A 40,519-nucleotide genomic window follows, 5' to 3' on the forward strand; every position below is an offset into this window, starting at 1 on the left:
TGGGTAGTGTCTTGCCGCCATGACTTACCCGACAACGCCCCGGGTGAGATCAACCTGCATGAAAACTGGGGCAACCATGTGCTGATCCGGCTCGGCGCAGCCGAAGACGACCGCCACGTGCTGCTGGCCCATCTGCGCCAAGGCAGCCTCTTGGTGCTGCCAGGGCAATGGCTGGTGCCCGGGATGCTGCTGGGGCGCTGCGGCAACTCGGGCCGCTCAGCCCAGCCGCATCTGCACCTGCATGTGCAGCGCGGCGGTTGGCTAGGAGCACCGACCTGCCCGTTCCATCTGACCGGCTATCAGCAAGACGGTGGCCGTTTTGTGCTCGACGGCACACCCCACCAAGGGCAAGCCCTGTATCAGCCGGCCAGCCATCCTGCACTCACCCAAGCCTTGAGCCTGCCTGCGGGCCGTGTCTGGCGTTTTAGCATCGGCACCCAGTTTTGGACCCTCTGGGTCGAGCTGGATGTCTTGGGCAACCCGTCGTTGGTTTCAGACCGTGGTGCGCGCATGGCGGCCACACACACCGATCTACTTTTTGCTTTGCATCAACGCTCAGGTCAACCTGATCCGATCTTGGATGCCTTTGCTTTGAGCCTCGGCCTGACCCCGCTGATGGCTGCCGATGGCACGTGGTGCGATGCACCCAGCATCGACTTGCTACCGATGCAGCCCTTGCAGCGTTTGCGGCGGGTGTTGCGTCATCCCTTGGGCGACAACCTCCACAGCCACTACCGCCGCCATTGGGACGCCAAACAGGCTCATTGGGTTCAGAGCGGCACACACCGGCTGACGCTGCTGGGCGGGGCCATGCAAGCAGAAACGACCGTCTGGCTGCGCCCAGAGGAAGGTCCCGTGGGCTTTGAGCTGCGCATCGCCGGTCAGACCGCGATCCGTGCCGGGCTTGCAGGTTTTGGCAACCACGGCGACCATGGCGTCCCTGCTTGGTCGGTCGATCTCGCCGCCCCCACCCTGACCGCTTCATGATTCGTCTGACCATCCAACGCAAAGTCTTCCTTGCCACCTTCGCCTTGGCCGCAGCCATGGCGGCCCTGCTGCTCGGCTTGACCCGCTGGCATTTGGAACAAGGCTTCGGGCACTACGTGGTTGAAACTGAACTGGCACACCTCGATGGGCTGGTCAACAACCTCCAGACCGCCTATGGCCAGCGACAAAATTGGGCCTTCCTTCAACAAAGCGATGAACCGTGGGACCGCAACACCGAACGTGTCGCCCGGTCACTGCCACCCCGGCCCCGCGAGGAGGATCGCCCCCCCCATTTAGGACCCCATCCTGATCCGCAGCGAGGGGGCCGCCCTGGCGATTTACTCGACATTCGCCCGCGTCTTTCGGTGCGCGATCAAGACGGCACGGTGCTAGCCGGCCAGCCCCGACCGCATGGGGTGGGCGGCCAACGACCCATTCAGTACCAGGGTCAAACGGTGGGCTGGTTGATGTTAGAAGCCCCAGAAAGTGAAGCGGTGCGCGACGCGGCTTTCTTATCCACCCAAAAACGCAGCCTCTTGTTGTCGGGATTGGGCGCGCTGGTGCTTTCGCTGATAGCGGCTTGGGGGCTGTCGCGCCAATTTTTGAAACCCATCCGTGACCTTGCCCAAGGGGCGCGGCAGATCGCCAATGGTCGATTTGGGCAGCGCATGGCTGTCGAGCAAGACGATGAACTGGGCGAGTTGGCCCGCGATTTCAACGCCATGGCCGAGATGCTGGCGCGCACCGAAGAATTCCGCCGCCAGTGGGTCTCCGACAGCTCCCACGAGCTGCGCACACCGATTGCCGTGCTGCGCGCTGAAATCGAAGCCCTGCAAGACGGTGTGCGTGTGGCCGACGATAAGACCTTGGCGCGCTTGCTCAAGCATGTGATGCAGATGAGCAAGATGGTCGATGACCTGCGCCAAACCCTCGACCGTGACAACCCCACCACGGACTTGGAACTGAGCCGACTGGACCCCATCGCGCTGCTGCACGAAACCTTGGAGGAATTCAAGCCACGCCTGGATCGGTCTCAGATCGAGCTCGACAGCAGCGACTTGTTGCCCGGCAGTGGCTGCGTCTTGGCCGATGCCAACCGACTCCAACAAGTCTTTGCCAACCTGATCGAAAACACCCTGCGCTACACCCATCCCGGCGGCAAGCTCAAAGCCTCAGCACGCGTGCGGGATGGACGCTGGCTGATGCAGTTTGACGACAGCGCCCCAGCACCCTCCGCCGAGGCCATGCCACGCTTGTTCGAACGCTTTTTCCGCGCTGAGCCTTCACGCAGCCGGGAGCACGGCGGCTCGGGTCTGGGCTTGGCGATTTGCAAAACCATCATCGAAGCCCATCTCGGCACCATCCGTGCCAAGAAATCTGCCTTGGGTGGCTTGTCCATCCGTATCGACTTGCCGTTGGAGCGCTGACATGTCCATGCCCACACCTTCTGCCGCCCACGTCCCCGCCAGCCGCATCCTGCTCGTCGAGGACGAGCCCGATCTGGCCCAAGTGCTGCTGGACTACCTGCAACGCGATGGCTTTAACGCCGAGATCGAAGGCAACGGTGCCCGTGCCTTGGCGCAGATCCAAGCCGCACCGCCCGATCTGTTGCTGCTCGACTTGATGCTGCCGGGGCTGGATGGACTCAGCATCCTGCGCGAGGTGCGCAAGTTCTCCCATCTGCCGGTGATCATGGTGACCGCGCGGGTCGAAGAAATTGACCGCCTGATCGGCCTGGAATTCGGTGCCGACGACTACATCTGCAAGCCCTACTCACCGCGTGAAGTGGTGGCTCGGGTCAAAAGCGTGCTGCGCCGCAGCCAATCCACTCCACACCCCAGCCGACCCAGCGGCTTGAGCGCGCCGCCCATCGAGATCGATGCTGCGCTTTGGCAGGTCCGCATCCACGGTCAGCGCCTAGAGCTCACGCCCAAAGAGTTCAAGCTGCTCCAAGCCTTGGCCGCCAGCCCCGGGCGGGTGTTTTCGCGCACCCAGCTGCTTGATCTGATCTACGAAGACAACCTCGATATCAGTGAACGCGCCGTAGACAGCCACATGAAAAACCTACGCCGCAAACTGGCACCTCTTTGGCCCGACGGTGATTTGATCCGTTCGGTCTACGGCGTGGGCTTTGCGGTGGAGTTCTGAGCTGCGCAGTGCCAAGGGCATCGTTAGGGCATCGGTAAGGCCCCTGTTCAGGAAAGTCACAGCTTCGTTACTCAACAATGGCGGCCTATGGAAAACCCTTGCCGTCGCCGGATCGCCAGCTCTGTCTTGATGAGCTTATGCATGCTCAGCCTCAGCCTCCTCAGTGACGGTGTATGGGCTCAAGCGGCTGAGCGGGGGCGGGTGTTTTTCAACAGCAAACATGGCGATGTGTGGTCGTGCGCCACCTGTCATGGCGACCCGCCCATTGGGCCGGGCAAGCACGCTAGCACCGGCAAAAGCATCGAACCGCTCGCCCCGGCCTTCAACCCGAAGCGCTTCACCGACAGCGCCAAGAGCGAGAAATGGTTTCGGCGCAACTGCAAAGATGTGCTGAATCGCGAATGCAGTGCCGCCGAGAAAGCTGATGTGCTGCTCTATCTCCAAAGCCTCAAACCATGAAACACATGCTCCCCAAACTGCTCGTTGTGGCCCTCATGGGCTTGGGTCCGCAGGCTTGGGCCGACTATCACGACCATGACGACGACGGCCAGCATCGCACCGCCCATGCCCCCATGCTGCCGGCTTACCAGCAAGAGTGCGGCAGCTGCCACATGGCCTTCCCGGCTGGCATGCTGCCAGCGGCGTCTTGGGCGCGCTTGATGGGCGGGCTCGGCAAGCACTTCGGCACCGATGCCGAGGTCGATGCAGCAAATGCCAAGCCCATCAGCCGCTGGCTGCAAGCCAACGCCGCCAGCCGCAGTGATCGGCAGGAGCGCGCCGCCAGCACCCCGCCCGAAGACCGCATCACCCGCACAGCTTGGTTTCAGCATAAGCACGACGAAGTTCCTGATGGCTTTTGGAAGCGCGCTTCGATCAAAAGCCCGAGCAACTGCACGGCCTGCCACAGCGGTGCGCCCGAAGGGGACTTTGATGAACACCGCGTCCGTATTCCCCGCTAACACCCAGGCCATGCCCCAAGCCCCCTCGCCCAGCCGCCGCGTGACCGACGCCCCGATCCGGGTGTTTCATGCCCTCTTCGCCCTCAGCTTCACCGGGGCTTACCTCACGGGTGACTCAGAACGCTGGCGCTTGATGCACCTGACCTTGGGCTACACCCTGGCCGGTTTGCTGGTGTTTCGGCTGCTTTGGGGCATCTTCGGCCCGCGTCAAGCCCGCTTAAGTTTGCTCACGCACAAGCTGGCTGGCTGGTCGCTCTGGTTTCAAGGCCTGCGCCAAGGCCAGCCCAGCATGCGGCATGGTCAAAACCTTTTGATGGCCAGCGCCGGAGCGGCGTTGCTGCTGCTGGTGGTGCCCCTCTCGCTCAGCGGTTACGCGATCTATGACGACTGGGATGAATGGCTGGGCCACGGCAGCGACACGGGGCTCGAAACCGCCCACGCCTTGGTGGCCAACGCCATGGTGCTGATCCTCGGGTTGCATCTCGGGCTGATCGCCTTGCTGAGCTGGCTGCGCGGCCCTCACCAAGCGGGCACCATGCTCAGCGGCCGTATCCCCGGACATGGGCCGGACTTGGTCAAGAACAACCACAACCTCGTGGCCAGTGCGCTGTTTTGCAGCGTGTTGACGTTCTGGAGTTGGCAATGGCAGGGGACACCGCAGGACTTGGACAAGGCGGTAGCATCCCGCCTTCTTCCCAAGGTAAACCCTAAGCTTCCATGTCCAACACCCTGCTCTCGTCCTGCCGTCTAGGCGCTCTTGAACTGAAAAACCGCGTCGTCATGGCCCCGCTGACGCGCTGCCGCGCCATCAACCCGGGCACCGTGCCCAACGAGCTGATGGTGCGCTACTACGCCCAGCGCGCCAGCGCCGGGCTGATCATCAGCGAAGGCACCCTCGTCTCGCCCCAAGGCCGGGGCTACCCCTTCACCCCCGGCATCTGGTCGGATGAACAAGTCGCCGGCTGGCGGCTCGTGACCGATGCGGTGCATGCCCAAGGCGGCCAAATCGTCTGCCAGCTCTGGCACTGCGGCCGGTTGTCGCTGCCGCAGTACCACGACGGCCAACCGCCGGTCTCGGCCTCAGCCATCAACCCCGCCATGAAGATGTTCGACGGGGCCGGGCTGAGCGATACCGTCACCCCGCGTGCCCTAAGCGTTGAAGACATTCAAGCCGTGGTGGCTGACTTTGGCCGTGCGGCCAAGAACGCCATGGACGCCGGCTTCGACGGCGTGGAGATTCACTCATCCAACGGCTACTTGTTTCATCAGTTCTTCTCGGCCTGCTCGAACACCCGCACCGATGCCTACGGCGGCTCGTTCGAGAATCGCGCGCGGATCTTCTTTGAGGTGCTCGACGCCATCGCCAAGGTCATGCCGCTCGACCGCGTGGGTTTCCGCCTGAATCCGATGATGAACGGCATGCACGGCGTCACGGTCGAGGCCGACACCGTCGCCATGTGGGAGCACGTGGTGCGCGGGGCCAATCGCTACGGTTTGGCTTATCTACACCTCAGCGAGGTGATGGACCTCAAGCAGATCGAAGGCAACCCGCACGCCATTGCCGATGTAAGCGCGCATTTCCGGCCCATCGCCCACATGCCGCTGATCAGCAACGGCCGGCTTGATCAAGCCAAGGGTGAAAGCTTCCTAGAAGCCGGTCAGTGCGACGCCGTGGCCTACGGCGTGGCGTGGATCGCCAACCCCGATTTGGTCGAACGCTTCGCCCGCAACGCCCCGCTCAACGCCCCCAACCCGAACACCTTTTACGCCGGCGGTGAAAAGGGCTACGTGGATTACCCCGCACTATCACCTGTGATGTAAATCGCCCAGCGCACCCAATCAACGTTGCGAAACGTGTCAATGACTTTGCGACACCTTGGGACGTTCATTGGGTCTGAGTGCTGAACGGCTTTGTGCGATAACGCACAGAACTTCCTTCACTGTCCGTCTATTCTTCGTTCACTCGGTCACTTTTCGAGATTCTCTATTGAGAAGATTATTCAATAATCTTCAATAGATTCTGTATGGAAATCTTTTCAAGAGATACATCATGAACAGTTCCAAAAGAAACGTCGAACATAAGACATTTGCACTTTCAGTGATCATGACCGCTCTATTGGCTGGGTGCAGTGGTGGCGGGAGTGTAAGTACACCTGTCACACCCAATCCAATCGGCGTACCTTTAAGCTTAGCCCCCACAATTGCGCTATCAACCGTAAGTGGTATAAGTTCAGCCTATTCTGTAGATCCAACCCGACCCAATATTACGGTCACAGGTACTGCTGCCACCCATGTGGCAGCGGTGCTGACACCGCCTGCTGCTGGTATTACAACCAGTGGTTCTATCAACGTCGTCAATAATAGCCCTTCCAACGCCCATGTTGCAGCGACGCAGACAGGTACGGGAACACTCTCGATTGTCAATAATGGGGGCGTGCTTACTGCAACCAATACCAGTTCGGGTGCAATGCTCATTAATAGCAACGCGACGGGCGCTGTGACGGTCACAAATTCGTCTGGCAAAGGCAATATCACTGTAAATGCAACGGGCAGTTCTGCAATTGCCTGTACCTACACCGATGGCCTAGATCATAATGCCATTGCCGATGTGGCTCATGCTGCTTGCATAGATACTACCGTTCTCACACCGGGCCTGGGTGGCAGCACCAATCCCAATATTGTGGTATCGGGTAGCACAGCGGCTGATGTCGCCTCAGTGATCACGGGAGGCGGTTTTATCAACGTGGCCAATAATGGAGCCCATGTTGCTGCGACTCAAACTGGAACTGGAACCATCAATGTAGTCAATAATGGTCAGGTCTTAGCCGCAACCAACACAGGTACGGGCGTCATGGCCATTACAAGCACAGCCACAGGGGCAGTGGCCGTGACCCGTACTGGCAATGGCAATACCACCGTCAATGCCACGGGTTCAACGCCGATTGCGCTATCCTTTAGTGGGGATGGCAATGTCAATTACCCCATCGCTGCGACGGCAACGGGTGGTCTTGGTAGCAGTATGGCCGTCAATGCCAATACTCGCATCACGGTGACGGGTATCAATGCACTCGATGTCGCTCCAGTGCTCAATGGTGGTGGCTCGATTAACGTGCTCAACAATGGTGCCCATGTGGCTGCGACCCAAACTGGAACGGGTGCAATCAATATTGTTAATAATGGTCAGGTGATGGCGGCAACCAATACTGGCTCTGGGACCATGACGATCAACAGCACGGACACGGGTGCTGTGACTGTGACTCAAACAGGCAATGGTGATGTCACCGTGAATGCCACGGGTACAACACCGCTTACCTTGGTTTATAGCGACAATCTTTCGCATGTTTATCCAGGACCCACTGCAATCCCGGGTCTCGGTGGTGCGCTCGGCAATTCAAACATTATTATTTCTGGCAGCAATGCGGGTGCAGTCACTGCCACAGTGAATGATCCGACGGGCGTTGCTTTCATCAACGTGACCAATAATGGTACGGGGTTTGATACCGCCACCGAAACTGGCACGGGATCCATCACCATCGTCAATACGGGTGCAGGTGTTACCGCAACCAATAATGGCAATGGAGCGATGACGATCAACAGCAGCGCAACGGCTGCGGTGACCGTAACCAATACTGGAAATGGCAGTGTCATGGTGAATGCATCGGGATCGAATCCGATCACGCTCACCCACAATGGGAATGACAACTTTATCTATACCACAGGGGCACCAGGCGGTGGCTTGGGTATACCTCCCGCGAGCATTTCTCCAGTGACGCTGGGAACAGCGGGTAATTTCGAGATTCTTTCGAGTACAGGGATCACGGATGTTGGCGGTTCAGTGATCACGGGCAATATTGGTTCTAGCCCGATCACCGCTGCGGCGATGAATACCGTCCTTTGTAATCAGGTCGTTGGTAGCGGATTCATCTATGGCGTTGATGCGGCACACGTTGGTGCATGTTATAAAGGCACCGCAGTTGATAAAACGCTGGTCGATGCCGCTGTCATCAATATGCAAAATGCCTACAACTATGCTGCTGATGCAACGCTGTATCCTGCAACCGCTACCGAATTGCAGGGTGGAACGATTGCGACTGGGACGGTTTTTGCGCCAGGTGTCTATAAGTGGAGTACACCCGTTGTTATTCCCGTAGGCGCGATCATCACCCTGACAGGGACGGCCAATGATGTCTGGGTCTTTCAGGTGGCTCAAGGCGTTGCCCTGACTGGTGGGGCGGCTGCGGGTAGTGGTGCGCAGGTGGTTATGGCTGGCGGGGCGTTGGCCAAAAATGTGTTCTGGCAAGTCGCTGGGGTCATGGCCCTTGGAACGAACACCACGCTGAACGGGGTTGTTCTGTCTAAAACAAGCATCACACTCGCTGCGGGTGCGGTGGTTCACGGCAAACTGATGGCACAAACCAGCGTGACCTTGTCTGGTAATACGGTCGCTCCTTAATACTGTTTTTCATCTCTTCAGTAGTCAACAAAAGGCCGTCAGAAGACGGTCTTTTGTTTTTTCGCCTCCGATAAAGACGTGTGTGTTATCCAGCGCACAGAACATAGGATAACGAACACGGATACTGAGCATATCTGCTGATTCCCATTGACTACCAGATAAGAGATGATCATGAATAATATAGTTATAAGACGCATCATGCCGCTTATGGCGATATTGACGACTGCGACGATGACAGGGTGCGGTGGTGGGAAAACTGATCTAGCGAGTGGTTTATCTGGTGGAGCAGCAAGCCGTGTGGTTGCACACGGCACCAGTCTTGCGGCCTCTCCAGGTCGGTTGGGTGCGCCACTCGGTCCACCAGCCATATCGCCACCGCTTATCGCTCAGATACTCAACCCATACGCATTAACCACCTCGGCAGGTCTGACGACATCCTTAGGGGCCACTTTTGGGGGCGATGTCGTGATGGACGCCCCCGTGTCAACCTGTACGTCGGTTCCTGCCGCAGCAACGTCTAGCATCGCTCCCGTGGTCGTGGGTATAGCTCAACTGGACAGTTGTGGATTGGAGGTGGGTTTGATCGACACCATCAATCCGCCGGTCAATATCCCCAACGGCTTAAACATAACAGGGCTGACCGTGCGTTACTTTGCCACGAACAGTGCCGCATTCAATGCCAAGGTACGTGCCATCAAAACCGCCCTGAATACAGCGTGGATGGGGGCCTCGCAGCAAGTAGGGGCAACGTTGATTCCTGGGCCAGGCGCGTTGGGCGGGTTGCATCTGACACCGGGTATTTATAAAAGTGCCAGCACCATGGTGTTGGGAAGTGGCGAAACGCTGACCCTTGATGCCTTCGGCAATACCAATGCGGTCTGGCTTTTTCAAGTCGGTAGCAGCTTGACGATCACGGGATCCACCGTCGCCTGCACCCCTTTACCCGTGGTATGTACGCCGACTCAAATCGTGCTTCTTCATGGCGCACAAGCCAAAAATGTATTTTGGCAGATCGGTACACCGAGGTTAGCGGATGGCGCACCGTTAGGGGGCGATGTTAGTTTTCCTGCTGCTACAGGACCTATTCAGAATAATACTATTTTTGTAGGAACCATCATGGCTGGTAACTCGGTCACCTTTGCCGGCGGCACCACGGTTACAGGCAGGATATTGGCAGGCGCTGATTTGCAAGGAGCCCCCAATACCCAGACAGGTGGCGCTGTGACAACCACGGGAGGAAGCACTGGATCGGTTGTCGTTAACTTGCCATAATAGGCATGACGCTCGCTAAGAAAATCATACCAGGAGATTTTCATGACAAAACTCATTGATGACCTACAAGATAACTTTCGCAAACACCAAGTTCGGCGGCTTGAAAGTTTTTTGCGCTCTGGCTTGTTGCGTCGCTTTCTTCATTTGTCTTTAGTGCTTGCCATTTGTGGGGTAGCTTTTATATTTTCATATAAATCCCAAGATGCATATCTTGCCACTCAAAATATGGCAGCATTGCAGCAACTGGCAGCGAAGCATGGATCGGTGAGGCTCATCATCGGGGTAAGAGTTGCGATCACTCCTGAAGGAGCCTTGAATGCAGAAAATATTACGTTGCAACGTAAAGAAATTGCAACCATGCAATCCGCAGTCCTTCATAAAATAGCATCACTCAACAATCATCAAACAAAACCGAAACTCTTTGCCATCATTCCATTCATGGCCATGGAGGCCAACCCAGATGAATTACTGGCATTGAGCAAACTTAACGAGGTTGTTTTTATCGAAGAAGACCGAGTCGCAAAACTTGCCGATGCTGGAAGCGTTGCCGTAACGGGAAGTTCGATAGCGTGGAGTATGGGTTTCAGCGGTATGGCGCAGTCTATTGCTATTTTGGATTCTGGCGTCGATAAGTTCCACCCTTTTCTGGCTGGTAAGGTGGTTTCAGAGGCCTGTTTTTCGACCAATAACGCCGCCGATGGTGCCACCTCGCTTTGTCTAGGAGGCGTGGCTCAATCAACCGCCAATGACTCGGCCATGCCTTATGCGGGTGCTTGTCCCGCAGGGGCATGTGGTCACGGTACCGCAGTCGCGGGCATCGCTGCTGGAACCAATGCCACTTTCACGGGCATCGCCAAAGATGCTGTGCTGATCGCCATTCAAGTATTTTCGCGTTTTGATAGTGTGATTAATTGTGGCTCGGCCACACCCTGTGTATTAACCTATACATCAGATCAAATTCTTGGATTGGAACAAGTTTATGCGCTGCGCAATACGTACAACATTGCGGCAGTCAATATGAGCTTGGGCGGCGGCAGATATTTTAGTCAGGCGACCTGCGACGCCACCAATGCCGCCATCAAAGCCATCATCGACACGCTGCGCTCAGTGAATATACCGACCATTATTGCGTCGGGGAACGATGGCTTTATAGATAGCATGGATGCACCTGCCTGCATATCCAGCGCCATCAGCGTTGGTGCTACATTTTCTTTGCCCAATTACAACAATCATTGCGCTGGCAATAATATCAGTATATCGAGTATAGACTCGATACTTTGCGAATCAAATTCAGCTCCCTTTATAAATTTGTTGGCTCCAGGTGCCGTCATCACGTCATCCATCCCTGGCGGGGATTATCTTTCTTGGTATGGCACATCCATGGCTGCACCGCAGGTTGCTGGAGCTTGGGCCATCATGAAGCAAAAGAAGTTCAATTTAACCGTTAGTGATGGTCTTGGTGCGCTAACGTTAACTGGCGTGCCCATTACCGATCCGCGCAACAACCTTGTAAAGCCGAGAATACAAGTAGATACCGTTCTCAACGCCATTTAAAAATGGTTGTATCCAGATGGCGCATCGCCACCCCCATGTCCTGCCACAGCTCGGGGTGGCAGGTAAAAAGCAGCACTTGGTGGCGGGTGGCGACATCAAAGAGCACACGCTTCATTGCTTCTAGGCGCAGCTCGTCGCTGTGGACCAGGGCGTCGTCCAAGATCAGCAAGGTGGGTCGGCCGGCGCTGCGCAGCAAGTCGGCGTAGGCAAAACGGCTGATAAGGCCCAACTGCTCGCGTGCCCCAAAGCTCAAGGCGCTGAAGTCGCCGGTTTCCAAAGTGCCAGCACGGCCTTGGCGGCTTAGACCACCAGGGACCAGATCCTCGGTGATATGCAGGGTGGCCTGGGGGAAAAGCAGCGGCAAGTAGTGCTGAAGATGCTGCTGCAAGGGGGCTTGCAGCCGGGCCAGCGTGGCGCTGCGTTGGCCCTCTAACTTCTGGCAGAGCAAATCAAGGGCAGCGGCGCGCCGTTGCAGTTCGGTCTGACGCCGCTCGGCCCGCGCGCACTCACCGGCCAAGGTGGCCCGCGCTTCTTCAAGGCCCTGCGCCCCGGCTTGCTGCAAGGTGTTTTCCAACACCAAAATCTGCTCGCGGCGCTGTTGTTGACTGCGCTGCGCGTGCTCGATGCTGCGACCCAAGCGCTCGATGTCTTGCGCCACGATGTCAGGGCGCGCTTGCAAAAGCTGCGCTTGCTCAAACTCGATACGCACCGCCACGGCGTCGCGCTCGGCTTGGGTCACCAGCAGTGCTTGCTGTGCTTGGGCCAGCTCTTGGGGGCGACCGGGCTGCTCAAGCAGCGCACGGCTGGTGGCCCATTCCCGCTGCGCGTCTTCGCGGCGACTTTGGGCCGTGGCCTGCTGTTGCAGCGCTTGGGTATGGGCTTGACGGGCGGCATCGAGCTCGGCTTGGGCACTGATCTGCCTCGCTTCGGCCTCGTCCAGCGGTAACGGGGTGCTGCCGCCTTCGACATGCGCGGGGTGCTGCGCGGCGGGGGATGTGTCCAAGGCGCTCAAGGCCGCTTGACTGGTTTGTAGGCGCGCAGCAGCTTGAGCGGCAGCTTGGCGCAGGGCATCCAGCCCTTGGGGGGCCATGAGGTTCACAGCCTGATCGGCCAGCCGCATCTGTGCTTGGATGTCTTTGTGCTGCGCCATACGCGCTTCAGCGGCGCTGACATCCGGCAACCCGGCGCGCTGCAAGGCGCGTTGCAGCGCGTCTTCTGTACAAGCCAGCTCACGCACTCGCTCGTCCAGATCCGCCCCCCCAGGACTGATGTGCAAACGGCCCACACCGGGGATATCGAGCGTGGTCGGGGCCAGCAGCCAACGCTCACCGACGTCGCGCAGCAAGACCGCCTCCGCGCCCTGAACGCTCAATCTCACGCCTGGAACAAGCTCAAAAGCCAGCCGGGTGGCGAGGCTTTGTTGTTGCAAGCTCAACTCACGCCGACGACTTTCTAGGTTTTGCAGCTCTTTGAGCGCCTTGGGCGTGATCGCACAAGCCGTCGCTTGGCCGGTCAGCTGGATCAAGCGCACCTGTTCGGTCTCGGCCCGGGCCAGATCCTGCTGGCTGCGCTCGGCCTGCACCTGAGCGTCTTGTACTTGGGTGTGCAGAGCGTGCCGCGTGCTGTGTTGATGGGCTTGCTGCACAGCGTGGCGGGCCGCGCTGGCTTGCGCTTGGGCGGTATTCAGGCGCAAGCGGGTATCGACCACGCGCACCTCGGCGGCGTCGATCTCCTCGCCCAGCTTGAACAGGCGCTGCGCGCGCTGGCGGCCATCGTCTTCCTGCTGGGCCAAGGTCGAGAGCTGATGCAGCAGCAGGCTGTGTTGTTGCACCAGCTGCGTGTGCCGCCGCCGGGCCTCCACCAAGTTCTGTTCGCTGCCCTGAAGCGCCTGCTGCTGGCGTTGACGCTCTTCGAGCTGTATGCGCCAAACGTGCCAAGGCTTGGCAACGTCCTCGGCTTGGTGCTGAGCACGCAAGCTGGCAAGCTGATCGACCTGTTGGCGGTAAAGCGTGATTTGGGTGTCGAGCACCGCCAACTGCGCACTCAGCAGTTCGACCTGCTCGATGGCGGCGCTGTAGGCCGCGCGTGGTTTGCCGGCCGCCGTGAGGAGCTCAGCGCGCTGGCTGCGGAGCCGCTCCAACACCACATCGCCCCGGGTGGCGGCCAACGCTCCGGCGGCGGCACGCATGGAGGCGGATCCGGCCGCCTGACCTTGTTGGAGCGCGTCATGCACGTGTTCGCGGGCATGCTGGGCGGCGAGTTGGACATCCTGCCCCGTGCCCTGCTCGACCCACAACAAACCCGGAATACCCCAGTGCTCGCTCTTGCTGGCCCCTTTGCCTGCAAAGGCAAAACCGAAAATTTGAGCCAAGTGATCTTCGGCCTCGACCCCTTCAAAACACGTTGAACCGATGTTTGAATCAACCTGCAAGGTGCAGCGTTTCTTGGCCAAAAAGCTCTTGTTGAGCCGACATACCTGCCCGGCAAATTCGAAATCAAGCTCAATTTCTGGCGCGGCGGCGCTGTCGCCCCAGGGGCGCAGATCATCCACCACGGTCGAGCGATGGCGCTCAAAAAAAGCCGCCCGAATGGCGCGCACCAGCGTGCTTTTGCCCGCTTCGTTGGGGCCACTGAAGATGTTTAAACCGGATGTGAAATCACGCAGCTCAAAAGGCGCTCGAAACTGACGCAGCTGCGCCACGCGCAAGCGGGTGATGTGCATGGAAGAAGTCAGCGGCACGTCGTTCATCGCACGGGCTCCGTGTCAGCCAAGACCTGACTCAACAAGGCCAAGGCGTCTTGGGCGGTCTGGGCGGCACGCCCTCCTTGGCTTTGCGTGGCGCGCAGCTCAGCCATCACCTCGGCGATATAGCCATCGGCGTGCAGCGCTTCGGCATAGCCTGCGATGTCCTCGTCGCTCAGCGCCAAACTCAAGCCACTGCGCTCGACGTTCAGGTGCCGCAGCCGCGCCTCGGCTTGGCTCAAGGCGGCGTTCAAACGCAGCTCACCGGCCCCGTCGATGCGGCCCTGCACACTCAAGTCCACCACATCGTGTGCGCCCAGCGCTTCAAGTTGCTCGATCAGGGCATCCACGTCGGTGGCGACATGCAGCACCACCTCGATGCGCTGCCAGGCGTACTGCGCGGTACGAACACGCTCAACCTGCGGCGCAGCCCCCGGGACATCCATTCCCACCAACAAAGCATGGCCCGCATCGTTGGCTTTAAACCGATCTGGCTCGGGCGTGCCGCTGTACCAAGTGCGCTCATCGATGCGTTTGCAGCCGTGCCAGTCGCCTAGCGCAAGGTAGTCCAGCCGCGCGCACGCCGCCCGATCCGGTGCCAAGGGGTTGGTCGCATCCAGCCCCTCCATCAAGAGACCTTGGACTCCGCCGTGGGCCACACCGACACGCAACCAACCCTCGGGTGTTTCGGCGGCGTCAAACCAAGCGCTCAAATCACCATAGCTGTGGCGCTGCGTCAAGGGTGCGGGCAGCACGGCCAAGCTCAGCTCAGGAAACAACAACACCTCGGGTTTCAAGGCCAAATGCACTTTGGCCGGTACTGCGCCGAGGCGCTGCGCCCGGGTCCAAACCGATTCAGCCAAAGCGGCGTCGTGATTGCCGGGCAACAAAATCCACGGCCCCGCAAAGCCAGCCAGTGCATGGAATAGCCGCCGAATCGTTCGGTCCGCCACGGTCTGGGCGTCAAACACATCACCCGCCACGATGACCATGTCCACCCGCTGCGCCGTGGCCAGCGCCGCCAAACGCTCCACCGCCTGCAACCGGGCCTCAGCCAGCGCATGAGCATGCTCCGGCAGAAACCCTTTCGCAAAAGCGCGCCCGATTTGCCAATCAGCGCTATGCAGTAACCGCACCATGAGCTCCCCGTCGGTCCGAGATAGAAAAGAGCTCAAGTCTGGCACGGTTCAGCCCATGCGCAGGACGCATGGCGCTGTGGGCTCATGGCTCTTCTTAAAGCGATTCTTTAACGACGCGGTCGTGCAGGGGTTGCACCGGGCGGGCGTTGGCGTGGAAGACGCGCTGGAAAGCACGCACATGCTCATGCGTCAGCGTGGCGTGTTCCTTCAGGATCATCCAGTTGACGCCTTCGCTGCACGGCGGTGTGGTCAGCGAACCTTCGAGGTTGTAGTAACCCCGGCCCTTGGGCAGCATGGCGGCCAAGTCGAGGCTCAGGTCGTCCACGGTGACCTTTTCACCGGCGCGCGGCAGGTGGTCAAAGATCGGATCCAGGGCGGACGGCTCTTTGCCGATGTCGATCAGCAGGGCCACCACACCCAGCTTGCCTTCGGGATTTTTGTGGACGAAATGCGCCACCATCGGTGCGCGCTTGCTCGACACTGCTTCTTCGCTGGGGGTGTGGAAGTGGAACTGGAGCAGCTCATAGCTCTGCTCACCGACCTTCAACTTCTGACCCGCCGGCAAGTTGACTTGCACGGTGTGACCGTTGTTCAAAATCACTGGTGCAACGTTGGCATAGCTGAACTCCAGCGCCGGCAAAGCGACTTTGACGGTCTTGTCGATGTTCACCGGGCTTTGATGCACGCCCTTGGAGCATTCTTCAAACGCATGGTCCAGATCACCCCAATGACCCGGGCCGGTGTCGTGCGCATTGACGTACTCCCAATGGGCGTGATGGGCCGCGTGGGCCGCGTGAGCGCCACTGGCCACATGCTCAGCAGCGTGCGCTTTGACATCCGTGCGATGGTGATGATGCCCGCCCATGCCCGAGGCCGCTGCGGAAGCCGCCACAGGTGCCGACGCTGGTGCGCTCGCTGCTGTGTCGGCGGCCTGAGCCGACCAAGCCAAACCCAACAGGGCGGAAAAAAGGGCGGTGCGAATGAATTTGCGCTGAATCATGGGTGGACTCTTTAATCTCTGGTGAAGAAAGCGCGCCATTATTACGCAGCGCTATCGCACCCATGACGGTGTTTGCCCGCAGGAAACAACAACGATCAGTCCTGTTGCGCAACGCAATCGACGTAATAGCGGTGCTTGCCGCCCCCCAAGTCTTCTTCGACCAAGCCATGCACATCGGTGTGGAAACCGGGGAAGTGCTGGTTGAACTCGCGGGCAAAGCGCAGGTAGTCCACGATCTTCTTGTTGAAGCGTTCACCCGGAATCAACAGCGGGATGCCCGGCGGATACGGTGTCAGCAGCGAGGTGGTGATGCGACCTTCTAGCGCGTCGATATCGACCCGTTCGGTGGTGCGGCGCGCGATGTGGGCAAAGGCATCGCTGGGCTTCATGGCCGGTTGCAGATCGGAGAGATACATCTCGGTGGTGAGCCGCGCGATGTCGCCCTTGGCATAGGCCTCATGCATGGTCTGGCAGAGATCCTTCAGGCCCATCTTTTCGTATTGCGGATGGGCTTGGCAGAACTCGGGCAGGATGCGCCACATGGAAGCGTTGCGGTCGTAGTCGTCCTTGAACTGCTGCAAGGCAGTGAGTAGTGTGTTCCAGCGGCCCTTGGTGATGCCGATGGTGAACAAGATGAAGAACGAGTACAGCCCGGTTTTTTCCACCACCACACCGTGCTCGGCCAAGAACTTGGTGACGATGGCCGCCGGAATGCCGGTCTTGGCGAACTTGCCCGACACGTCCAGCCCCGGGGTGATCAAGGTGCATTTGATCGGGTCGAGCATGTTGAAGCCGGTGGCCAAACCGCCAAAACCGTGCCACTTGTCGTTGGTCTTGAGCACCCAGTCTTCGGGCTTACCGATGCCCGCTGAGGTCAGGCGATCCGGGCCCCAGACCTTGAACCACCAGTCCTTGCCAAACTCCTTGTCCACCTTGCGCATGGCGCGACGGAAGGCCAGCGATTCCTTCAGGCTTTCTTCCACCAAGGCCGTGCCGCCTGGGGGCTCCATCATCGCGGCGGCCACATCACACGAGGCAATGATGGCGTACTGCGGGCTGGTGGAGCTGTGCATCAAGTAGGCCTCGTTAAAGAGGCTGCGGTCCAGCTTGCGCTCCTTGGAGTCCTGCACCAGCACTTGCGAGGCTTGGCTCAGGCCAGCCAGCAGCTTGTGCGTGCTTTGAGTGGCGTAGACCAAGGACTGCGCGGCGCGCTCGCGGTCCTTGCCCATGGCGTGGTACTTCGAATAGAAGCGGTGGAAGGCGGCGTGTGGCAGCCAAGCTTCGTCGAAATGCACCGCCTCGACCCAGCCGTCCATCATGCGGGTGATGGTTTCAGCGTTGTAGAGCACGCCGTCGTAGGTGCTCTGCGTCACGGTGAGGATGCGCGGCTTGATGGTCGCAGGGTCCACACCTTCCAAAAGCGGATGGGCGCGGATCTTGCGCTCAATCGACTCACGGGTGAATTCGCTCTCGGGGATCGGGCCGATGATGCCGAAGTGATTGCGCGTGGGCGTCAAGAACACCGGGATCGCCCCGGTCATGATGATCGCGTGCAGGATCGACTTGTGGCAGTTGCGGTCCACCAGCACCACATCGTTCGGGGCCACCGTGTGGTGCCAGACCATCTTGTTCGAGGTCGAGGTGCCGTTGGTGACGAAGTAGCAGTGATCGGCGTTGAAGATGCGCGCAGCGTTGCGCTCCGAGGCCGCCACCGGGCCGGTGTGGTCGAGCAGCTGGCCGAGTTCTTCAACCGCGTTGCAGACGTCAGCGCGCAGCATGTTTTCACCGAAGAACTGGTGAAACATCTGCCCAATCGGGCTCTTCAGGAAGGCCACGCCGCCCGAATGTCCTGGGCAGTGCCACGAATAGGAGCCATCGGCTGCATAGCCCAAAAGCGCCCGGAAGAACGGTGGGGCCAGCGAGTCGAGGTAGCTGCGGGTTTCTCGGATGATGTGACGCGCCACGAATTCGGGCGTGTCTTCAAACATGTGGATGAAGCCGTGGAGCTCGCGCAAGATGTCATTGGTGATGTGTTGCGAGGTGCGCGTTTCGCCATAGAGATAGATCGGAATTTCAGCATTACGGAAGCGGATTTCGGCGATGAAGTTACGCAGCTTGACGATAGCGGGATCTTGCTCAGGCCCCGGCGTGAACTCTTCATCGTCGATGGACAAGATGAACGCACCAGCGCGACTTTGCTGCTGGGCGAACTGCGAGAGGTCGCCATAACTGGTCACACCAAGGATCTCCATTCCTTCTTTCTCGATGGCCTGCGCCAAGGCTCGGATGCCCAAACCCGAGGTGTTTTCGGAACGGAAGTCTTCGTCAATGATGACGATTGGAAAGTGAAACGGCTGCATGACTGCCCTGGGAAAAGCCTAAAAAGTGCGCGCAGTGTAGAGCCATCAAATGACACTTCTCGCCCCTTACACTGTCCGTCCGTCAAAGCATTCATCAAAGAACAAGAGATCAACATGGGCAGCAGCATCGATGGCAGCGTGGGATGGTGGCTTGCAGCGGGCCTGATGGTGGCACTGGAGCTGCTGAGCGGCACCTTTTATCTGCTGATGCTGGCCTTGGGCTGTGCCGCTGCGGGCTTAGCGGCCTACGCAGGCTGGAGCGCTACGGCACAAACCATCCTCGCCGCCGGCATCGGGGGCAGCGCCGTCTTGGTTTGGCACCAACTGCAACGACTGTACCGATTGCAACGACTGCACCGGCGTCATCCGCCGGGCGCTGATCTCAACAACCTTGACATCGGTCAGCACGTCCAAGTCGATCAGTGGCAGTCTGATGGCACCGCCCGCGTTCACTACCGGGGCACGCTGTGGTCCGCACGCTATCAAGGTGACGCGGCTCCTGCGCCCGGCGCGCACGTGATCCAAGCTTTGGACGGCAACACGCTGATCCTTGAACCACAACACTGACCACAACACTGATTCCCAAGGAGCCCCTCTCATGGACCCGATTGCCATCGTCATCTTGTTTGTCGCTGTCATTTTCATTGCCCGCTCGCTCAAAGTCGTGCCCCAACAGCACGCTTGGGTGGTGGAGCGCCTCGGCAAATACCACGCCGTGCTCGCACCCGGACTGAACTTCTTGGTGCCCTTTGTGGATCGGCTCGCCTACCAGCACACGCTCAAGGAAATTGCGCTGGACGTGCCCAGCCAGATCTGCATCACGCGTGACAACACCCAGTTGGAGGTGGACGGCATCCTCTACTTCCAAGTCACCGATCCACGACTGGCCAGCTACGGTTCGGCCAACTACGTGATGGCCATCACCCAGCTGGCGCAAACCACCCTGCGCAGCATGATCGGCAAGATGGAGTTGGACAAAACCTTTGAAGAGCGCGATGCCATCAACGCTTCGGTCGTCAATGTGTTGGACGACGCCGCCTTGAACTGGGGCGTGAAGGTGCTGCGCTATGAGATCAAGGATCTGACCCCGCCCAAGGAGATCTTGCATGCCATGCAGCAGCAGATCACCGCCGAGCGCGAAAAGCGCGCCCTGATCGCAGCGTCTGAAGGCCGCAAGCAAGAGCAGATCAACATCGCCACCGGCGAGCGCGAGTCGTTCATCGCCCGCTCAGAAGGTGAAAAGCAAGCCCAGATCAACAAAGCCCAAGGCGAAGCCTCTGCCATCTTGGCCGTGGCTGATGCCACCGCCGAAGCCATCCGCAAAATCGCCCAAGCCATTGAGCAGCCCGGCGGGGCGCAAGCCGTGCAACTCAAAGTCGCTGAAAAAGCCGTTGAGGCCTATGCCCAGCTCGCGCAGAAGAACAACACCATGATCGTGCCGGGCAACATGAGCGAAGTCTCGGCACTCATTGGCACAGCGATGATGCTCATGAAGGGCACGGCCTCACCGGCCTCGCCCACCTCATCACGGCAGTGAACGCGCCACCCGAAATCCCAGGTCGTCGTTGCTGAACGCGGCGACCGATTTGATGCGCAGCGCCGAGCGGATTTCCTTGGGGAAGCCATACCAGCTGCCGCCTCGGTAGACGCGCAAGGAGCAGTCCAGCGCATGCCAAGCACTGCCCTCCATGGGCGCGCCTTGGTAGCTGGCGTGATAGCAATCGTCCACCCACTCCCAGACATTGCCGAGCATGTCGTGCAGGCCAAAAGCGTTGGGTCGGTAGGAGCCCACCGGCGCGGTCTGGGCTGAGGCGTCATCGCAATCGAAGGTTTCGGTCCAATCGGGGTGCTTTTGCCGCGCACTTTGATCGGCCACATTGGCAAATTGACAGGCCCGTTCCGCTGAGTTGCCCCAATGACGCAGCTTGTCGGTGCCCGCCCGGGCGGCGTACTCCCACTCGGCCTCGGTCAGCAAGTGGTAGGCGTGGCCGGTTTTCTCGGCAAGCCACTCGGTGTAGCCCACCGCTTGCTCGTAGTTGATATGGATCACCGGCCGACGGCCCTCGCCCCAGCCACCATCCCACGCGGCGCGGCAGGCGTGCTCGGCCACGCAAGCGCGCCATTCATCAAAGGTGATTTCGAACTTGCCCACCGCGAACGGCTTGGCAAAAACCACTTTGTGGGCGGGAGTCTCGTTTGCGTACAGGCCCGTTTCAAGCGCTGCTGAGCCCATGGTGAAGGAGCCTGCGGGCACCACCACCATCTCGGGGCAGGTGGCGCAGTCTTGGAAGACGCTCCCCACAGGCTTAGCCGCAGGCACAGCCACGGGTATCGGGGGCGGTGCCGATGCTGCGGGTGCAGGTGCAGGTGCGGAAGCTGCTACGGCCAGCACAGGCACAGGTAGCGGCACGGGTGTAGAGACAACGACGACAGGTGCTGATGCTGGTGCTGAGGCCGACAAGGCCAGAGGTGGTGCAACCGGAGGTGGTGCAACGATGGGTGCTTTTTCGCCGGCCAAACGTTGTTGCGCCCAGGCCGCTATCTCAGCGGTCGGGGCCAATTCCAAGGTACGTTGATAGGCTTGGCGCGCTTTGTCGTTTTGCTTCAACCCTTGGTAGGCCTCGCCCAAATAAAACTGCGCTTGCGCGTTGTGCGCATCCGCCGCCAAGCTCTGTTTGAATCTGCTGGCGGCGCGAGCCATCTTGCCGGCTTTGAACAGCTCTAGCCCCACCGAAAAATCATCGCTGGCGGGCGCACTCGCCGCCGTCTGACCGATAACCAGCCCCGAACCCAGGGCCAACCCAACGCCGCACAACAGCAGCGACAGGCGTGAAGTGGTGTGTAAAAACATGCGTGGATCAATCTTGGATGGTGTGAACTGTGGATGTTACGGGCAAATGGCGATAATCCCGCCCCATGTCGATCACGATCAAATCCGCTTCAGACATTGAAGGCATGCGCATCGCTTGCCGTCTGGCCTCCGAGGTTCTCGATTATCTAGAACCCTTTGTCAAACCCGGTGTGACCACCAACGAGCTGGACAAGCTCTGTCACGACTACATGGTGGATGTGCAGCAATGCATTCCCGCCCCACTGAACTACGCCCCACCGGGCTATGCCCCCTACCCCAAGTCGGTGTGTACCTCGATCAACCATCAGGTCTGCCACGGCATCCCCAACGACCGCCCCTTGAAGGACGGCGACATCATCAACGTGGACATCACCACCATCAAGGAGGGCTGGCACGGTGACACGAGCCGGATGTTTGCAGTGGGCAAGAGCACCTCGATTGCGGCCAAGCGGCTTTGCGCCTTGACGCACGAGGCCATGTGGCACGGCATCATGCAAGTCAAACCGGGTGCCCGGCTGGGCGATGTGGGTCATGCCATCCAGCGTTTTGCCGAAGGCAATGGCCTGTCGGTGGTGCGCGAGTTCTGTGGTCACGGCATTGGACGGGCCTTCCATGAAGACCCGCAAGTGCTGCATTACGGTCGTCCGGGCACGGGCGATGTCTTGCGCACCGGCATGGTCTTTACCATCGAGCCCATGATCAACGCCGGCAAGCGTGACATCAAAGACTCGGGCGACGGCTGGACCATCATCACCAAGGACCGCTCGCTCTCGGCGCAGTGGGAACACACCGTGGTGGTGACCGATGTGGGCTTTGAAGTGCTGACCTTGTCGGCCGGCAGCCCTCCCATCCCGCCCTTTGCCAAAGCCAAGTCCTAAGCATGGTGGCCGCGCCCTTGAACGTGCCGGAGCTGCGTCGGCAATTGCGCGAGGGTCGCGCCGTTTTGATCGAGCAGTTCCGCCAAGGCCCCACCACCGCTGCGTCGGCCGAGCGCTTGGTGCGCAGCCTAAGCCGTCTGGCCGACACCACCTTGCAACAGCTTTGGGAACAAAGCCACATGCCTCGGGGGGCAGCCTTGGTGGCGGTGGGGGGCTATGGGCGCGGGGAGTTGTTTCCCTACTCCGATGTCGATGTGTTGATCCTGCTGCCCGAAACCGGCACCAGTCCCGTCGAAGCCGACGAGCACATAAAGACCTTGCTTGAAGGCTTCATCACCGCGTGCTGGGATCTGGGCCTGGAGCTGGGCTCCTCGGTGCGCAGCGTGAGCGAATGCCTGATCGAGGCGCAGGCTGACATCACTGTGCAAACCGCCTTGCTTGAAAGCCGCCGGCTGTGCGGCTCAAGGCGGCTTTACGACCAGTTCCGCCAAGCCACGCTGGCAAGCCTCCAGCCCGCCGCGTTTTTACGCGCCAAGACGCTGGAGCTGCGCCAACGCCACATCAAGTTCGAGGACACGCCCTACGCGCTGGAGCCCAACTGCAAGGAAAGCCCGGGCGGCTTGCGCGATGTGCAGGTGCTGCGCTGGATCGCCCACGCTGCTGGGCTGGGCCGTTCTTGGTCAGAGATGGCCGGCAAGGGCTTGATCACCCGCTTCGAAGCCCAGCAAGTGCAGCGCAACGAAGGCTTGCTCAAGATGATCCGCGCCCGGCTACACATCGTGGCCGGTCGGCGCGAGGATCGCCTGGTCTTTGATCTGCAAACCGCTGTGGCCGAAAGCTTTGGCTACAGCTCAACGCTCAAGCAGCGCGCCAGCGAGGCGCTGATGCGGCGTTATTACTGGGCTGCCAAAGCCGTCAACCAGCTCAACGGCTTGCTGCTGCAAAACATCGAAGAGCGCGTACTGGGGGTGCAAGACGCACCGATGCGCCGCATTGATGCGCGCTTTCTAGAGCGCGCCGGCTTGCTTGAAGTGGTCAGCGATGACCTCTACCAGCGTGATCCGCACGCGATTTTGCAAACCTTTTTGGTCTTTCAGCAGCAAGTTGGCATCACCGGCTTGTCCACCCGCACCCTGCGCGCGCTCTACAACGCCCGGGGGATGATGGACCATGCGTTTCGCATCGACCCAGTCAATCGCGCCACCTTCATGGCCATCTTGCGTCAGCCCCGGGGCCAGACGCATGCCTTCCGGTTGATGAACGAGACCTCGGTGCTGGGGCGCTATCTGTGGGTCTTCCGGCGCATCGTTGGGCAGATGCAGCACGACTTGTTCCACGTCTACACCGTAGACCAGCACATCTTGATGGTGCTGCGCAACATGCGGCGCTTCTTTGTGCCCGAGCACACCCACGAGTACCCCTTTTGCTCGAACTTGGCCGCGCACTGGGATAAGCCCTGGCTGCTGTTTGTGGCGGCGCTCTTTCACGACGTGGCCAAGGGCCGGGGCGGCGATCACTCTGAGCTGGGGGCCACCGAAGTACGGCGTTTTTGCCGCGACCACGCCATCGAGCGCGAGGATGCCCGCTTGATCGAGTTCTTGGTACGCGAGCACCTGACCTTCTCGCACGTGGCGCAGAAGGAAGACCTCTCCGACCCCGAAGTGATCGACGCTTTTGCCAAGCGCATGCAAGACCCACGTCGCTTGACGGCGCTGTACTTGCTGACGGTCTGCGACATTCGGGGCACCAGCCCCAAGGTCTGGAACGCTTGGAAGGGCAAGCTGCTCGAAGACCTATACCGCGCTACCTTGCGCGCGTTGGGCGGCGAGCGGCCCAACGGCGCGGCGGACGTTGAAACCCGCAAGCTCGAAGCGCGCCAGATGCTGGCCCTGCATTCGGTGTTGCCTGGCAGCGAAGAAGCGCTTTGGTCCACGCTGGACTTGAACTATTTCACCCGCCACGACAGCGGCGAGATCGCTTGGCATGCCCGCGCCATCAAGCGCAAGGCCAAAACCACCCAGCCCATCGTCAGCGCGCGCGTCTCGCCCTTGGGCGAAGGCCTGCAAGTGCTGGTCTACGCCCCGGACCGCCCGGACTTGTTTGCCCGGATCTGCGGCTACTTTGACAGCGCGCAGTTCAGCATTTTGGATGCCCGCATCCACACCACCCGCGCCGGCTACGCCTTGGACACCTTCCAAGTCATCGCCACCCATTTGGTCGATTACGCCTACCGCGACTTGATCCATTTGGTCGAGCATCAACTCGCCGAAGGTCTCGACCAAGACGGCCCCCTGCCCTTGCCCTCACGCGGGCGGCTCTCGCGCCGCGTCAAGTCCTTCCCCGTGGCACCGCGCATCCAATTGCGTCCCGACGAAAAAGCTCAACGCTGGCTGCTTTCGGTTTCGGCCAGCGACCGCTCCGGCTTGCTCTACGCCATCGCCCGTGTTCTGGCCCAGCACGACATCAACCTGCAACTGGCCAAAGTCATCACCTTGGGCGAACGGGTCGAAGACACCTTCCTCATCAATGGCGCGGCCCTACAACACAACCGCCAACAACTGGCGTTCGAATCAGACTTGTTGGATGCGTTGGGCTGAGGGGGATCAGCCCAACAACGCCTTCTGCACCACCGCAGGTAGTTGCTTAGGCGCTTTGATACGGAGTTGTTTGTTGACGTTGAAACGGCCAAACACCACTTCAATGTCGTTGACGTTGACACCGAAGTGGGGGGCCAAGAAGCGCAGCATGTGATCGGTGGCGCGGCCAGCGACGGGTTTGGCTGTGACGCTGACCATCAGTTGGTGGCCTTTGATCTTACCGATGGCGTCCTTCTTGGCGTTGGGCTCACCGAGGATCTGGAGCACCAAGGTGTCACCGTCCCAAGCGCAGGCTTGGTCAGCGACCGCGTTCGCCACCACGCTGATGGTGTTCACCGCCACCACCTTGGTAGACCCCACCGTGCTCCCGACCCAAGGGGTTGAAACAGCACCCGACCGTCGCCACACCCAAGGCAACGAGAAGACCAATTTTGACCATACGACGAATCACATTCACTTTTTTCTCCTAGGGGTGACGCCATCGCCACCCAGGTAAACAACGGCTATGCATCGATGTCGTTGACGTGGGGATGATGAGCAAGCCCGTACATTACGGTCTTTTGCACACGATAGGCACCCATCATGAGCGTGATTCAAGAGTTCAAGGAATTTGCCGTCAAGGGCAACGTCATCGACATGGCTGTGGGCGTGATCATCGGCGCAGCCTTCGGCAAGGTCGTTTCATCCTTGGTGGCCGATGTGGTGATGCCCCCCATCGGCATGTTGATGGGCGGGGTGAATTTTTCAGAGTTGGTCTGGCCCTTGAAGGCGGCGACAGCCAACTCCCCTGCCGTGGTGATCGCTTATGGCAAGTTCGCGCAGACCGTGATCGACTTCTTGATCGTGGCCTTCGTGATCTTCACGGTGGTCAAGCTGGCCAACAGCCTGCGCAGGAAGAAAGAGGCCGAAGCTGTGGCGGTGCCCCCCCAGCCCTGACGCTGGGCATCGGCTTAGTGCGCCTGCTCCCAATTGGGCCCAACGCCGACTTCGGCCAGCAGCGGCACCTTGAGCTCGGCGACACCCGCCATCAAACGCGGTAGGGCCTCGCGGGCCCAATCGAGCTCTGCCTCAGGCACCTCAAGGACCAACTCATCATGCACTTGCATGATGAGGCGGCTGGCACGGCCCTCCACGTCGATGGCGTCTTGGACGGCCAGCATCGCCAGTTTGATCAGATCTGCCGCCGTGCCCTGCATGGGCGCATTGATGGCCTGCCGCTCGGCTGCTGCCCGACGCGGACCGCTGCCGCCGCGAATGTCCATCAATTCAATGCGCCGCCCGAACAAAGTCTCCACATAACCGTGCTCTGCCGCTTGGGCACGGGTCGCGTCCATGTAGCGTTTCACGTCGGGATAGCGGGTGAAATAGCGCTCGATATACGCCTTGGAAGAGGTCATATCGATGCCCAAACTCTGCGCCAGACCAAAGGCACCCATGCCGTAGATCAGTCCGAAGTTGATGGTCTTGGCATAACGCCGCTGCTCGCTGGTGACTTCCACTGGCGTGATACCAAAGATCTCAGCCGCCGTGGCGCGGTGTACATCCAGGCCTTCGGCAAAAGCTCGCAGCAAGGTGGCGTCGTTTGAAAGGTGCGCCATGATGCGCAGCTCAATTTGCGAATAATCGGCGCTCACGATCACATGGCCCAGCGGCGCGATGAACGCCTCGCGCACACGCCGACCCTCTGCGGTGCGAATAGGGATGTTTTGCAGATTGGGCTCGTTGCTGGCCAGCCGACCCGTCACCGCCACCGCTTGGGCGTAGTTGGTATGGACGCGGCCCGTGGCCGGGTTGACCATCTGCGGCAGCTTGTCGGTGTAGGTGCTCTTGATCTTGGCCAGACTGCGGTATTCAAGCAGTTTGGCGGGCAAAGGGTAATCCAGCGCCAACTCTTGCAGCACGTCTTCATCGGTGCTGGGTGCGCCGGTGGCGGTTTTCTTCTTGATCGGCAGGCCCAAGCGCTGGAACAAAATCTCGCCGATCTGCTTCGGGCTGCTGAGGTTGAACACCTGCCCAGCGATGGCATGGGCCTCGGCTTCCAAGGTCACCATGCGCTGTGCCAAGGTGTTGCTCTGGCGCAGCAACACTGAAGCGTCGATCAACACCCCGTGGCGTTCTATGCGACCCAGCACAGCGGCGGTGGGCAGCTCCATGCGGGTGTAGACCTCGCACAACTTGGGCTCAGCTTGCAAACGTGGCCACAAGGTCTGATGGACATGCAGCGTCATGTCGCTGTCTTCGCCCGAATAGGTCGTGGCCTGTTCGACCGAAACCTGCGAGAACGGGATCTGATGCACGCCCTTGCCGCACAGATCCTCGTAGCTCAGGCCCTTGCGGTTCAAATGCCGCAAGGCAAGGCTTTCAAGCCCATGCGGACGACGCGCTTCGAGCACATAGCTTTCCAGCATCGTGTCATGCGCCCAGCCCCGCAGCGTGATGGCGTGATTGAGCAACACGTGGGTGTCGTACTTGATGTTCTGCCCAACTTTCCAGGCCTTGGCGTCTTCCAACCAAGGCTTGAGTCGGGCCAGCACAGCATGCAACTCAAGCTGCTCAGGCGCACCGGGATAGTCATGCCCCACCGGAATGTAGGCAGCTTCACCCGGCTTGACCGCAAAGCTGATGCCGATGATGCGCGCCTGCATGGCATCGAGCGAATCGGTCTCGGTATCGAGCGCCACCAGCTCAGCAGCGAGGAGGCGGGCCATCCAGGCGTCGAGCTGCGCCTCGGTGAGGATCGTCTCGTACTGTTTGGCAAGATCGAGCACGTCCAGCACGGCAGGCTCATCAGGAAGAGCGGCGGGCTCTGGCGCACCGAATAAATCGGGCTCAGCGAAAGCCACTGCTTTCACGGCTGCCTTTTGTGCTGCCTTTTGTGCTGCCTTTTTTTGCTCTTCTTCGAGCTTGCGCCGCCGTGCGCCAAAACCGTGGCGGATGTAGAAGGCCAGCAAAGCCTCGCTGTCTTCCGGCTTGAACGCCAAAGATCCGACCTGCGGCCAGCCCGAGACGTGGGCGGAAAGATCCGCATCACACTGCACCGTGATGAGGCGGCGGCCCATCGGCAACCAATCCAGCGCCCGGCGCAGGTTCTCGCCCGCCACGCCTTTGACGCTGGCCGCTGCGGCCATCACACCTGCCAACGAACCGTGTTCAGCGAGCCATTTGACGGCCGTCTTCGGCCCCACCTTCTCCACACCCGGTACGTTATCGACCGTGTCACCGATGAGACTGAGGTAATCGATGATGCGATCAGGAGCCACACCAAACTTGGCCAACACACCGGCTTCATCAAGCGTTTCGCCGGTCATGGTGTTGACCAAGCTGACATGCGGATTGACCAGTTGCGCCAGATCCTTGTCGCCGGTCGAGATCACGACCTGATAGCCCGCAGCCACGGCCACTTGGGCCAAGGTACCGATAGCGTCATCAGCCTCGATACCCGGCACTTCGAGCACCGGCCAGCCCATGAGCCGAACCATCTCGTGGATAGGCGCTAATTGCGCCACCAGATCCGTCGGCATCGACGGCCGGTTGGCTTTGTAATCAGCGTACCAATCGTGCCGAAAGGTCGGGCCCTTGGCATCAAAGACACAGACCGCGTGGCTGGCTGGGAACTGCTCACGCAGCCGCTCCAGCATCGCAATCATGCCGTGCAAGGCCCCGGTGGGTTCGCCCTGCGCGTTGCGCAGATCGGGCATGGCGTGGAAAGCACGGTAGAGGTAGCTGGAACCATCCACCAGCAACAGGGTCGGACGCACGCTCATGCCCACGCGCTTCAACGTGGATGATTCGGGTGGGGATTGTGGGCGTGCAGCGGCGGAATGGCGTTGGCCGGCTCGCTGCGTTGCTCGGTGATGCGGTTATCACCATCGACAAAGACCAGCTTGGGCTTGAAGGTCGCTATTTCTTCGCTGTTGAGCTGCGCAAAGCTGGCAATGATGATCAAGTCGCCCACCGTGGCTCGACGTGCCGCTGATCCATTGAGCGAAATCATGCCGCTACCACGCGGACCGCGAATCGCGTAGGTGATGAACCGCTCACCGTTGTCGATGTTCCAGATATGAACCTGCTCGTTTTCAACGATGCCAGAGGCATCCAGCAGGTCTTGGTCGATCGCGCAGGATCCTTCGTAGTGCAACTCGCAGTGAGTCACGGTGGCGCGGTGAATCTTGGCGTTCAACAGGGTGCGAAACATCTTGGAACTCGGCGAAGGTACGAAACAGGTTGTGAAATGAGATCGGGGCTGCGCCGACTGTTGAAGTCAGCGCAGCCCCGATTGTGCGCGATCACGCGAGGGACGTCACCCTTGACGATCCCCCGAACCATCCATCAAGGCATGGTCGCAGTCACGATGGCGCTCGGCGTACCCGCTACCGTACCGATCAACGGCACGATCCGGAAGCTGTACGTCGTCTTGGTCACCAGCCCCGTATTCGCCGAGCCGATGATGGTGCCGGTGGTGGCTGAAGTGGTGCTCACTACGCTACCCACAGTGGTCCAAACCGAGGTCGGCAAGCACGCCACGGCCGGTGCAACCACCGTGCAACGTTGGACTTGGAAGGAAGTCTCGTTGATCGACCCATCCACCCAGCTCAGGTTGGCACCGACCGGAGCCGCCACCGGAGTCACCGTCAACCCTGTCGGGGCAGAAGGCAGCGCCTGCGTGGTCACGGGAATGGTCATCGCAGCACCAGCACGGGTGATAAACCCGGACACGTTCTGCGGCGTCACCCGGAAGTTATAGGCCGTATTGGGCGTCAAGCCGATGGCTGTGTAAGTCACAGCATTGGCCAACGTGGTCCCCACCAAGGTCCACACTGCCGTACCCGCCACACTGCGTTCGATCTTGTAGCCGGTCTCCAGCGGACCCCCATCGACCCAAGTCAGTGTGGCTGTGGTCGGTGCGTTGGATGTCGCAGCCAAACCGGACATCGTCGGCAACATCACCACAGGCAACGAGGTTGCAGAGGCATTCATACCGGCGGCATTGACCGCATTGATGCGGAACAAGTAGGCATTGCCCATGGCCGGCGTGAAGTTGGCGGTCAGGATCGTCCCTGTGCCAGCCACCGCAGCCACAGCCGGCAGGGAGGTCCATGTCACCCCAGCATTGGCCGACACTTGGGGCAGGAAGCTGGCTTCGTTGTTGGAAGCATCCGTCCAAGTCAGGGCGATTTGGGTTGCCGAGTTGAGCGTAGGTACCAAATTGGTCGGCTGTGCAGGCAAGAAGCTCACCGGCACCACCGCCGAGGTCAGCCAAGGCGAGAGGATCCCCGTGAAGCTCTGCGCAGCCACACGGAAGGTGTAGCGGTGACCATTCAGCACGGGTGCGACAAAGCTCAAACGGCTCCCGACACCGGCCGATACAGGAAGCGTACCAATCTGGGTAAAGGCCCCCCCGTTATCCGACATCTGAATCACAAAGCCGGCTTCGTTGTTGGAGCTATCGTTCCAACTCAGATCGGCTTGAACTTCAGAAATGGCCCCGGCACTCAGGGTGGTGGGTGCCAAGGGCACGGCATTCAACGCAACCGGCGAGGAATACGTGAAGGCCGAGTTGTAGATCGGATTACCCAAGGTGTTGTTGGCAGCCACACGGTAGGTCAGCGTTCCTGTCGCAGCACCCCCAGCCAGCAAGACACTCGGCAACGTCACCACCGTGCCCACACCCGCCATGGTGGTGCTGGCCACAGGCGAGCTGGGTACCGGCACATAAGCACCGCCATTGGAGGCTTCAAGGACGAAGTTGGTTTCGTTGGTCGAGTTATCGGTCCAGTTCACCAACATGGACGTGGCAGTGGCTTGGCTGACACTCAAGGCGGTCGGCGCTGCGGGAGGCAACGTCGGCGTCAACCCAGCATTCAGAATCGGCGAGATGGCTTGCCCTGCGGCACCCACAGCGACCACTTGATAGCGATACGCCGTGCCACCTTCGACCGTGGTATCTACGAACGACGTTTTGTTGGCGGGCAAGGTGGCAATCGTCTTGAAAACCGTCCCTGTAGCACCTGTCGCACGCTGCACCAGCTGCTGGGTTTCGGTCAATGCGTTATCCGTCCATGACAGCGTCACCCCCGGATAGACCATACCCTGTGTAAATACAGGTACGGTAGCGGCCAACGCCGATGGAGCCAAGGGGATCGCCTGCACGGCATTCACCACCACCGGACGACGCATGTCGTTCTCAGCGTGGCTGAGAACACGGTTACCCCATGTGAACTCCCAGCCGTAGCTGCCAATTTGATTCACAGTCGCTGCAGGCGGCAAACCCGGGAAGATCCCGCCGCCCAGCAAGGCGAGCTGCGTGAAGCCAAAGCTTGATCCCAACACTTGGGTGGGGTCGAAGGGTCGTGTGCTGATGGGCAAACCGAAGCCGGGCATCGTGGGCTTCTTGGGGCGCACAGCAACGATGGCGTCTGAGAGCGGATGCACGCGAACCGAGTCTTTCCAGCCGACTTCGTTCGGGAACGGCGGCTCATTGAAGTTGTCCCAACCCACGCGGTTGATCAACTGGACTTCCATGCCGTCGAAGCCCAACACTTGGCTATACAAGCCGTTATGGACCAACTTCCAAATCTGGGTCTCGTTGCTGCCCAACAACTCGGTCGCTGGATCAAGGTTGTTGAGCGGAATCGTGGTCTGCACACCCGCGTTAACGAAGGGCATTTCGACGCCCAACGAGGTGTTGGTCCGACCATAGGTGGATTCATGCAACTCTTGTTCAGCCTTGGCCTGCACCACGGAGGTTGCTTGACCGGACGGCAAAACTGTGGCGGTAGCACCTGCACCCCCGCCGCCCGTAAGTGTCACGACTGGGGCCGTGGTGTAACCAACCCCCGGGTCGGTCAAGGTCACGTCATAGACCGCACCAATCGGCGAGCCGGTGGCTATCACCCCCACAGGCATGTTGGCCAAGACAGGCGGTGCCGTGATCGTGAGCAAGATCTGGGTCATATCCACATAACCCAAACCACCCTTGGTGTTCGGATTGGTCGGATCGGTCGCCAGCAAGACAAAGGCAGAGAGCCCCCCTGTGGCAGTTGCGGTGGCACGCACATTGCCCACCTTCACGGGGGGAGGTGCAATGCTGATCATGGGGATACGGTCATAACCAGCACCGGGGTTGGTGATGGTGATCCCGCTTACTTTGCCGGCTGTGACGACAGCGGTGCCTTGCGCTTGAATACCGCCTTTGGGTGGCAGAGCAAAGGTCACCATGGGGGCCGTGAGATAGCCGTTACCGCCGTTGGTCACCTTCACATAGTTGACCAGCAACTCAGCTCTGGCCGAAGCGCCACCCCCAGCCACCCCGCCGTTGACAGCGATCGTCACCAGCGGGGCGGTGGTGTAGCCCGAACCGGGATTCACCACCGTGATCGAAGCGATTTTGAGCGAGGATGTGGCTGTGGCCTGCGTGGTCGCGCCACCACCACTGAAGGTGACGGCCGGTGCCGTGATGTACCCCAACCCCGGTGCTGTGACTTGAACAGCGTCAAACAAATTGGGCGTACCCGGGACATATTTCAGCAAGGGCTCTTTGGTCGTTCCGGCATAGATGCTTGAGAACGCCCTGACATCATCCCAGCAGCCCGGGGTATTGGGCTGAACCACTGCTGGGCAATTGCTCAAGGGGTTGAAGGCAGCGTTATAGGCCGACTGCGCCACGATCGGGCGACCTTGAGAAGCACCAGGCGTCACCACCCCGTTGATCTGCCCCACATACGCTTTGGGAAGCTCAGCAAACAAGGCCGGAACAGCGGGCGCGGTCGTATTGAACGCAATCCCTGGCGTGGTCACAGCCGCCTTCACGCGGAACTGCATCAAGGTACGGGTGTTGGGGCCAAAACCAGGCTTGGCATCTTCTGCACCACCGATGGGCGAGTTATCGCCCACACCGGGGCTGTAGTCATCGCGGAAATCCGGGGCCGGCACCGGGGAGAACATGTCGTTGTAGGCGATCAAGGTCTTGCCAGCGTACTGCGAGAAATCCACCACCAGATCAGCCCGCTCGGCCGGGCCAAGCCAGAGACCTGTGGTAGCGATATTCAAGACCGTGACACGGCCTTTGTCATAAAGCGGATTGGTCGGCAGGGGATCAATCGGGGCCACATGGGGGAGCAAACCGCCGTCAGAACCAAATTGATAAAGCGTCGGCCCCGGCAAGGTTGGATCAGGGACGCCGCCCACACGGGCATCCACAGGCCAATCAAACGGTGTACAGGGGTTGGCGGGCGTCCAGCGGGTTTCACCGTTAGCGCACTGCACCAAAGGCATACCAGCGGGCACCATGCGCACTTCTGTCTTGCCCGACACCGGGAAAGACAAGGCCGGGTCGGCCTCAAACAAACTGAACGAGAAGGAACGATCCACCGCGCCATTGACCAGCCTCAGGCGGTAAGCCTTGGGCTCAACATCCACGTAAGGGTAGGCCACGCCGTTGACGACGGGGGTGTCGCTGTACACCTCAGGCACCATGGTCTCGTTGCCATAGGCCCCCGTGGGCAGCACATACTGGGCCGGGAAAATCGGCCAGAACCACGGGCCATACAGCCAGCGACCCACCTTGTTAAAGCCACTCTGTTGCGCTGGATCTTGAAGCGTCTCGTAGACGTGCGTCATCCACAAATCACCCGGCGCACCCCACGCAGTGGTGTTCCAGCGCGCATCTTGCAAGGCGATGTCATCCGGGACAAAGGACTTGTCTTGGATCACGATGGGTAGCGTCTCTGCCGGGCCGGGGATGATGCCGCGAGCAATCAAGTCTTGCTCCACCGCATCGGTCAACACAACGGGGGCAATCAAGCCCGCATAGGTATTCAGTCGGCCCGCTCCATTGGCGCTGTCTTGAATCCACATCAAGCGCGCCGTCTGCTGATTGGGGAAATACAACGTGCGTGCTCCCGCTCCCGGGGCATACATATCAGGCACGTTGACCACCCCCGCGCCCTTGAGATAGTTGTCAAGCGCAACGGGATCGGCAATCTGGCTGGCCAGTGATCCTACACGCGCAGGGTCTTCCTCACCCTCAGCCGCAACCCAATGGTGCGGTGAGCCGGAGCTGATCCACGGGGCGTCCGAGCCCAACAAATGGGGGGAGACCCGATTTTGGGTATAGCGATTACCATCCGGACCAGTCCCCGCACCCGACAAAGACGGATCTACCGGCAAGAACAAATCACCATTGCGCTTCGATACTTGAACCTGCCCCTTGACCAACATGGGCACACCAGCGGCGTCACGTAGCAGTTCGGCGCGACCAACCGGCAGCAAGTTATGCAGTTTGATCCGTGTTGCAACGCCCTTGGTGGCATTGAGGACCGGACCCATGTAATGGGGCTTATCCATAGCCACCGCTTGCTTCAACACCTTGTTGCCGGCGTTATCGAATTTCAGCGATCCATCCGGGTTGGTGTCTTGAATCATGATGGGAGTGATCCCATCGGGATAGAACAGCGGCCAACGTGTCGCAGTAGGCGCTGCATTGGTGTTGGTTTCTAGCTGTACATAACCCCGAAATGTGGTGGCCTTGCGTAAGTCGGTATGCACCTTTTCGGTGTATTCGACAGCCGCGATTTCGAAGTAGTCATCCCCCGTTCTGACGCCATTTGTATCAACCCACTTCTCGGGCACAGCCACAGGGACGTATTTCGCCGTGGAGCCATCTGCCAAAGTGGGTATCACGCCCGTGGCGGGCCGACCAAACATCGGCAAGGGATCCACGAACTTGCGCAGTGGCGTTCCGGTCGTACCAGGGTAGGCTGCCGCCGACCCATAGATGGTGGCAATTTCAGCCGGTGTCGGTACCACAGCGTTCGGGTTAGCCAGACCATTCGCAAGCAAACCTCGCGGACCAGAGGGGCTATGGGCGAAATAGGTCTGGAGCCGAATCGGATTCCCGAGCGTGTCAGCCGATGACACAAACCCAGGACCGGCCTGAGCTGACGAAGCCACCATCTGAACCACGACAGCCGCAACGGCGGCTGCAACGGGACGGCGCGAGAACCTGAAATATCTGGTAGACATGATTTCCCCAATACAGACTCAAAAAAAACGACACACGCCCGGCATGATGAATGGACAACATCCAGAGCTGACAATGATTTCTTCAGAAATGATAGTGGAGAACCTCAATCAGTCCTCCCGAAGATTTGAAATTGCAGTGAAATGCTACCGAAAGAGAAACAAACAGTTCACTGCTTCAATTTGATACAAATAAGACGCATCTAAAAATCGTTCTTAGAGCACAAACTCAGGAAATTTTTGTTAACAAAAAAATACAAAAGTAACAAACATCTGGGAATGTGAATTTTGACCCCATAAAAACAAGAATAATTAAATTATTTAATTTGTATTAAACCAACACAGCGGCAGCGCACGGCTGAGCATGTAGGCCGCAAGCCCATACAGCATCAAAGCGAAGACTTTTTTCAGTTGAACCACGTCCAGCGCATGCGCAGCACGGGCACCCCATGGCGCGGTCAAAACACTGGCTGATGCCACCACCATCAGTCCAGGTAGCCAGAGGTAGCCCAAGCTGCCCGGTAAGGAGTTTTCTATGTGCCAACCCCCGATCACGTAGCCGACCGTATTGGCCAAAGCAATTGGGAAACCCAGTGCTGCGCTGGTGGCTATCGCACGATGCATAGGCACGTTGCACCATGTCATAAAAGGCACTGACAAGAATCCACCGCCAGCACCCACCAGCCCAGAGACCATGCCGATGCTGGCTCCAGCACCCCAGCGACCCACGGTGGCAGGCATCTGGCGTGAGGGTTTGGGTTTACGGTTCAACAACATTTGCGTCGCTGAAAAACCCACGAATAACGCGAAAACCAACGCCAGTGTTGCGCCTTGGAGAAGGGTAAAAATACCGGCTCCAGCCACCAAACCACCAATGACTATGCCCGGGGCGAGACCCAAGACAAGATCCCAGCGAATGGCTCCTCGGCGGTGATGCGCACGCACACTCGACACAGAGGTAAACAAAATGGTGGCCATAGAAGTGGCAATCGCCATCTTCACAGCAAGAGAATCCGCCACGCCGTGACGAGTCAGCAGCATCGTCATGAAAGGTACCAGCAGCATCCCGCCGCCAATACCCAATAACCCCGCCATGAAGCCCGTGCATGAGCCGAGGAGCAACAGCTCGACCACCAAGAGGGGGTCCATCATCATCATGAGGGAGTCCGCCACCAACTGAGAGCCGCATTCCTGAACCCAGGGGTCCAGGTGGGCGAGGTCAGCCAGGCTTCGGGTTCATCTGACGCGAGACGATCACACCAGCCGGGATATGTTCCAAGCCCATGCTTGCGAAAGCATCGGTTCAAGGAAATAAAAGCTCTCACGGAGGCGACGGACGCGCTCATTCTAGCCGTTAGCTGGTCACAACCCCAAGGCGGCATCCAAGCGCCGCACCAACCCATCCACATCAATGGCGCAAGGGGGCTCAACAAGAGCGGTACTTTCACCGTCTAAAGACTGGCCAGGAAAGACCTGTACCGGGTCTTTGGGCTCAGAGAAAGAGAACGCCAAATTCAACGCTGCCAGCACCGCAATGCGCTCGCGCGATTTGACCTTACCGTGATTGCGAATGATCGACATCTCGCGGTCGACCCGCGTCACGGCCTCCGCCAAGCGTTGCTCATGCCCTTCAGGGCAACCCAGCACATAGGTCTGGTCCATGATCAAGACTTCAAGCTGCTTCATGAGCTGGTGGCCGGCTGGTCGGGGTCGGTGGTCACGGATTCAAACGACTCAATGGCCGTAGCACCCGCTGACGAACGCTCAGGCAGTCGCACGATCAAGGTATCGATACGGCTGCGCGCAGCTCCGAGACGCACGCGCAAGGCATCACGCTCATGGATCAGATTGACCACTTGCTGCTCCATGAGCGCGTGGGTTCGTTTTAATTCCTCGTGGCGGAGCAGCAATCGTTCGACGCGCTCCGAGAGATCTTCCAGTGTCGGCATCTCGCTTTGATCCAGATCCGGGCAAAAGAACCCAATGCGCTGCGCATTGTAGTGTTTTAGGTGAGCTTTCGAACCGTCAACGCATGCATACCTAGTCCTTACCCTAGCTTTCAAGCGACTGCTTGATTTCATCTATGATCTTGGTCAATGTCAAATCTCAGCCCTTTCGCACCCGAAACTGTTGGATCTGAGCCCATCCATGCAGCCACAACCCCACGGGGAACGGAAGCACGTGCTCGTCTGATCGAGGCCGCCACGTTGCTTTTTGCAGACAAAGGGTTCACTGCGACCTCAACACGCGAAATCTGCCAAGCCGCTGGCGTCAATGGGGCCTCGATCCATTACTACTTTGGTGACAAGGACGGCCTGTACCGCACCGTTTTGCTGCGCCCGATTCAGGACGCTGATCGCACTTTCGAGAACTTGGATGACATCGACGTTGATCTAGCGACTCATCTGCACCAAGTGATCGGGGCCATTTGCTGTCCAAGCAACCAAGCTGATCGTGCCGCCATGATGCGGCTGTACCTGCGTGAACTCATCGAGCCCACCGCTGGTTGCGCTGACCTGATCTTGCAACACATCCAGCCCCAACACGAACGCTTGGTGCGCTGCTTGGGACGCCACGTGGGTGCGCCCGCTGAGACACCCGCCTTGCGGCAACTTGCCTTTGCCATCGTGGCCTTGGCCCATGACCAGCTCTCGCGCAGCTTCCTGCCGTGCCACACCGCCGAGCTCACGCTCAACGACAACGCAGCCCATCTAGAACGGCTGGTCGATTGGGCCATGGTCTTGGTCGAGCACGAGAAACACCGCCATCACCTCGCTTCAAGCCTTTCTAGGAATTTGACATGACCGGCTTCACCTCCCTGCCCCACCGCCATCGCTACGCCCTTGCCTTGACCGCTCTTGCGGGCCTCGGACTGGGTGGCTCTTTATGGGTCCATGCTGCAAGCGATGCAGCCACAGACAAAACGGCACCTGCGGCCGCGCCAAAAACGAAGGCTCGCCCAGCATTGACTGTCACCGTCACCAGCCTGCAAGCGGCGGACTGGCCGCTCACGATCACCGCCAACGGCAATCTGATGGCGTGGCAAGAAGCCGTGATCGGGGCCGAAGCCGGCGGGCTGCGCTTGCTGGACGTCTTGGTCAACGTCGGCGACAACGTGCGGCGCGGTCAACTCTTGGCACGACTGCAATCGGAATCGGTCTCCGCCGACGTGGCCGCTTCACGCGCCAATCTGGCCGAAGCCCAAGCGGTGCTGACGGAGGCTCGGGCCAACGCGGATCGGGCCCGCCAACTTCAGCCCGGTGGGGCCATGAGTGCGCAGCAAAGCCAACAAGCGTTCACCGCCGAACAAACCGCTGCGGCACGCCTAGAGGCCCTGAAAGCGCGCCTCAGCGCCGATGAACTGCGTCTCAGCCAAACCCGCATCACGGCCTTGGACGACGGCGTGATCTCCGCGCGCCAAGCCAGCGTCGGCGCGGTGGTCCAACCCGGTCAAGAACTGTTCCGCTTGATCCGCCAGCGGCGCTTAGAGTGGCGCGCTGAAGTGCCCGCCACCGAGTTGGCCCGCATTCAACCCGGCACCCAAGTCAGCCTGACGCCAGCGGGTGGAACGCCTATCCAAGGCAAGGTGCGCATGGTGGCCCCGACCGTGGACCCCGCCACCCGCAACGGGCTGGTGTATGTCGATCTGCCGGCCAACGGCTCAGCGCGTGCCGGCATGTTCGCCAAGGGTGATTTCGAGCTCGGACGCGCTGCGGCCCAGACCTTGCCGCAATCGGCCGTGCTGCTGCGCGATGGCTTCAGCTATGTCTTCCAAGTGGGGATGGACAACAAGGTCACACAGACCAAGGTCGCGACGGGTCGCCGCCAAGGAGACCGGATCGAAATTACTTCGGGGTTGAATCCGATCGCCAAAGTGGTGGCTTCAGGCGGCGCATTTTTGGGTGATGGTGACGGTGTGCGCGTGGTTGAAAGCCCCGCAACGGCTGCGGTGCCCGTCCAACCCGCCGCTGTGCGCTGAGCCAGGAGCCCGCCATGAATGTGTCCGCTTGGAGCATCCGCAATCCCATCCCGGCCGTGATGCTCTTTTTGATGCTCACGCTCACCGGCCTGATGGGCTTCAAGTCGATGAAAGTCCAGCAGTTTCCGGACATCGACCTGCCCACCATCAACGTCACCGCCTCGCTGGCCGGCGCTGCCCCAGCTCAGTTGGAAACCGAAGTCGCGCGCAAGATCGAAAACGCCGTGGCCTCGATCCAAGGTGTCAAAAACATCTACACCAAGGTGCAAGACGGCGTGGCCCTCGTCACGGTCGAATTCCGTCTTGAAAAATCCAGCCAAGAAGCGCTCGATGATGTGCGCGGCGCGGTGGCTCGCATCCGTGCGGATCTGCCCGCCGACCTTCGCGACCCGGTGATCAACAAGCTTGATCTGGCCGGCTCACCGATCCTGACCTACACCGTGGCTTCGAGCCGCATGGACGACGAGGCCCTGTCGTGGTTCGTGGATAACGCCGTCACCAAAGCCATGCTTTCAGTGCGCGGCGTGGGTTCAGTCACCCGGGTGGGCGGCGTGAGTCGTGAAGTGGCTATCGAGCTCGATCCGACCCAGCTGCTGGCTTTGCATGCCTCAGCGGCCGATGTTTCGCGCCAACTCAAGGCCGTGCAACAAGACGCCTCGGGCGGGCGCGCCGATGTGGGCGGTATCGAACAATCGGTGCGCACCTTGGCCACCGTCAAAAGTGCTGAAGAGCTGGGCCGGATGGACATCACGCTGCCCGACGGGCGGCGCATTCGTCTGAATCAGATCGCCAAGATCAGCGATACGGTGGCTGAAAAACGCAGCGCCGCTTTGCTCAACGGCGCGCCGGTGGTCGGTTTTGAGATCGTGCGTTCACGCGGAGCCAGCGAAACCGATGTGGCCGAGGGGGTGCGGACCGCGCTCGACAAGCTGCGCGCCGAGCATCCGGACGTGAGCGTCAACGAAGCCTTCAACTTCATCGACGCCACGGTCGAGAACTTCAGCGGCTCGATGTATTTGTTGCTCGAAGGCTCAATTCTGGCCGTGATCGTGGTTTGGCTGTTCCTGCGCGATTGGCGTGCCACGCTGGTGGCCGCCACCGCCCTGCCCTTGTCGGTGCTGCCCACCTTTGCGGCGATGTATTACCTGTTCGGCTTCTCGCTCAACATCGTCACGCTGCTGAGCATGTCGCTGGTCGTGGGCGTGCTGGTCGATGACGCCATCGTCGAGATCGAAAACATCATGCGGCACCTGCGTATGGGTAAAACGCCGTTTCAGGCGGCCATGGAAGCGGCCGACGAGATCGGTTTGGCCGTGATCGCCACCACCTTCACGCTGATCGCCGTCTTCTTGCCCACCGCTTTCATGGGTGGCGTGCCGGGCAAATTCTTCGTTCAGTTCGGCTGGACCGCCGCCATCGCGGTGTTCTTCTCGCTGGTTGTGGCCCGGATGCTCACGCCGATGATGTCGGCCTACATCCTGCGTCCGCCCAAGGAAAGCCACCCCGAACCGCGCTGGATGACGCGCTACCTTGGCTGGGCAGCGTGGTGTCTGAAGCACCGCGTGGTCACCGTGCTGGC

29 protein-coding genes and 1 pseudogene are annotated in these 40,519 nt (G+C 59.8%); 18 read left to right on the forward strand and 12 right to left on the reverse strand.

The window, feature by feature from the left end:
* The 10 genes and pseudogenes from AC3VI7_RS04365 to AC3VI7_RS04410 form a co-directional block, all read left to right on the forward strand.
* On the forward strand, window positions 1-987 hold a 987-nt coding region (locus AC3VI7_RS04365), incomplete at its 5' end, for a M23 family metallopeptidase (protein WP_489671404.1).
* Window positions 984-2,414, forward strand: a complete 1,431-nt coding sequence (locus AC3VI7_RS04370; RefSeq protein ID WP_489669325.1) for an ATP-binding protein — start codon at window positions 984-986, stop codon at window positions 2,412-2,414. The genes AC3VI7_RS04365 and AC3VI7_RS04370, both read left to right, overlap by 4 nt.
* 1 nt (window position 2,415) lies before the next feature.
* A complete protein-coding gene (locus AC3VI7_RS04375; protein WP_489669326.1) occupies window positions 2,416-3,135 on the forward strand; it encodes a response regulator in 720 nt (239 codons plus the stop codon).
* Between the two features lie 186 nt (window positions 3,136-3,321).
* A pseudogene (locus AC3VI7_RS04380) lies at window positions 3,322-3,594 on the forward strand (DUF1924 domain-containing protein); the annotation flags it as partial.
* Window positions 3,591-4,094, forward strand: a complete 504-nt coding sequence (locus tag AC3VI7_RS04385) for a diheme cytochrome c (RefSeq protein ID WP_489669327.1) — start codon at window positions 3,591-3,593, stop codon at window positions 4,092-4,094. The pseudogene AC3VI7_RS04380 and the gene AC3VI7_RS04385, both read left to right, overlap by 4 nt.
* On the forward strand, window positions 4,066-4,845 hold the full coding sequence (locus tag AC3VI7_RS04390; protein ID WP_489669328.1) for a cytochrome b/b6 domain-containing protein: 780 nt from the start codon (window positions 4,066-4,068) through the stop codon (window positions 4,843-4,845). Before AC3VI7_RS04385 ends, AC3VI7_RS04390 begins: the two co-directional genes overlap by 29 nt.
* Window positions 4,812-5,915 (forward strand): alkene reductase, encoded by a 1,104-nt coding sequence (locus tag AC3VI7_RS04395; RefSeq protein WP_489669329.1) that lies wholly within the window; start codon window positions 4,812-4,814, stop codon window positions 5,913-5,915. The genes AC3VI7_RS04390 and AC3VI7_RS04395 overlap by 34 nt, the downstream gene beginning before the upstream one ends.
* Window positions 5,916-6,144: 229 nt before the next feature.
* Entirely contained in the window at window positions 6,145-8,547 is a 2,403-nt protein-coding gene (locus AC3VI7_RS04400; protein WP_489669330.1) for an ice-binding family protein, read from the forward strand.
* Between the two features lie 579 nt (window positions 8,548-9,126).
* Window positions 9,127-9,819, forward strand: a complete 693-nt coding sequence (locus tag AC3VI7_RS04405; RefSeq protein ID WP_489669331.1) for an ice-binding family protein — start codon at window positions 9,127-9,129, stop codon at window positions 9,817-9,819.
* Window positions 9,820-9,861: 42 nt separating this feature from the next.
* Window positions 9,862-11,373: a S8 family peptidase gene (locus AC3VI7_RS04410; RefSeq protein ID WP_489669332.1), complete on the forward strand. Its 1,512-nt coding sequence runs from the start codon at window positions 9,862-9,864 to the stop codon at window positions 11,371-11,373.
* Here the strand turns inward: AC3VI7_RS04410 and AC3VI7_RS04415 are convergent.
* From AC3VI7_RS04415 to AC3VI7_RS04430, 4 genes are all read right to left on the reverse strand, one after another.
* Entirely contained in the window at window positions 11,360-14,122 is a 2,763-nt protein-coding gene (locus AC3VI7_RS04415) for an AAA family ATPase (RefSeq protein ID WP_489671220.1), read from the reverse strand. The two genes, AC3VI7_RS04410 and AC3VI7_RS04415, sit on opposite strands and share 14 nt — an antisense overlap.
* The gene (locus AC3VI7_RS04420; RefSeq protein WP_489669334.1) at window positions 14,119-15,255 is read right to left on the reverse strand and encodes a metallophosphoesterase family protein; all 1,137 of its coding nucleotides are present in this window, start codon (window positions 15,253-15,255) and stop codon (window positions 14,119-14,121) included. Before AC3VI7_RS04420 ends, AC3VI7_RS04415 begins: the two co-directional genes overlap by 4 nt.
* Before the next feature lie 94 nt (window positions 15,256-15,349).
* Window positions 15,350-16,255: a carbonic anhydrase gene (locus AC3VI7_RS04425; RefSeq protein ID WP_489669335.1), complete on the reverse strand. Its 906-nt coding sequence runs from the start codon at window positions 16,253-16,255 to the stop codon at window positions 15,350-15,352.
* Between the two features lie 95 nt (window positions 16,256-16,350).
* Window positions 16,351-18,615, reverse strand: a complete 2,265-nt coding sequence (locus AC3VI7_RS04430) for an Orn/Lys/Arg family decarboxylase (protein WP_489669336.1) — start codon at window positions 18,613-18,615, stop codon at window positions 16,351-16,353.
* A 114-nt stretch (window positions 18,616-18,729) separates the two neighbouring features.
* On the opposite strand from AC3VI7_RS04430, the gene AC3VI7_RS04435 reads away from it, so the two are divergent.
* Window positions 18,730-19,182, forward strand: a complete 453-nt coding sequence (locus AC3VI7_RS04435; protein WP_489669337.1) for an NfeD family protein — start codon at window positions 18,730-18,732, stop codon at window positions 19,180-19,182.
* 31 nt (window positions 19,183-19,213) lie between these two features.
* Window positions 19,214-20,152, forward strand: a complete 939-nt coding sequence (locus AC3VI7_RS04440) for an SPFH domain-containing protein (protein WP_489669338.1) — start codon at window positions 19,214-19,216, stop codon at window positions 20,150-20,152.
* Here the strand turns inward: AC3VI7_RS04440 and AC3VI7_RS04445 are convergent.
* Complete coding sequence (locus AC3VI7_RS04445) at window positions 20,141-21,466, reverse strand: SUMF1/EgtB/PvdO family nonheme iron enzyme (RefSeq protein WP_489669339.1); 1,326 nt, start codon at window positions 21,464-21,466, stop codon at window positions 20,141-20,143. The genes AC3VI7_RS04440 and AC3VI7_RS04445 overlap by 12 nt on opposite strands.
* A gap of 65 nt (window positions 21,467-21,531) precedes the next feature.
* Between AC3VI7_RS04445 and map the strand changes: the two genes are divergently transcribed.
* Window positions 21,532-22,344: a type I methionyl aminopeptidase gene (gene map, locus AC3VI7_RS04450; RefSeq protein WP_489669340.1), complete on the forward strand. Its 813-nt coding sequence runs from the start codon at window positions 21,532-21,534 to the stop codon at window positions 22,342-22,344.
* A 2-nt stretch (window positions 22,345-22,346) separates the two neighbouring features.
* The gene (locus AC3VI7_RS04455; RefSeq protein ID WP_489669341.1) at window positions 22,347-24,941 is read left to right on the forward strand and encodes a [protein-PII] uridylyltransferase; all 2,595 of its coding nucleotides are present in this window, start codon (window positions 22,347-22,349) and stop codon (window positions 24,939-24,941) included.
* 6 nt (window positions 24,942-24,947) lie between these two features.
* Here the strand turns inward: AC3VI7_RS04455 and AC3VI7_RS04460 are convergent, their stop codons facing one another.
* Window positions 24,948-25,268, reverse strand: a complete 321-nt coding sequence (locus AC3VI7_RS04460; RefSeq protein ID WP_489671223.1) for a DUF167 domain-containing protein — start codon at window positions 25,266-25,268, stop codon at window positions 24,948-24,950.
* 255 nt (window positions 25,269-25,523) lie between these two features.
* Between AC3VI7_RS04460 and mscL the strand changes: the two genes are divergently transcribed.
* Window positions 25,524-25,877: a large-conductance mechanosensitive channel protein MscL gene (gene mscL, locus AC3VI7_RS04465; RefSeq protein WP_489669343.1), complete on the forward strand. Its 354-nt coding sequence runs from the start codon at window positions 25,524-25,526 to the stop codon at window positions 25,875-25,877.
* Between the two features lie 14 nt (window positions 25,878-25,891).
* Here mscL and polA read toward each other — a convergent pair whose 3' ends face one another.
* The 6 genes from polA to AC3VI7_RS04495 all read right to left on the reverse strand — a co-directional run bounded on the left by polA (window position 25,892) and on the right by AC3VI7_RS04495 (window position 36,910).
* Entirely contained in the window at window positions 25,892-28,705 is a 2,814-nt protein-coding gene (gene polA / locus AC3VI7_RS04470) for a DNA polymerase I (protein ID WP_489669344.1), read from the reverse strand.
* Window positions 28,706-28,716: 11 nt separating this feature from the next.
* On the reverse strand, window positions 28,717-29,136 hold the full coding sequence (panD, locus tag AC3VI7_RS04475; protein ID WP_489669345.1) for an aspartate 1-decarboxylase: 420 nt from the start codon (window positions 29,134-29,136) through the stop codon (window positions 28,717-28,719).
* A 134-nt stretch (window positions 29,137-29,270) separates the two neighbouring features.
* Window positions 29,271-34,781, reverse strand: a complete 5,511-nt coding sequence (locus tag AC3VI7_RS04480) for a hypothetical protein (protein WP_489671219.1) — start codon at window positions 34,779-34,781, stop codon at window positions 29,271-29,273.
* A gap of 501 nt (window positions 34,782-35,282) precedes the next feature.
* Entirely contained in the window at window positions 35,283-36,116 is an 834-nt protein-coding gene (locus AC3VI7_RS04485; RefSeq protein WP_489668807.1) for a sulfite exporter TauE/SafE family protein, read from the reverse strand.
* Window positions 36,117-36,323: 207 nt separating this feature from the next.
* Window positions 36,324-36,647 carry a cell division protein ZapA gene (locus tag AC3VI7_RS04490; protein WP_489668769.1) on the reverse strand — a complete coding sequence of 108 codons (324 nt, stop codon included), beginning with the start codon at window positions 36,645-36,647 and terminating at the stop codon, window positions 36,324-36,326.
* Window positions 36,644-36,910: a DUF904 domain-containing protein gene (locus AC3VI7_RS04495; RefSeq protein WP_489668770.1), complete on the reverse strand. Its 267-nt coding sequence runs from the start codon at window positions 36,908-36,910 to the stop codon at window positions 36,644-36,646. The genes AC3VI7_RS04490 and AC3VI7_RS04495 overlap by 4 nt, the downstream gene beginning before the upstream one ends.
* Before the next feature lie 258 nt (window positions 36,911-37,168).
* On the opposite strand from AC3VI7_RS04495, the gene AC3VI7_RS04500 reads away from it, so the two are divergent.
* The 3 genes from AC3VI7_RS04500 to AC3VI7_RS04510 all read left to right on the forward strand — a co-directional run.
* Entirely contained in the window at window positions 37,169-37,765 is a 597-nt protein-coding gene (locus AC3VI7_RS04500) for a TetR/AcrR family transcriptional regulator (RefSeq protein ID WP_489668771.1), read from the forward strand.
* Window positions 37,762-38,940: an efflux RND transporter periplasmic adaptor subunit gene (locus tag AC3VI7_RS04505; protein WP_489668772.1), complete on the forward strand. Its 1,179-nt coding sequence runs from the start codon at window positions 37,762-37,764 to the stop codon at window positions 38,938-38,940. Before AC3VI7_RS04500 ends, AC3VI7_RS04505 begins: the two co-directional genes overlap by 4 nt.
* Before the next feature lie 14 nt (window positions 38,941-38,954).
* Window positions 38,955-40,519 (forward strand): efflux RND transporter permease subunit (locus AC3VI7_RS04510; protein ID WP_489671405.1); only part of this gene is annotated, 1,565 nt, incomplete at its 3' end.

Source organism: Leptothrix toolikensis (SeqCode) (genome assembly GCF_057922285.1).

Bases quoted from the DNA above. Each gene is read 5' to 3' on its own strand.
- mscL (WP_489669343.1), top strand. From the start codon at position 25,524: ATGAGCGTGATTCAAGAGTTCAAGGAATTTGCCGTCAAGGGCAACGTC.
- AC3VI7_RS04490 (WP_489668769.1), bottom strand. From the start codon at position 36,647: ATGAAGCAGCTTGAAGTCTTGATCATGGACCAGACCTATGTGCTGGGT.
- AC3VI7_RS04440 (WP_489669338.1), top strand. From the start codon at position 19,214: ATGGACCCGATTGCCATCGTCATCTTGTTTGTCGCTGTCATTTTCATT.
- AC3VI7_RS04455 (WP_489669341.1), top strand. From the start codon at position 22,347: ATGGTGGCCGCGCCCTTGAACGTGCCGGAGCTGCGTCGGCAATTGCGC.
- AC3VI7_RS04395 (WP_489669329.1), top strand. From the start codon at position 4,812: ATGTCCAACACCCTGCTCTCGTCCTGCCGTCTAGGCGCTCTTGAACTG.
- AC3VI7_RS04370 (WP_489669325.1), top strand. From the start codon at position 984: ATGATTCGTCTGACCATCCAACGCAAAGTCTTCCTTGCCACCTTCGCC.
- AC3VI7_RS04505 (WP_489668772.1), top strand. From the start codon at position 37,762: ATGACCGGCTTCACCTCCCTGCCCCACCGCCATCGCTACGCCCTTGCC.
- AC3VI7_RS04485 (WP_489668807.1), bottom strand. From the start codon at position 36,116: ATGATGATGGACCCCCTCTTGGTGGTCGAGCTGTTGCTCCTCGGCTCA.
- AC3VI7_RS04420 (WP_489669334.1), bottom strand. From the start codon at position 15,255: ATGGTGCGGTTACTGCATAGCGCTGATTGGCAAATCGGGCGCGCTTTT.
- map (WP_489669340.1), top strand. From the start codon at position 21,532: ATGTCGATCACGATCAAATCCGCTTCAGACATTGAAGGCATGCGCATC.
- AC3VI7_RS04375 (WP_489669326.1), top strand. From the start codon at position 2,416: ATGTCCATGCCCACACCTTCTGCCGCCCACGTCCCCGCCAGCCGCATC.
- AC3VI7_RS04385 (WP_489669327.1), top strand. From the start codon at position 3,591: ATGAAACACATGCTCCCCAAACTGCTCGTTGTGGCCCTCATGGGCTTG.
- AC3VI7_RS04415 (WP_489671220.1), bottom strand. From the start codon at position 14,122: ATGAACGACGTGCCGCTGACTTCTTCCATGCACATCACCCGCTTGCGC.
- panD (WP_489669345.1), bottom strand. From the start codon at position 29,136: ATGTTTCGCACCCTGTTGAACGCCAAGATTCACCGCGCCACCGTGACT.
- AC3VI7_RS04430 (WP_489669336.1), bottom strand. From the start codon at position 18,615: ATGCAGCCGTTTCACTTTCCAATCGTCATCATTGACGAAGACTTCCGT.
- AC3VI7_RS04410 (WP_489669332.1), top strand. From the start codon at position 9,862: ATGACAAAACTCATTGATGACCTACAAGATAACTTTCGCAAACACCAA.
- AC3VI7_RS04495 (WP_489668770.1), bottom strand. From the start codon at position 36,910: ATGCCGACACTGGAAGATCTCTCGGAGCGCGTCGAACGATTGCTGCTC.
- AC3VI7_RS04435 (WP_489669337.1), top strand. From the start codon at position 18,730: ATGGGCAGCAGCATCGATGGCAGCGTGGGATGGTGGCTTGCAGCGGGC.
- polA (WP_489669344.1), bottom strand. From the start codon at position 28,705: ATGAGCGTGCGTCCGACCCTGTTGCTGGTGGATGGTTCCAGCTACCTC.
- AC3VI7_RS04425 (WP_489669335.1), bottom strand. From the start codon at position 16,255: ATGATTCAGCGCAAATTCATTCGCACCGCCCTTTTTTCCGCCCTGTTG.
- AC3VI7_RS04390 (WP_489669328.1), top strand. From the start codon at position 4,066: ATGAACACCGCGTCCGTATTCCCCGCTAACACCCAGGCCATGCCCCAA.
- AC3VI7_RS04400 (WP_489669330.1), top strand. From the start codon at position 6,145: ATGAACAGTTCCAAAAGAAACGTCGAACATAAGACATTTGCACTTTCA.
- AC3VI7_RS04445 (WP_489669339.1), bottom strand. From the start codon at position 21,466: ATGTTTTTACACACCACTTCACGCCTGTCGCTGCTGTTGTGCGGCGTT.